We start from the raw sequence: 57,671 nt of genomic DNA on the forward strand, positions 1-57,671 counted from the left end.
GCGATGTAATAAAAATAATTCATAAAGGAGAGGAGAAATCAGCGTAAGATGGAAGAACGATTACATAAAGAACAAAAAAATCAAGACCAAATAGGTAAGGAAAAAATTTGGACGAGAGATTTCATCTTCATCCTCTTTGCTAACTTTTTTATATTCCTGGGCTTCCAGATGACATTGCCGACGATTCCTCTTTTTGTTGAAAAGCTGGGCGGCAATGACCAATTGATTGGTTTCGTTGTGGGAATCTTTACTTTTTCTGCATTATTGCTCAGACCTTTTGCAGGGCATGCCCTTGAATCAAGAGGAAGGGGCTTTGTTTATATATTTGGACTTACTATCTTTGTTTTGTCGGTTGGGTCGTATGCATTTGCTATGAGTATCCTGTTCCTTTTTGTAATGCGTGTAGTCCAAGGTGTAGGCTGGGGTTATTCTACCACTGCATCTGGAACGATTGCCACCGACTTAATTCCTCCAAAAAGACGAGGAGAGGGTATGGGCTTTTTTGGTTTATCGGGAAATATTGCAATGGCATTCGGACCTGCGCTTGGTCTTATTTTAACATCCAAACTTTCTTTTCCTGTCTTTTTCTTCATTTGTGCAGGATGCGGGTTAGTTTCATTAATCCTGGCATCGCAAATTAAATATAAAAAGGCAGAAAAGAAACCAAGCAAATCGGAACATAGAAGGTTTGATTTTTACGAAAAAACGGCGTTACAGCCGTCGTTCCTTTTATTTTTTATTACCACCACCTTTGGAGGAATCGCCTCCTTCCTTCCTTTATATACAGCAGAGAAGCATATTGCAGGAATTCAATGGTACTTTTTACTGTATGCTATAGGTGTATTAATAACCAGAATGTTTGCTGGTAAAATCTATGACAAAAGAGGGCATCAGGCTGTTGTCATTCCAGGGGAAATCATGATTTTAGCTGCAATGATTCTCTTGGCTTGGCTGCCAAATTCCACTATTCTATTCCTAGCGGCAATTCTCTACGGCTTAGGCTTCGGAAGTGTACAGCCAGCATTGCAGGCATGGGCCGTTGATCAAGCTCCAATGAATCGAAAAGGAATGGCAAACGCAACATTTTTCTCCTTTTTTGACCTGGGGATTGGAGTTGGAGCAATGGTATTTGGGCAAATTGCTCAACTGCTTGGATACCGATTTATCTATATCATTGCAAGTCTGTCTGTACTTGTTTCAATGATTCTTTATTTTTTCTTGCTTTTTAAAAATCGCACGGTAAGGTCCCAAGGATTAAATTAATCGTATATAAAGAGGGGAAACTTATGAAAATAGGTTATGGCCAATATCAATCACCAATTGGTACCATTCGTGTTATCGCAGATGAATCGGGCATCAAAAGAATTGAAATCTTCGATGACCAATGGGAGGAGTATCTCAAAAATAATCCCGAGATTGTGGAGAACCAGGAACTTTGTGGTGAGGCGATTCGTCAATTAGATGAATACTTCAATGGAAAACGAAAACAATTTGATTTACCTCTTTCAATTGAAGGAACTGATTTTCGAAAAAAAGTCTGGAAGGCATTGCTGACAATTCCATACGGAGAAGTGAGAAGCTATGCTGAAGTGGCTGAACTGATTGGTAATCCGAAGGCTGTCAGAGCGGTTGGACAAGCAAACAAAGCGAATCAGATCCCAATCATTATTCCATGCCATCGGGTTATTGGAAAAAGCGGGGATTTAGTTGGATACGCAGGAAATCGGACATCTTTTAAAGAAAAGCTGCTAGAAGCAGAAGGATTTCTACAAAACTGATGATAAGCTGTTTGGAGATCTGCCAAAGATCGGTCCAAACAGCTTTTTCTTTTGGAGAATGTCGTAAAATGGTCATTCTTGTCGAAATAAAAACAACATGTCCTTAAGTTAGTTGTGATAAAATCAAGCGGGATTTAATTATAAATGTGGCGGGTGAACGTTATGCTCTCTGCGATTAAACGTTTTTTAATAGGTCGTCCATTAAAGTCGACAGAGCTTGGTCATCAAAAGTTGAATATACTTAAAGCTTTGGCTGTTTTATCCTCGGATGCACTGTCGTCAGTAGCATATGGAACAGAGCAGATCCTAATCGTACTGGCAACAGTAGGGGCCATTGCCTATTGGTACTCTGTTCCAATTGCAGTCGGGGTTCTGTTTCTATTAGCAGCCTTAATTTTGTCTTATCGACAAATAATCTTCTCTTATCCTCATGGTGGAGGGGCATATGTCGTTTCTAAGGAAAACCTCGGCGTAAATGCTGGTTTGATTGCCGGAGGATCTTTGCTTGTTGATTATATTTTAACCGTTGCGGTTAGTGTATCAGCTGGTACAGATGCGATCACTTCGGCATTTCCAAGCCTCCATCCTCATACGGTTTTAATTGCATGTATATTAGTTGTATGTATTACACTGTTAAACCTTCGTGGTATTACCGAGTCTGCAACCATTTTAGCTTATCCTGTTTATTTGTTTGTCTTTGCTCTTTTTGTCTTAAGTGGGGCAGGAATCTATAAAATCTTGACCGGTAGTGTCCCTGCTGTGATGCATACAAACATTGGAACCCCGGTGGCAGGTATTTCATTATTTCTATTATTAAGAGCTTTTGCATCTGGGTGTTCTGCTTTAACCGGTGTTGAAGCCATTTCTAATGCCATTCCGAACTTTAAAGAACCGGCACCGCAAAATGCTGCCAAAACATTAATTTTGATGGGCTCATTATTAGCACTTTTATTTTCGGGTATTACCTTTCTAGCCTATTATTATGGGATATCACCTAAACCAGAAGAAACGGTTGTTTCACAAATCGCTAAAACAACGTTTGGTCGTAACTTTCTGTATTTCTTTGTCCAATGTACAACTGCTCTTATTTTAGTGCTGGCAGCCAATACGGGCTTTTCGGCCTTTCCTTTATTAGCCTTTAACCTTGCCAGCGATAAATATATGCCGAGAATGTTTACGATTAGAGGGGACCGTCTGGGGTATTCAAATGGAATTGTTTCGCTTGGCGTTGCCTCCATTCTGTTAATTATTACTTTCCATGGCCGAACAGAGCATTTAATTCCACTCTACGCAGTTGGGGTATTTATTCCTTTCACCTTATCGCAAACAGGGATGATTTTAAAATGGGTAAGGGAAAGATCACCTGGATGGATTGGGAAATTAACAGCCAATCTAATTGGGGCTTTAATCACTTTAACGGTGTTAATCATATTCTTTGTAACAAAATTTTCCCAGGTGTGGTTTGTTTTTATCTTTTTGCCAGTAATGGTTTATATTTTTCATAGGGTTAATCAACACTATGAAGCAGTTGGTGAGCAGTTAAGGATACAAGTGGACTCACCTGCACTTCCGATTGCAGGAAATGTCATTATTGTTCCTGTAGCAGGGATTACCAAAGTTGTTGAGAACTCAATTAATTATGCAAAGTCGTTAACAGATCAAATTTTTGCTGTTTATATTTCTTTTGATCGTGAGGATGAAAAGCGTTTTGTGGAGAAATGGGAAAAGTGGCAGCCAGACGTTCGCCTGGTTACCTTACATTCTCGTTATCGGAGTATTCTTCATCCGCTCTCAAAGTTTATTGATACTGTTGAACATAGAGCGAGTGAAAATAATTATCGAGTTACTGTGTTAATCCCGCAATTTATTACGAAAAAGAGCTGGCATAATATCTTGCACAATCAATCTAGCCTTTTGATACGAACCTATCTCATTTTTAAAAAGAATGTAATTATATCCACGCTTCCATACCATTTTAAAAAATAAAACCGCCAATCGGCGGTTTTATTTTTTGCGTTTAATTAAATAATAGATGACTCCGATTATGACAGCGGCAATGATGAATGGCAGCACATATGGCTCGGCATATGTTTTAATGTTGGCCCAGTTTTTCCCGAGGACTTCTCCTAAGTAAAGGAACAAAATGGTCCATGGTAAAATGGCTGCTACTGTATAGAGAACGAATTTGCTTATCGGCATCTTGGCGATTCCAGCTGGGATCGAAATAGCATGTCTTACCACTGGAATGAAACGTGCTGAAAAAATAACACCGGCGCCGAATTTTTCAAACCATTGTTCAGCAACATCGATGTGTTTCTTTTTGATTAATACATATTTTCCGTATCTCTCTAAAAACGGACGGCCCCCATAGTATCCAGCCCAGTATAAAAATAATTGAGCAATTGTTCCGCCAATGACGCCAGAAATAACAGCCAAGGGATAATTTAAGGCTCCTTTAGAAATAAGGTAGCCGCCATAGCCTAATACAATTTCACTTGGAATAATTTCAATCATGAGCCCTAAGGCAATTCCAAAATAGCCTAAGGACGATAATGCCATTAAAACCGAATAGATAAAATTTGACATACTTCACCTTCGCTTAATTAAAAATTCTTCTTAAGTTTATAACAAATTTAACCATAATGAAATAAAACAATAAATATTTTATCGCAATTGGGAGCGGCTAAAGTGGTTAAAATAACAAAGGTACAAAAAGATTTTTGGACTAACAGTATTATTTCAAATAATATGAAATATAGTTTCGAATTATATTTAATTTGTAAAATAAATGAAATAAGCTATTTGGCCTATTCTTTGATAAAATTAGGTACATAATTGTAGAACCACTTAAAGTTATCAGATATCAAGGGTTATTCTTGATAACGTCAGCTTCAACATATAGCAGCTATTGGCTTTTTGTGCCTTCTTTAATGATCGGAGGAGTTTCGCTTTGAAAAAACATCATCAAGACGTACGGGATCTCATCTATGTCCATCTCAACCAAGCTGATCAGTATGTTCTTTCGTATGGTATTGAATTTGAGGAGTTTGCCTACACTTTTTCAGATTCACTCAATAACTTGCTCTTATTAAAGCATCGTTTTGATGATACTGATTTTAACATGCACGCATTACTCGAATATTGTCCTGAGGATCGGGTTTCCAAATTAGCAGAAGAAGATGTTTACCGATTCGGGGACTTTTGTTGGATTGATTTTTTTGAAGAGGAAGGCTTAAATGAACTTACTGGCCAAGAAATAGCTGAAATACTATATCTGGGACATCTAAAGCATCATTTGAAATTGCCATTTTACAGCAAGTTAAATAATCGGTTTGTCTACCTCGCACATGATGATGGCTGGTTTAACAAAACCTATTACCGCAGTTTTAAAGATTTCTTTCAATTATTAAGCATTAGCATTGCGAGTAAGTTAGGCAAGCTTAAACAAGAAAAAAATTTATTAGGTATTCGCAAAAAAAGGATGTATCCTAACGTCAATAAAGAAATTCTCCTATCATTAACACCATTCATTAAAGAGGGAATCGTTATTTCCATCAAGGATGCTGATAACCAGCGCGGTCGGATTGAAATACCGATTTGGGTGATTGGTGACTTTGCTAATATGGATGACATGTACGAAGAATACGAAACAATCTCAAACGAAGAGTGCCACGCTAAAATCATTTTTGATAAAAAAACAAAAGAGTGGAAGCTGTATATCGTATAGGTTTCATGAAAAATCTCTCTGGCCATGCGGAGAGGTTTTTCACTTTTTTCTTTAAACGGGGTACATAAAAAACTAGTTTTTAATCAAGCTGTTCAAGACATAAAATAATAAGAAAATATGTAAAAAACTAGGAATGAGATTTTCTTTCTTTATTTATAGATAGTGATAAAATAAAAGGCGAATGAAAAATTGGAGGGTATACAATGAAAACAAAACTCGGTTTATTATACGGGGGAAAATCCGCAGAGCATAAGGTATCATTACAAACTGCCTTCGCTGTTATAAAAGCATTAAATCTGGAAAAATTTGAAGTTTATCCTATTTACATAAACACTCAGGGACAATGGATTAAAGGGCCGCAATTAGTGGAGCCGGCAAAAGATGTGAAAGAGCTTGAGTTTTCAAATGGAAATGAGTTATCACCGATGGCGCTCGCATCAACTCTTTTTCAATCTGAAAAAAATGATGCTCAGCTTGATGTTATTTTCCCGCTATTGCATGGGCCAAACGGAGAAGATGGAACGGTTCAGGGTTTACTAGAATTACTTAACCTTCCATATGTAGGAAATGGAGTGCTTGCTTCTGCTGCTGGAATGGATAAAGTTGTAATGAAAAATATTTTTGCCCAAGCAGGCTTGGCGCAAGTAAATTATGTTGCTTTTATTCGCAGCGAATGGGAAAAAGCAAAAACAGACGCTTATCAAACTGTTGAAAATGAACTTGGTTATCCTTGCTTTGTGAAACCCGCAAACCTTGGTTCAAGTGTCGGCATTAGTAAATGTACGAACCGTGCAGAGTTAGAAGCGGCATTTGCTGAAGCATTCCAGTTTGACCGTAAAGTGATTATTGAAGAGGGTGTTATTGCCCGTGAGGTCGAAGTGGCTGTCCTTGGCAATGACGAACCGCAATGTTCGGTTGCAGGAGAAATTGTTCCTAAAAAGGATTTTTATGACTATAAAGCGAAATATGAAGATGAAAGTACGGTTTTAATTATTCCAGCTGATATCAAAAAAGAAGAGTATGCTCAGATTCAAGAGACGGCCATTAAAGCATTTAAAGCATTAGACTGCTCCGGACTCGTTCGTGCCGACTTCTTCCTGACGAAGGATGGAAAGGCGTTGATTAACGAAGTAAATACAATGCCTGGCTTTACACCTGTCAGCATGTTCCCTCTTTTGTGGAAAGAAACCGGTCTTGATTATCCAAGTTTAATTGAACGTCTTGTTTCTCTTGCCATTGAACGGCATGCAGAAAAACAACGGATTAAGTATACGGTTTAAACAACTTAGGACACGGCTTAAAGCCGTGTCACTTTATTCATTCCATACTTTGGAGGAGAAAACATGATAAAGCGAACGATAAAACAGATAGTGGAAATGATCCCTGTGCAAAACAACCTTACTTCATTTTTTGACGTAAACATTACAGGAGTATCCATTGATTCGCGCAAGATTGAAAAAGGAAATCTGTTTGTTCCTTTTAAAGGAGAGCATGCAGATGGACACAAGTATGTTGCGGAATCGATTCAAAAAGGTGCAGCTGCTGCTCTTTGGCAAAAGGACGTTCCAAATCCTCCGCTTGATCTGCCTGTTTTGATCGTGGACGATTGCTTAACGGCATTACAGGAACTTGCAAGAAAGTACAGAGAACAATTGGCTGTAAAAGTGGTGGGTATTACCGGCAGTAATGGAAAAACGACAACAAAAGATATGACAACGAATCTTTTGTCCCTCCAATATAAAGTCCAAAAAACAGAAGGGAATTTAAACAATCATTTGGGTCTTCCTTTAACTGTATTAGGTTTGAAGGAAGAGACAGAAATTGCTGTGTTGGAAATGGGAATGAGCGGCAGAGGGGAAATTGAATTTTTAACAAAGCTTGCACGTCCCGATGCAGTTGTCATTACTAATATTGGTGAATCACATCTACTTGATCTTGGCTCAAGGGAAGGGATTGCAGAGGCCAAGCTGGAAATTATGCAAGGACTTAAGCCGGGAGGGTTGGCTGTCTTACATGGGGATGAACCATTGCTAATGGAGAGAATTCACCAATTCAAACCGAATGTCCAATTACAAACATTTGGACGTAGTGACACGAATACCATCTTTCCGACTGAAATGACCCAAACAAATGAAGGCAGTGTATTCAATATAAATCTGTCAAAACAAAGCTTTGATTTGCCTGTTTTAGGAACCCATAACATTATGAATGCACTGGCTGCCATGTTAATTGCCCATTATTTTTCAATACCATTTGAAAAAATGGCGGAAGGTTTAAAAAAGGTAAAGTTGACCAATATGAGGATGGAAATTGTTGAAGGCAAACATGGGGAAAAAGTAATCAATGATGCCTATAATGCCAGCCCTACTTCAATGATGGCAGCAATTGAATTAGTATCAAACCTCCAAGGATATGAGAAAAAAATCCTTGTTCTTGGAGATATGCTTGAATTGGGACCGCAGGAAAAGCAATATCATCGTCAAATTGGTGAAGGGCTAAATCCTGAAAAAATCGATGTGCTGTTTACGTATGGGCAATTAGGGATTGAGATTGCAAATGGAGCACGTAACCGATTAGGCGATGGTAAGGTGTTTGTTTTTACAGATAAGCAGGAACTGGTTAAGGAATTAGTACGACATGTTGACCAAAATACGTTAGTTCTTGTAAAAGCATCTCGTGGGATGAAGCTTGAGGAAATTGTTGCTTCTTTACAAAAATAATGTTGATCTTCGCAACATATGTATGAATTAAACATTATTAAAGAAAAATAATAGAAACAACCTCATATCTGTTTTTTCGGAGAAAGTAGCCCTTTTTCCTAAAGCTTAGAATCCTAATGCTTTATGGTTTATTGCTTTTTAGAAGGTATAATGCTAAGATTGTATTCAGCATGTCTAAAGTGTGGGAAATTTAGGGCATACTCCTATGGAGGAATGTCTTTTTTTTGCTAAAATAGTGATGAGTACTTAAAAGTAGTAATTTTATGGAACAGAATTTTCTACACGAAGTAAAATATATTTGTATATAGATGAAGGAGAATGAAAAAATTGACAAAGTTTCAAGAGTTAGGTATTAGTTCAGCGACGTTAAAGGCCGTCCTTCGAATGGGCTTTGAGGAAGCAACTCCGATTCAGGCAGAAACAATTCCGTTAAGCCTGCAAAACAAAGATTTAATTGGGCAAGCTCAAACTGGTACAGGTAAAACTGCAGCGTTTGGTATTCCATTAGTTGAAAAAGTTGATTTGAACGTGGATGCTATTCAAGGAATTATTATCGCCCCGACTCGTGAACTTGCGATCCAAGTTTCAGAGGAGCTCTATAAAATTGGAGCGGGTAAAAAAGTGCGTGTTCTTCCGATCTACGGTGGTCAGGACATTCAGCGGCAAATTCGGTCATTAAAAAAACATCCACATATTATTGTGGGAACACCAGGACGTGTTCTTGATCATATTAATCGAAGAACAATCCGTTTTGACCATGTTCATACTGCGATCCTAGATGAAGCAGATGAAATGTTGAATATGGGCTTTATTGAAGATATTGAAGCCATCCTTGCTCAAATTCCAACTGACCGGCAAACATTACTTTTCTCTGCGACGATGCCTGCGCCGATCCAGAGAATGGCAGAAAGATTTATGAAGGACCCTCAAATTGTCCGTGTGAAAACAAAGGAAATGACAGTTCCTCTCATCGATCAGTACTATTTGGAAGTTCAGGAAAAGAATAAGTTTGATGTTTTGACAAGACTACTTGATATACAAGCGCCAGAATTGGCTATTATTTTTGGACGGACAAAACGTCGTGTTGATGAGCTGGCTGAAGCGTTAAACCTTAGGGGTTATACTGCAGAAGGTATTCATGGTGATTTAAGCCAAGCAAAACGTTTATCTGTTCTTCGTAAGTTTAAAGAAGGCTCGATAGATGTGCTTGTAGCTACCGATGTTGCGGCAAGGGGCTTGGATATTTCCGGTGTTACCCATGTTTATAATTTTGACATTCCACAGGATCCTGAAAGTTATGTTCACCGTATTGGCCGTACAGGACGTGCAGGTAATGCTGGGGTAGCCTTAACCTTTATTACTCCACGTGAAAAGTCCTATCTTGCGGTTGTAGAAAAAACAACGAAAGCCAAAATGGAGCGAATGACGCCGCCAACCTTGGCAGAAGCATTGGAAGGTCAGCAAAAAGCAGTTGTGGATAAGATTGTCCAAACAATTGAAGAGAATAATTTGGAGTATTACAAGGCAGCAGCTGAGGAACTTCTCGAAAATTACGATTCATCCGTTATCGCTGCAGCAGTTTTGAAAATGCTAACCAAAGAACCAGATACAACACCTGTAAAGCTAACTGAAGAGCAGCCTCTTCCATCGAGAAGAGATCGTAAACCACAGGATCGCAGCAGAAGAAGCAATGACTCGAGAAACCACGATTCAAGACGGAACAAGGGTCAAATGAAGCCACGCTCAGGTGAAAAACGCGGAGCAGGCAAGCAAAAACCAAGAACCTATAATCATTAATAAGCAGAGCATGGAGATGAATCCATGCTCTTTTTTGTTATCGGACTGCTTGTTTGTTGGTTTTCACCCTTATAGCAAGTGCATAACGCCGATGGGAGTTTGACTCCATGTACGCTTGCGAGAAACTATATGTGAGAACCCACGTGGGCTTGCCCCGTGGAGTAAGTCAGCGGGGTATCTTTTTCTTCAGAGGGAACATTAAACATAAGTAACCTTGAGGAGGAATTTGCGATGACGATTGTGCGGCTGGGCTATGTGGCCATGAGTGTTGAGCTGCAAAACTGTTCCCCATCTAAAACAATGACATTTACCCAATTTGAACAGTTGAAGGATCGGGAAGCGGCAATAAGGAAGCTTGAACGAATTGCAACCACAAATTTAGAAAACTGCTTGCGGCTTTTAAAGCATAACACGGCAAACGAAATTCATTTTTTTCGGCTGAGCTCAAGGCTTATTCCGCTTGCCAATCATGAGGAACTGTCTGATTGGGATTACTTTACACCGTTAAAAAAGCCATTAAATAAGTTGGCGGACTATATCCATGCCCATCCTTCACGTATTGATTTTCACCCCGACCATTTCGTTGTGCTTAATACTCACCAAAAGGATACATTGAAGAATTCTATCCAAACATTGTCCATGCATAAAGGACTTCTGAAGGGAATGGACATTGATCCTGAGCATCGTTGTGTGATCCATGTTGGCGGTGGGTATGAGGATAAAGAAAAGGCATTAGAATCCTTTATTTACAATTGGGCCTACATTCCCCAAAGTATTCAGCAAATGATCATGCTGGAAAATGATGATACCACCTTTACCATGAATGAAACATTATATCTTTGTGAAAAATTAGGAATTCCAATGGTGTTCGATTACCACCATCATTTAGCAAATCATGAAGAAGAAGACTGGGAAAAGCATTGGGAGCGGGTCATCTCCACCTGGAGTCAATCCAAGCTTCCCATTAAGATGCATATCTCAAGTCCGCGCTCAGAGAAGGAATTTAGAGCACATGCTAATTATGTTGACCCTGATTTGTTTCTTGGTTTTCTTGACAGGATAAAAGGGTCAATACCTGAAATTTATTGCATGATCGAGGCAAAACAAAAAGATGCGGCCCTTTTTCAGCTGATGGATGATATGCAAGGGAGAGAAGGGGTAACCATAATTGATAAATCTAGTTTTGAAATCAGATAATTTTTTATTCAGGATGATTCGCTAAGTCTGAATCATCCTCTTATCGTTGTGCCCAAAATCCTATAAGGAAAAACAAGATAATCACACCCCAAATAATAATCCTTAAAGGGGACTCGGTAGAAAACCTCCTGGTATTCCTTCCTGTCCAGATTCGGACATCCCGCATCGAGTCATTCCAATCTCTTTTATTAAAATAGGGAATGCAGCCTAATAAAAAACCTCCAATCAGGCCGAATAGATGGGCTGTTATATTTATATTAGGCTGTATAAACGTCATAATAAGACTGACAGCACATAGTGTTAAGATAATTTGGGAAGATTCTTTTGTCATCCACCTTTTTCGAAAAATAAGGATGGAAATATAATAACCGAATAGACCAAAAATGGCGCCGCTTGAGCCAACATGGATAAACGTCAACGGCTCGAGGAGTAAAGTTGCGATATTTGCAATTAATCCAGAAACCAAGTAAACGAACAAGAACCTGCCTTTCCCAAGCATCCGTTCAAGTGGAGGGCCAAATAAGACGAGAGAAAAACTATTAAAAAGCATATGTGAAAAGCCGCTATGCATAAAAGTAGGTGTGATCAGTCGCCATATCTGACCTTCCATAATATATAAATTAACTCCCGAAAATGTTTCATAAAACCATTGATTCGGGAAAAAGGGTAATATGGACAAGAGATATAATATAATATGGATGGTAATAATGAAACTAACGATAGGATATAAGCGAAGAAACTCTCGAAAGCTTTCTGTCCTTGTAAACATAAGGTCCTCCTTACTTTTAGGGGCTGTGTTAAGATGATTGTTGATTTCAGCTCCAGGCACTTGCTTTCCGCGGGCGTTGCGGGGAGCCTCCTCGGCGCTTTAGGCGCCTGTGGGGTCTCCCCTGCCCCGTACTCCCGCAGGAGTCAAGTGCCCTTCGCTCCAATCAACAGTTAAAAAATCAATAACTTACTTATTACACAGCCTTTTTAAATCAGCTTTACCGAATGGTTGTCTTATACACTATTATGCAAATGGGAATATAAATAGAAGGATGTAATCTGATGATAAAAGGAATTGGAATTGATATTATTGAACTTTCACGGGTTGAAGAAATAATCCAGCGGCAGCCGAAGTTTATTGAACGGGTTTTATGCCCGAGTGAAGCTAAGGTGTTTGAAACTTTAACTGCCGCCAGAAAAACGGAATTTTTGGCTGGAAGGTTTGCTGCCAAGGAAGCATTCTCTAAAGCAAATGGAACGGGAATTGGGAAAGAATTATCGTTCCAGGATATTGAAATTAGTACCGATAGCATGGGAAAGCCTTTCATTATTAAACCCGAAGGTCAGACGTATCTGTCGATCTCCCACAGCAGAGAATATGCCGTTGCTCAAGTAATCATTGAGGAAAACTAAAGCTTGCCAACCTCATGTCATATTCCAAAAACTTGTCTCATATATTCATAGGGAACTAGGAGAGACAAGGTCAGCTATGAACTCATGGAAAATAAACCTTTTACATTTCTAATCACAGCAAATAATCTGACTTCATCAAAGCCTGAACCCTGCCTTTGCTCTTCTCAAAATTAACCGAAATGAGACAAGAAGGGGTTGAAATGATTGAGGAAAAAAGTAATGCTGATCTTTACCGAACTGATGGTCATTTTTGTTTTAACTGCATGTGGAACGAAATCACAGGATGATGTGGTGAAAGAGTTAAATAATAGGCTCGATAATCTCTCGGGTTATAAAGTGAACGCAAAAATGACGTTGAAAATGGGTCAGGATTCGCAGGTGTATAACGTTGAAATCTGGCATAAAGACCCTACCTATTATCGCGTTAATTTGAAAAATGCAGCAAAAGACCAAAGTCAAATGATCCTGAGGAATGATGAAGGGGTATTTGTATTAACCCCAGCCCTTAACAAGAGCTTCCGCTTCCAGAGCGATTGGCCGCAAAATAGCAGTCAGGCTTATTTATACGAATCATTAATAAAGGATATACTAGAAGATAAAGGCGCAAAGTTTTCCTCAACGAAAAGTTATTATGTCTTTGAAACCAAAACACGCTATCAAAATAATAAAATGCTTCCATTCCAAGAAATTAAGCTGAATAAAAACGACTTATCACCTGCAGAAGTAAAGGTGATGGACCCTGATCGAAATGCTCTTGTAACGGTTGAATTTTCAAAAACAAAATTTAATGCAAGCTTTGACAAGAATGATTTTGACATGAATAAAAATATGACTCGCGCCCAGCTTAATCTTCCAGCTATGGCAAAGGTGAAAGATAATTCCTTTACAGTTAAATATCCAACTGCTGCAATTCCTGGTGACAAATTAAAAGAAGAAAAGAATGTGAAAATCGAAGACGGAAAGCGAGTAGTCCTTACCTATGATGGCAAAAAACCGTTTACACTCGTTCAAGAAAAATTATCGGTCAAGCAAGCCTCAGCAACACCTACTACTTCTACCCCTGTAGAAGGACAGCCGATTGATCTAGGCTTCACAATTGGTGCACTTACGGACCACTCCATTAGCTGGTCCCAAGATGGGGTTGATTATATGCTTGCTTCGAAAAAATTAACGAAAGAAGAATTGATCGAAGTGGCCGGTTCTGTTCAAGGTGATATGGGGAAATAAAGAAGTAAAAGCGGGTTCCAAAAAATGGGCCCGCTTTTTTTAGTGAATCATTTGACTTTCTTTTAAGTGAGTTTAATAATCGAATAGGATAAATTAAATACAATCTTTTCGATTGAATGTAGGAAGTGTAAAAATGGAGTATTTCTATCGGGATTCATGGGCAGAAGTGGATTTGGATTGTATATCGGAAAATATAACTTCAATAAAGTCCCTGCTGCCAGAAGAAGTTGAGATCATTGCTGTGGTAAAAGCAAATGCTTATGGGCATGGTGACATTAAAGTCTCGGAAGCGGCGCTTAAAGCAGGTGCTACCCATTTAGCCGTTGCCTTTCTCGATGAAGCAATTGCGTTAAGAAATAAAGGAATAAAAGCCCCGATTCTAGTGTTAGGGGCAACTCGTGCTAAAGATGTTCCAATTGCTGCTGAAAGACAAATTACGTTAACCGTTTTTCAAATGGAATGGCTTCAGGAAGCAAAAAGTTATTTGAGTGAGAATGAAAGCTTAACTGTTCACGTAAAGTTAGATACAGGGATGGGACGGATTGGAATCCGTAGTAAGGAAGAGTTAAGGGAAATCGAACAATTTTTTCAAAATGAAGAGCGTTTTAATTTTGAAGGTATTTTCACTCACTTTTCAACTGCAGATGAATTGGATGAATTATATTTTCAAAAACAATTTGATATATTTCAGGATATGTTGAGCATTCTAAGCAAGAAGCCTAAATACGTTCACTGCAGCAATAGTGCTGCAACATTACGCTTTCCACGTACCTACTTTAATGCAGTCCGCTTAGGTATTGCCATGTATGGTTTAACACCTTCACCGGAAATGGAGCCGGAAATCCCTGTTCCGTTAAAGGAAGCATTTACACTTCGCTCACGCCTGATTCATGTGAAAAAGCTGCCAAAAGGGCAAAAGGTAAGCTATGGTGCAACCTATGAAACAAGTGATGAAGAATGGATTGGGACAATTCCAATCGGTTATGCTGATGGCTGGATTCGAAGACTTCAAGGACAAGAAGTATTAGTTGACGGAAAACGTGCCCCTATTGTCGGAAGAATTTGTATGGACCAATGTATGGTGCGGCTTCCTTCTAATATCCCAATTGGTACTACAGTTACCTTGATAGGAAGAGACGGGGAACAGTTCATCTCAATTAATGAAATTGCTAAAAAACTTGAAACAATTAATTACGAAATCCCATGTATCATTGCTAGTAGGGTACCGCGTCTTTACAAAAAAGCAGGCCAAATTGTTGATTCGAAAAACTATCTTCTTTAAGGTTTTTAAGTTGACTAGATAAAAAAGTCAAATATAAATTTAATATTGTCTGTATTGTATGCATAAAAGCCTATTTTTTTGGCTTATAATACAGAAGAATTGCTATTTGGTCTATTCATTGGGCATTATTAGTGTTATTATTAAAAATGGTAAAGATAAAATGGTGTGTAGTGATGGTGGAGGTGTATGTTTGTGTCTGAATCCGGCGCAACTACAGAAATCAAAGTTGAATTACCGCAACATCTTTTAACCGAATTAGATGGCTATATTAAGCAAGACAATGTGAATCGCAGCGAATTTATTTATCAAGCGACAAAAATGTATTTGCGCGAACGAAAAAAGAGACAGATTCGCGAAGGCATGAGACGCGGTTACATGGAAATGGCTAAAATAAATTTAACCATTGCATCTGAAAGCTTTCAGGCAGAATATGAGGCAGAACATACAGTAGAACGTCTAGTAAGCGGAGGGTAATCCTTTGATTGTTAAACGTGGTGACGTTTATTTCGCGGACCTATCCCCAGTTGTTGGTTCTGAACAAGGCGGCGTCCGTCCTGTACTTGTCATCCAAAACGACATCGGGAATCGGTTTAGTCCCACAGTCATTATTGCAGCGATTACAGCTCAAATTCAAAAAGCAAAGCTGCCAACACATGTAGAAATTGATGCGAAACGTTATGGCTTTGAACGAGATTCAGTAATTCTCTTAGAGCAAATTCGAACAATTGATAAACAGCGCCTAACCGATAAAATAACCCATCTCGATGACGAAATGATGGAAAAAGTGGATGATGCCTTGCAAATAAGCCTAGGTCTCATCGAATTCTAACATAAAAGCACGCTCTTTCTTTAGGGCGTTTTTTTTACATAATCCTGACTACCTCATAAGGATCTGCTCTCAAGCAAGCTGAAAACGCTTGCTTTTTTTGTGCTTGTTCGAGCCGAATTTGGAGTATATGGAAATCTTTTGGGAGAGTGACTGGTTGGTTGGAAGCTAATCGTTTCACTTCTTGTTGGGAAATCAATAGAAGTGGAATAAATAAAGGTTAATCGTTCCACTTCATGGAGAACAATTAGGAAAAGTGGAAGGAATAGAGGTTAATTGTTCCTCTTCTTGCAGGAAAGTCGGAAGAAGTGAAATGAATAGTTGCGTATTAACATGGCAGTAGCCGACATAATAAATCCAGCAAAGTGAAACGTAAGAGTAGATTTGGTACAATACGTTATAAGTGAGACTAAAGATTTGGAGGAATTGATTCGTGATTGAAACAATCGAAAAGAAAGAACAGCTATTAGGTAAAATTGTCTCTGAGCAATCTTTATCCTTAAAACAAGTAAAGAGTGTAATCGCCTTAACGGAGGATGGAAATACCGTTCCATTTATTGCTCGTTACCGAAAAGAAATGACAGGGGCGCTCGATGAAGTTCAAATCCGAGATGTTTTAGAGCGTTGGCAATATCTCCAAAACCTTGAGCAAAGAAAAGAAGAAGTCATTCGGATCATTGATGAACAAGGGAAACTAACAGATGAATTAAGCAAGCAAATTCAGCACGCTGAAAAACTCCAGGAAGTTGAAGATTTGTATAGACCGTATAAGCAAAAAAGGCGTACGAAAGCAACTGTTGCTAAAGAAAAGGGATTAGAACCATTTGCCCAATGGCTTATGACCTTCCCGAAAGAAAGTGTTGAAAAGAAAGCTGCCGAATTTTTATCAGAGGAAAAACAAGTTTTATCAGTAGAAGATGCAATAACAGGAGCGAAAGATATAATCGCCGAAATGGTTTCAGATGATGCAGAAAGCAGAAAATGGATTCGCAAAGAAATGACAAGGACTGGTACAGTTGTTTCGGCAGCAAAAGACCAAGAAAAAGACGAGAAGAAAGTCTATGAAATGTATTACGAATACGAAGAGCCTGTAAGTAAGATTGTACCGCACAGGACATTGGCATTGAACCGTGGTGAAAAAGAAGAAATTTTAAGAGTTTCAATAAAATCAAACACAGATGCAATGATTAGCTACCTTTCGAAAAAGTGGCTCCGTAATCAAAGCGCACCAGCTGCTTCCGTTGCCCTGGAAGCAGTTGAGGATGCCTATAAAAGATTGATCCAACCATCAATAGAACGGGAAATTCGTAACGAGCTAACCGAAAAGGGTGAGGAACAAGCCATACATATTTTTTCTGAAAATCTTCGCAACTTACTCTTGCAGCCGCCATTAAAAGGAAAAATGGTACTTGGCGTGGATCCGGCGTATAGAACAGGTTGCAAACTTGCGGTTGTGGACGAGACGGGAAAAGTTTTAAAAATAGATGTGATTTATCCTCATCCGCCTGTTGCTAAAAAAGAGGAAGCAAAGAAAAAGTTTATTTCGATATTACGTGAATTTACTGTGGAAATGGTGGCGATTGGCAACGGCACTGCTTCAAGGGAGTCAGAGCAGTTTGTAGCGGACATCTTAAAGGAAATGGACAGAGAAATTTTTTATCTAATTGTAAATGAAGCCGGAGCGAGTGTTTACTCAGCATCTGACATCGCTAGAGAAGAGTTTCCTGATTTTCATGTAGAAGAAAGAAGTGCAGTTTCGATCGCACGCCGCCTTCAAGACCCACTTGCAGAATTGGTGAAAATTGACCCTAAATCTGTTGGCGTTGGTCAATACCAGCACGATGTTTCCCAAAAGAAGCTTTCGGAATCACTTCATTTTGTTGTAGAGACAGCTGTTAACCAAGTAGGGGTTAACGTTAATACTGCCTCACCATCATTGCTACAATATGTTGCTGGTTTAACAAAAACAGCCGCGAACAATATCGTTAAGAAGCGCGACGAAGAAGGCAAATTTACGGACAGGGCACAATTAAAGAAGGTACCGCGCCTTGGAACGAAAACATATGAGCAAGCAATAGGCTTTTTGCGTGTATTAGATGGAAGCAACCCACTGGACCGTACAGGCATCCATCCTGAAAATTATCAAGAAGTTAAGAAGTTATTAGCATCTGTCGGATATTCAACAGATGATTTAGGGACAGACCAACTCATAGATGCGTTACAAGGATTGGACCTTAAGGCAGTTTCTGAACAGCTATCGATCGGGGAATTAACATTAAAAGATATTATTGATGCCCTCGTAAGGCCGGAGCGAGACCCTCGGGATGATCTTCCTACTCCGCTGCTAAAAAAGGATGTACTTAAATTGGAAGATTTAAAACCAGGAATGGAACTGCAAGGCACGGTTCGAAATGTTGTGGATTTTGGCGCATTTGTTGATATCGGAGTAAAACAAGATGGGCTTGTGCATATCTCAAAGCTGCGCAAACAATTTGTTAAACATCCAATGGACGTGGTATCAGTTGGCGATGTGGTAACAGTATGGGTCGATTCGGTAGATACCAATAAGGGACGGGTTGCGCTGACAATGATTTCACCTGCAGAATAACATGGTAAACAGAACGCTTGGATAGTTTCCAAGCGTCCTTTTTATAGGAAAAAGTGAATCCAGACTGATTATGAATTTATTTTATAAGGCTACCGCCACTCTAAGAACAATGTTTTTTTCTATAAAAAAACCAACATTGGTTTAATAGTTTGATTTGATGGCGGTTTTTTTCGTAAAAAGCTCTTTTCATTTGGTTTTGGAACCAGATTGGCATAGCAAAAAACCTCCCGAAAAGTACTTAAAAGTGTATATTTAATATATGCTATAATAGGTTGTCATGTTCGCATAAGAATTGAGGGGAAGAATGAAAGATCATGAACTTCAAGATTTAGTAAAAAAGATCTCAGCGTCCTTATTCGGGAAACCATTTCGCCATCAAGCCTATTTCAATCCAAAACTACGTTCTACTGGAGGCAGATACCTTTTAGGTACCCACAATATTGAAATAAATAAAAAATATTTAGAGCAGCTAGGCGAGGTCGAGCTTATAGGGATTATTAAGCATGAACTATGCCATTATCACCTTCATTTAGAAGGGAAAGGATACCAGCATCGGGACAACGATTTTAAGCTTCTGCTAATAAAGGTTGGTGCACCAAGACATTGTAGTCGGCTTCCGGAAGCCCCCAAAAAAAGGACATTTAAAAAGGTACTTATATATGAGTGCACACAATGTCATCTACAATACAATCGAAAACGCAGTATTAATACAAGTAAGTATGTATGCGGAAAGTGCCGTGGTAAGCTGGTTAAAACAAAAGAAATGATTTTAGAATAGATTCTCATGAAATTAAAAAAGAAAATGGCTTGACTTTGTATTGTGTCGTCATTATAATGGTAAGAGTCGATAAGGTAAACGCCTATTAAGACAAGCTTAATTTTATTTTTTTATTCCGCAGTAGCTCAGTGGTAGAGCTATCGGCTGTTAACCGATCGGTCGTAGGTTCGAGTCCTACCTGCGGAGCCATTTAGAGAAGTACCCAAGTGGCTCAAGGGGCGCCCCTGCTAAGGGTGTAGATCGAGTAATCGGTGCGAGGGTTCGAATCCCTTCTTCTCTGTTATAAATTTCGGCCCCTTGGTCAAGCGGTTAAGACACCTCCCTTTCACGGAGGTAACACGAGTTCGAATCTCGTAGGGGTCATCAGGGATGGGGAATGATCAGAGAATCATTTCCCGTTTCTTAACTATAATTGGTCCGGTAGTTCAGCTGGTTAGAATGCCTGCCTGTCACGCAGGAGGTCGCGGGTTCGAGTCCCGTCCGGACCGCCATTTTTATATTATTGGATTATTGGGCTATAGCCAAGCGGTAAGGCAACGGACTTTGACTCCGTCATGCGTTGGTTCAAATCCAGCTAGCCCAGCCATTTTTCATTCCTATGTTCATAATGTTATTTTAAGTATGAGCCATTAGCTCAGTTGGTAGAGCATCTGACTTTTAATCAGAGGGTCGAAGGTTCGAGTCCTTCATGGCTCACCATTTTTATTTAGTGCGCGGGTGTGGCGGAATTGGCAGACGCACCAGACTTAGGATCTGGCGCCGCAAGGCGTGGGGGTTCGACTCCCTTCACCCGCACCATTTTTTACCACTTGCATCACCTTGGTTATTGTGATATGATTACTTCTGTCGCAATTTACATTGCGGTCGTGGCGGAATGGCAGACGCGCTAGGTTGAGGGCCTAGTGGGGGCAACCCCGTGGAGGTTCAAGTCCTCTCGGCCGCACCAAAAAAAGATTGACAAAGCGATTTGCTTCTGATATACTTATAAAGTTGCTTTTAAACAATGCGCCAGTAGCTCAATTGGATAGAGCGTCTGACTACGGATCAGAAGGTTATGGGTTCGACTCCTTTCTGGCGCGCCATAATTTTCCGGGAAGTAGCTCAGCTTGGTAGAGCACTTGGTTTGGGACCAAGGGGTCGCAGGTTCGAATCCTGTCTTCCCGACCAGACGATATTTAACTTAATATGCGGGTGTAGTTTACTGGTAAAACCTCAGCCTTCCAAGCTGATGTAGTGGGTTCGATTCCCATCACCCGCTCCAAAAATTGTTCTTTGAAAACTAAACAAACAAAAACGTCAACAATAAAAATATAGTGAATCTAGTATTCACTAGCCAACGTAACATTTATGAGCTAACTCATACTCTTTAATGGAGAGTTTGATCCTGGCTCAGGACGAACGCTGGCGGCGTGCCTAATACATGCAAGTCGAGCGAATCTTGAGGGGCTTGCCCCTCAAGATTAGCGGCGGACGGGTGAGTAACACGTGGGCAACCTGCCTGTAAGACTGGGATAACACCGGAAGTCGGTGCTAATACCGGATAATTCTTCACCTCTCATGAGGCGAAGCTGAAAGTCGGTTTCGGCTGACACTTACAGATGGGCCCGCGGCGCATTAGCTAGTTGGTGAGGTAACGGCTCACCAAGGCGACGATGCGTAGCCGACCTGAGAGGGTGATCGGCCACACTGGGACTGAGACACGGCCCAGACTCCTACGGGAGGCAGCAGTAGGGAATCTTCCGCAATGGACGAAAGTCTGACGGAGCAACGCCGCGTGAGTGATGAAGGCCTTCGGGTCGTAAAACTCTGTTGTTAGGGAAGAACAAGTATCGGAGTAACTGCCGGTACCTTGACGGTACCTAACCAGAAAGCCACGGCTAACTACGTGCCAGCAGCCGCGGTAATACGTAGGTGGCAAGCGTTGTCCGGAATTATTGGGCGTAAAGCGCGCGCAGGCGGTCCTTTAAGTCTGATGTGAAAGCCCACGGCTCAACCGTGGAGGGTCATTGGAAACTGGGGGACTTGAGTGCAGAAGAGGAAAGCGGAATTCCACGTGTAGCGGTGAAATGCGTAGAGATGTGGAGGAACACCAGTGGCGAAGGCGGCTTTCTGGTCTGTAACTGACGCTGAGGCGCGAAAGCGTGGGGAGCAAACAGGATTAGATACCCTGGTAGTCCACGCCGTAAACGATGAGTGCTAAGTGTTAGAGGGTTTCCACCCTTTAGTGCTGCAGCTAACGCATTAAGCACTCCGCCTGGGGAGTACGGCCGCAAGGCTGAAACTCAAAGGAATTGACGGGGGCCCGCACAAGCGGTGGAGCATGTGGTTTAATTCGAAGCAACGCGAAGAACCTTACCAGGTCTTGACATCCTCTGACACTCCTAGAGATAGGACGTTCCCCTTCGGGGGACAGAGTGACAGGTGGTGCATGGTTGTCGTCAGCTCGTGTCGTGAGATGTTGGGTTAAGTCCCGCAACGAGCGCAACCCTTGATCTTAGTTGCCAGCATTTAGTTGGGCACTCTAAGGTGACTGCCGGTGACAAACCGGAGGAAGGTGGGGATGACGTCAAATCATCATGCCCCTTATGACCTGGGCTACACACGTGCTACAATGGATGGTACAAAGGGCAGCGAAGCCGCGAGGTGGAGCCAATCCCATAAAACTATTCTCAGTTCGGATTGTAGGCTGCAACTCGCCTACATGAAGCCGGAATCGCTAGTAATCGCGGATCAGCATGCCGCGGTGAATACGTTCCCGGGCCTTGTACACACCGCCCGTCACACCACGAGAGTTTGTAACACCCGAAGTCGGTGGGGTAACCGTAAGGAGCCAGCCGCCTAAGGTGGGACAGATGATTGGGGTGAAGTCGTAACAAGGTAGCCGTATCGGAAGGTGCGGCTGGATCACCTCCTTTCTAAGGAAAATGTCCTAACGGACATCACAGATTGTTCGACGGATTTTGTTTGTTTAGTTTTGAGGGAATAATTCTCTCAAAGTTTATTTTTGTTCCTTGAAAACTAGATAATCGTATAAGAAGAAGTCAAGAAAGAACCGAGTAATCGCCATTTTAGTTTTCTCTCTTATTTAGTTAAGAAGAAAAAACCTTTTAGGTTAAGTTAGAAAGGGCGCACGGTGAATGCCTTGGCACTAGGAGCCGATGAAGGACGGTACTAACACCGATATGCTTCGGGGAGCTGTAAGTAAGCTTTGATCCGGAGATTTCCGAATGGGGGAACCCACTGCTCGTAATGGAGCAGTATCTTTATCTGAATACATAGGATAATGAAGGCAGACCCGGGGAACTGAAACATCTAAGTACCCGGAGGAAGAGAAAGCAATTGCGATTCCCTAAGTAGCGGCGAGCGAAATGGGAACAGCCCAAACCGAAAGGCTTGCCTTTCGGGGTTGTAGGACACTCTACATGGAGTTACAAAGGAACGGGGTAAATGAAGCGATCTGGAAAGGTCCGTCATAGAAGGTAAAAACCCTGTAGTTGAAACTTCGTTCCCTCCTGAGTGGATCCTGAGTACGGCCGGACACGTGAAATCCGGTCGGAAGCTGGGAGGACCATCTCCCAAGGCTAAATACTCCCTAGTGACCGATAGTGAACCAGTACCGTGAGGGAAAGGTGAAAAGCACCCGGAAGGGGAGTGAAACAGTTCCTGAAACCGTGTGCCTACAAGTAGTCAAAGCCCTTTTATGGGTAATGGCGTGCCTTTTGTAGAATGAACCGGCGAGTTACGATCCCATGCAAGGTTAAGTTGATGAAACGGAGCCGCAGCGAAAGCGAGTCTGAATAGGGCGATTTTAGTATGTGGTCGTAGACCCGAAACCAGGTGATCTACCCATGTCCAGGGTGAAGGTAGGGTAACACCTACTGGAGGCCCGAACCGACGCACGTTGAAAAGTGCGCGGATGAGGTGTGGGTAGCGGAGAAATTCCAATCGAACTTGGAGATAGCTGGTTCTCTCCGAAATAGCTTTAGGGCTAGCCTCACGTTGTAAGAGTCTTGGAGGTAGAGCACTGTTTGGACTAGGGGCCCTCATCGGGTTACCGAATTCAGACAAACTCCGAATGCCAAAGACTTATCCGTGGGAGTCAGACTGCGAGTGATAAGATCCGTAGTCAAAAGGGAAACAGCCCAGACCACCAGCTAAGGTCCCAAAGTATACGTTAAGTGGAAAAGGATGTGGAGTTGCTTAGACAACCAGGATGTTGGCTCAGAAGCAGCCACCATTTAAAGAGTGCGTAATAGCTCACTGGTCGAGTGACTCTGCGCCGAAAATGTACCGGGGCTAAACGTATCACCGAAGCTGTGGGTGGACACCATTAGGTGTCCGCGGTAGGAGAGCGTTCTAAGGGCGTTGAAGCTAGACCGTAAGGACTGGTGGAGCGCTTAGAAGTGAGAATGCCGGTATGAGTAGCGAAAGATGAGTGAGAATCTCATCCACCGAATGCCTAAGGTTTCCTGAGGAAGGCTCGTCCGCTCAGGGTTAGTCGGGACCTAAGCCGAGGCCGAAAGGCGTAGGCGATGGATAACAGGTTGATATTCCTGTACCACCTCTTTATCGTTTGAGCAACGGGGGGACGCAGGAGGATAGGGTAAGCGCACTGCTGGATATGTGCGTGTAAGCAGTTAGGCTGGTGAATAGGAAAATCCGTTCACCGCAAAGGCTGAGCTGTGATGCCGAGGGAAATATAGTACCGAAGTTCCTGATTCCACACTGCCAAGAAAAGCCTCTAGCGAGATAAAAGGTGCCCGTACCGCAAACCGACACAGGTAGGCGAGGAGAGAATCCTAAGGTGAGCGAGAGAACTCTCGTTAAGGAACTCGGCAAAATGACCCCGTAACTTCGGGAGAAGGGGTGCTCTTTGGGGTTAATCGCCCTGAAGAGCCGCAGTGAATAGGTCCAGGCGACTGTTTAGCAAAAACACAGGTCTCTGCAAAGCCGCAAGGCGAAGTATAGGGGCTGACGCCTGCCCGGTGCTGGAAGGTTAAGAGGAGGGGTTAGCGCAAGCGAAGCTCTGAATCGAAGCCCCAGTAAACGGCGGCCGTAACTATAACGGTCCTAAGGTAGCGAAATTCCTTGTCGGGTAAGTTCCGACCCGCACGAAAGGCGTAACGATCTGGACACTGTCTCAACGAGAGACTCGGTGAAATTATAGTACCTGTGAAGATGCAGGTTACCCGCGACAGGACGGAAAGACCCCATGGAGCTTTACTGTAGCCTGATATTGAATTTTGGTACAGCTTGTACAGGATAGGTAGGAGCCTTTGAAGCCGGAGCGCCAGCTTCGGTGGAGGCATTGGTGGGATACTACCCTGGCTGTATTGAAATTCTAACCCGCACCCCTTATCGGGGTGGGAGACAGTGTCAGGTGGGCAGTTTGACTGGGGCGGTCGCCTCCTAAAGAGTAACGGAGGCGCCCAAAGGTTCCCTCAGAATGGTTGGAAATCATTCGCAGAGTGTAAAGGCACAAGGGAGCTTGACTGCGAGACCTACAAGTCGAGCAGGGACGAAAGTCGGGCTTAGTGATCCGGTGGTTCCGCATGGAAGGGCCATCGCTCAACGGATAAAAGCTACCCTGGGGATAACAGGCTTATCTCCCCCAAGAGTCCACATCGACGGGGAGGTTTGGCACCTCGATGTCGGCTCATCGCATCCTGGGGCTGTAGTCGGTCCCAAGGGTTGGGCTGTTCGCCCATTAAAGCGGTACGCGAGCTGGGTTCAGAACGTCGTGAGACAGTTCGGTCCCTATCCGTCGTGGGCGCAGGAAATTTGAGAGGAGCTGTCCTTAGTACGAGAGGACCGGGATGGACGCACCGCTGGTGTACCAGTTGTCTTGCCAAAGGCATCGCTGGGTAGCTATGTGCGGACGGGATAAGTGCTGAAAGCATCTAAGCATGAAGCCCCCCTCGAGATGAGATTTCCCATAGCGTCAAGCTAGTAAGATCCCTGAAAGATGATCAGGTTGATAGGTCAGAGGTGGAAGCACGGTGACGTGTGGAGCTGACTGATACTAATCGAATCGAGGACTTAACCAATAGTAATGATTATTCGTTCTTTACACTTCTTCTGATTATCTAGTTTTGAGGGAATGAACCTCAATTCAATAAGTCTGGTAATAATGGCGAGAAGGTCACACCCGTTCCCATACCGAACACGGAAGTTAAGCTTCTCAGCGCCGATGGTAGTTGGGACGAAAGTCCCTGTGAGAGTAGGACGTTGCCAGGCTTTACTATTAGTATTAAATACTACATAGTTTTCTATTGTCGCGGGGTGGAGCAGTCCGGTAGCTCGTCGGGCTCATAACCCGAAGGTCGCAGGTTCAAATCCTGCCCCCGCAATAATCCATCATGTAATAAAAGAAAACCACGGTATAATTGCTGTGGTTTTTTTTTATTCTAGTTTTTACAGGCGTAATGGGTCAAAAAAGAAATTTATAGCTAAAATTGAAATAAATTTTTTCCGAAAAAATAATAATAGGTGAAAATTATTTACAATAAATTTTAAATATGCTATATTTCGCTTGAAACCGTAAACAGCTTTATTTCAGTTTCATCTAAAAATCTTGTTAAAGGGGAATAAGCAAACAATGATAATAGATAAAATCAGTAATTACGAATTGTATGAAGGAATAAACAAAAGGCTTGATCAAGCAATTGAGTATATTAGGAATACAGACTTTGAAAAGTTAAGAATAAACACATATAAAGTGGATGGAGACGAACTTTATTTTAATCTAATGGAATATGAAACAAAAAAAGCTGAAGAGCGGTTTTGGGAATCACACAACAGATATATTGACCTCCACTATATTCTCGAAGGAACGGAATTTATCGGATATGAACAGTTTGAAAGATTGAGCGTTAAGGAAAACTACAATGAAGCTGACGATTATTGGATCATGGATGGTAGCTTACATTCAAAGGTCTGTCTACAAAAAGGGGATTTTATGATCTGTTTTCCAAATGATGTTCATATGACTGCTATTAAGGTGAACGAACCGAAAAAAATACGAAAAATCGTATTTAAAGTCAAAATATGAAAGGGATATTATGAAGATTTCAGAAAGAGTATCTGCAGATGTCTTAATTGTGGGCAGTGGAATAGCTGGTTTGAAGACAAGCCTTGAACTTTCCAAAGATGGACATAAAGTTCTAATGGTTACGAAAACCCAGCTTTGCTCAGGGTCAAGCTTTTACCCGTTAAAAGCCTCTTTGGGGACACAGGTTACAAAGGATCATGATGATGAAAGTGTTTTTCTACAAGATATCGAAGATGTAAGCCATGGCATGCATGATAAGGAAATGGCCAAGATTTATGCAAAGGAAATTACGGAGCAAATCAATAAGTTTGAAGAAATTGGGATTAAACCAACAAAGCTTTCCGATAATCGAAAGGCATGCTTTGCCAATCATGGCCGAAAGATTTATATGCTAAAAGACTGGAATCAGATTAGAGAAAATGTAAAACAAATTCTGGAAGACAAGCAGAATCTCACAATAATGGAAAAATCAGAAGTGATTTCACTAATTAAGGAAAACGAAAAAATTGTTGGAGCATTTCTATTAGATAAAAATGATAACCTGATTTTGGTGCAATGTAAGGCTGTTATCTTGGCAACAGGAGGATTTGGGAATATTTATAAGCATAATTTAAACCCCAATGATGTGGATGGGGCAGGGCATATATTGGCACTTGAAGCGGGGGCCAGCCTTGTTAACATGGAGTTCATTCAGTTTATTCCCGGCTTTACATCTCCAAAATACAAGACGTTGTTTGGAGAACACACGTTAACATATTGCAAGGATTTTGTTGATGACCATGGAAATAGTATTTTAGAGAAATACCTTCCAAAAGGGGTTTCGAAACAAGAATGTTTGGATGTTAGAAGTACACATGGGCCTTTTACAAATTCCCTAATTTCTAAATACTTTGACATTGCAATGATGAAGGAAATTTTCAAAACGAAAAGTGAAGCAGGGTTTGAGCTTATTTACGATGAAAGGATATATGAGGATAAAAGGGATTTTTATTCCATCTATTTAAATTGGTTAAGCGAACGTGGAATTAATCTCTTAAAAGATCATGTGAAAATTGCTCCATTTGCCCACGCAAGCAACGGCGGTGTAAAAATAGACAGCTTTGGGAGGACTAGGGTAGAAGGGCTTTATGCAGTAGGGGAACTGGCAGGAGGTATTGAAGGAGCAAATCGGTTGGGAGGAAATTCTACCGGCGCCTGTATGGTTTTTGGACAAAGAGCTGCAAAAGCTTGTTCTGACTATCTAAAAAGCTGTCATTTTTCAGAGGTTAAGGAAGAATGGGCCCTTTTACAATTAAACGAATCGATCCAACGTTTTTCCGCAGAAAACAAAAAAATGTTAGCCCCTAGTGAAATTATTGAAGCAATTAGGGAAATTATGTGGTACTACGGTAATGTTATAAGGGATGAAAAAAATCTTTTATGCGCAATCAATAAGATAGATGATTTACAATCATCCTATAACATGGGCTGTTACTTCAAACGAGATTCAGAACCAAAAAAGGCTTTTAAGGCAAGAAATTTTCTTAATCTCTCCAAACTTTTACTGATGGCGATGCTGGAAAGAAGAGAAAGCAGAGGCGCTCATTATCGTGAAGATTACCCTGCAGAAAATGAAAATTATAATAAAAGATTGTTTATCTCAATGGAAGGAAATGTTCCAACATTATCTTTTCACTAGTTTAAGACGCCTCATTACGTTCAGTAATGAGGTGTTTTTTGTCTTACTTTCATATTCAGGCATATATCGGGAAATCTAAGCCAATAAAAGGTTTCAAGAATAATGAATTGATAGTGGATATTTTTTTCAAAAATATGAGATCTGGAGAAAATTATTTACAATATTTTTTTTATGTGGTATATTCTATTTGTAAACGGTAACAAAAATTATTATTGGGTGGGAAGAAAAAATGGAATTAGAAAAGTTTAAAGGTATTATTCCTGCTTTTTATGCTTGCTATGATGACCAGGGGGAAGTATCAGAAGAACGGACCGCTAATCTTTGTCACTACTTATATAACAAAGGAGTAAAAGGTCTTTATGTCGGTGGAAGTTCAGGAGAGTGCATTTATCAAAACATTGATGAGAGAAAGGCAACGTTAAAATATGTTGCGGAGGCAGTTCGCGGCAAACTGACGCTGATTGCTCATGTTGGTGCACCCTCGACAAGAGATAGTGTTATTTTAGCTAAGTATGCTGAAGAATTAGGATATGACGCTTTATCTGCTATCCCGCCGATTTATTTTAAGCTTCCAGAAAGCTCAATCTATAAATACTGGACCGATATCATGGATTCAACAGACTTGCCATTTATTATTTACAATATTCCACAAACAACTGGCTACAGTCTTTCTTTGAATTTGTTTAAGAAACTAATTGAAAATAAAAAAGTCATTGGTGTAAAAAATTCATCCATGCCTGTAATGGATATTGAGAGATTTAAGGCAGCTGGGGGAGACGAGTTTCTTGTATTTAATGGACCTGATGAGCAGTATGTTTCAGGAAGATTAATTGGAGCAGACAGTGGAATTGGCGGAACTTATGCAACCATGCCAGAATTGCTTTTAAAAGCAAATGAATTTGTATCTACAGGCAATTTTGCTGATGCAAGAAAAGTACAAAGAGATATTAATGACATCATTATTGCTCTTTGCTCTCTGAATGGAAACATGTACTCCGTTGCAAAAGAAATACTTAAATTAAACGGCGTAAATGTCGGAGGCGTTAGAGGACCATTGGAACCTGTAACCGGAGAGGATTTAAATAAGGTTAAGGATATAAAAGCAATAATTGATAACGCCATCCTTAAATATGTTAGGTAAAGAAAAATGAAAAGAAGAATTGTTTGCTTTGGCGATTCGAATACATGGGGATATAACGCTGAGACGCTTGAAAGATTCCCTGAGGGAGCAAGATGGACCAGCCTTCTAGCCGACATGTTAGGAACAGACTTTCAAGTTGTTGAAGAAGGACTTTCTGGTCGCACAGCCGTAGTCGATGATCCTTTATTTGAAGGATTAAGCGGTTTTCAATATATCCATCCGTGTTTAATGAGTCATGCACCACTCGAGCTGGTTATCATCATGCTTGGCACAAACGACACTAAGCAAAGATTTAATCTAACTGCTTATAATATTGCTCAAGGAATTGTAAGACTTTCCTTAAAAGCAAAGAATACTCCCGCTGGTCTAAAAGGTGCTTCTCCCAAAGTGCTAGTTATTAGTCCACCACCAATAGGCAAAGAGTACTATCAAACCGGAGTGGGAACATCCATGGGGAAAGGGTGTGATGCGAAATCCGAGGAACTGTCATTATATTTGGTCGGGCTACTTAGTACGCAAGATATTGAGTTCCTTGATACAAAGGGATTAATTACAATGAATCATACTGATTTTATGCATCTCGATGAAGAAGGACATAGGATATTTTCAAAAATTATTTTCAATAAAATAAAAGAGATTCTATAAAGGGGGAAAGCTGAATGTTCAAAAAACGTTTCATAACAACAGCTGTGTCCGGTTTGTTGGTAATGTCGGCCCTTGCAGGGTGTGCCCAGTCCAAAGATACAGGAACTGCTAGTAAAGACAAAGTGAAGAAAGATGTAACATTAACGGTGATGCTAACGCCGCAATGGAAGGGTGTCCAAGGACCGACCGAACCTGGTGCAGACTATGACAGTTTCTTTAAATATGCAGCGAAAGAGTTCTCCAAAAAGGAAAAAGATTATAATGTGAAAATTAATGTCCAAGTAATAGCCAGCGATCAACGGGACGAACTATTAAATGTTAAGCTAAATGGAGGTACCCCACCAGATATCTTCTTTGAAAATACATTTGCGATGGGGGATTATGCACACCGCGGTGCATTAGTTCCTTTAAATGACATTGTTGATGCTAAAGCTAAGAAGGATATTGATGCTAACTACTGGAAGAGCGTTACTTTTGGGAAGGATATTTATTTTTATCCATTCTCCCATATGCCGGGTACTTTAACATATAACGCAGATATGTTTAAGGCTGCCGGACTTGATCAGTACATTGGCGGAAAAGATGAAATTAAAACATGGAGTATGTCTGATTACGAAAAAATTCTGAATGCGCTTAAGACAAACTTGCCAAAAGATAAGTATCCAAATGCATATCCGATGGGATTATTTGCTGTAAATAATCAGGCTGATACTTGGAATCTTGCTTATTTAAGAATGTTTGGAAATCAATTCTTTGATAAAAAAGGAAATATTGCATTAGATGATACCAAAGGTGTGAAGGCGTTAAGCTGGTTAAAGAAAATACATGATGATGGCTTAACAAACCCGGGTGCGGAGTCAGTTTCTTCAAATGATGTTCTTTCGATGTTTAAGAACCAGAAGCTTGCAATTTCGTTCACTAACCCCGTTTTATATAACAATACACTAGCAGATATGGATGCAGGTAAAGCTCCAAAATTTGACGTAAGGCTTGCCAATATACCATCTGTAAGTGGAAAACCATTATCATTCACATATGTTTCCGGTGCTGCTGTGTTTAATACAAAAGACGAAACGAGAATCAAGGTAAGTAAGGACTTTGTTAAATTCTTCTCAACAGATTCAGAATTGGTTAAGGCTTCAAAAAATGGCGTACCTGTAAGATCTTCAGTTGCTAAGGAACTGAAAGATACGAATCCGTTATTTGCCGCTTATGATAAAAATGCACAATATATGTTTAACTTTACCGGTGGCGTACCAGGCTATAGCCAGCTAAGACAAGTACTTTTCCCAGAACTTCAAGCTGTATATACCGGTCAAAAAACACCTGCACAAGCTGCAAAAGATTATCAAACGCAGGGTAATAAAATTATTTCCGATGCAAAAGCAAGTTCGGTAATTAAATAATCATTTGCTGCTAAGAATGACAAAAAAACTTAAGCCCCCAAAGGGGCTTAAGTTTTTAGAAAGGTAATGGGTCCCTATGAAAAATAATTCTTTAAAAGAGAATATGACTGGATACTTGTTTATCGCACCACAGCTTATACTCTTTCTCGTATTTCTCGTCTATCCAATCATAGAGGGTATAAGGTTAAGCTTATTCCGAATTAATTATTTAGATCAGGTTTTTGTTGGATTGGATAACTACCGTACCTTATTTTCAGATCCTGTTTTTGTTAAATCCACAGTGAATACCATCGTTTTCGTTATCTTTATAGTTGCCCTGACTGTTGCCTTTGCCTTATTTGTATCTGCAGCCGTTTTTGATAAAAATGCAAAATACGTTTCTTTTATCAGAGGTAGCTATTATATTCCAGTAATGGTTTCAATGGTTGTTATGAGTATGGTGTGGAGCTTCCTATTAAATCCCGCCAATGGACTAATTTCATATGTCGTTCAACAAGTGTCCCATACAAATGTTAACTTTTTAGGTAATCCTAAAACTGTATTGCCTGTCATTATTTTTGTTACATTTGCAACAAATGTGGGGCAGGCGATCATTCTTTATATTGCTTCAATGATCGGTGTACCGAAGGATCTTTTTGAAGCTGCCGAAGTGGATGGCGCAAGTAGATTAACAATTATCTTTAAAATCCTGATTCCACTGGTTAAACCAACGACCGTTTATATTACGATCATGAACATTATTGCTGTTTTAAAAATCTTCGTTGTCATCCAGTTATTAACCGGTGGAGGACCAAATAATGCATCTACAACTCTAATGTATTTCTTATATAATAATGCCTTTAAGTATAATCAGCTAGGCATTGCATCCGCTGTAGGTGTAATTATGTTTTTAATTACATTGGTTTTATCAATTCCACAATTAAGATCTATGTTTAAGAAGGATTAGAGGTGGCAGACCATGCAGAAAAATAAACCTAAAAAAAAGAGAGAAACAATTGATGTTGTCGCTAATGTAATCATTATCTTTTTTGCAATATTAAACTTATTTCCTCTTTATTGGCTTTTGACAAGTTCACTTAAGAATAGCTCTGATGTGTTAAAAATGCCTCCTGATTGGTTTCCAAAAACGATATCGCTTAGTAATTATGTGGATGTCTTTCAAAATCAGCCGGCAATAAGATGGGCATTTAATAGTATTGTTGTATCTCTAGTAACGACAATTGCTGTTATTATTGTAAGCTCTCTTGCAGCATATGCATTTTCAAAGCTTAATTTCAAAGGGAAAAACATCATTTATATCATTTTTATTTCGAGTTTGATGATCCCAAAAGAGGTTATGATTGTACCTTTATTTAGAATTATTCAAAACTTCCACATGGTAAACACGCTTCAAGGCATGATATGGCCAAACGTTGCCACAGCATTTGGGGTATTTTTACTTAAAGGATTTTTTGACTCAATCCCGGATTCGCTAAGAGAAGCAGCAAAGATCGACGGAGCGGGAGAATTTTATATTTTTTATAAAATCATCATGCCAATTGTAAAACCAGGTATTGGAGCATTATTTATTCTTAACTTTGTTCAGGTTTGGAATGATTATCTCTGGCAGCTGATTGTCGGTCAGGATGCATCCTCCAAAACGTTGATGGTGGGGATCGCCTCATTAATGCAGGACTTAAATCCTAACTTTGCCTATAAGATGGCAGGAGCCACAGTTGCTGCAGTTCCGATGTTGTTAATCTTCCTTTTCTTCCAGAAATACTTTACAAAGGGATTGGCAATCGGTGCAGAAAAAGGATAAATAATAACTGGAGATGTTACAGATGAGGAATAAAGAAATGTTTAATAAAATAAAAGGAAAGCTGATCGTTTCTTGCCAGGCCCTACCTGAGGAGCCGCTGCATAGTTCCTTTATTATGAGCAGGATGGCTTATGCAGCAATGCAGGGCGGTGCGAGTGGAATTCGGGCTAATACTGTTGAAGATATAAAGGAAATAAAAAAGGCCGTAGACTTACCGATTATTGGAATTATTAAAAGTGTAAGTGAAGGTTCAGAGGTATTTATCACGCCTACAATGAAAGAAATTGACCTTCTGTACAATGAGGGCGTTGATATAATCGCCCTTGATGCAACAAATCGGATCAGACCCGATGGAACAACGATCAGTACTCTATTCCCAATGATTCGAGAAAAATACGAAGATCAAATCTTTATGGCTGATTGCTCCACCTACGAAGAAGCAAGAGAGGCTTATCGGTTAGGATTTGATTGCTTAGGGACTACTTTATCCGGCTATACCCCCTATACAAAAGGTAAAAAATTACCTGATCTTGAATTAATTGAAAGATTGGTCAAAGATTTTCCTGTCCCAATTATTGCCGAAGGTGGAATTTCAACTCCGGAGGAATTAAGAAGTGTCTTTGATTTAGGAGTTCATGCTGCAGTTGTTGGCTCCGCCATTACGAGGCCTTTTGAGATTACAAAGAGATTCATGCAGGCAATTAAGCAATAAATTTTCATTGGGAGATTCATGAAACTGGCTTTTTAAGGTATACTTTTGGGTGGGGTGAAGAAAGTGAAAATTTTAGCAGCCGATATTGGTGGAACATCAATTAAGGTTTGCGTTTCGGATCTTGAAGGAAATATTGAAAACTTCAAAGAATATGATACAGAAAGTAAAAAAGGCGGAAAGTATTTAGTTGAAAAACTAATTCAGATAATTACCAGTTATGGAAGCTTCGATGCTATTGGAATAAGTACTGCCGGTCAGGTAGACTGTAGTACGGGGACCATTATTTATGCGAATGAGAATATTCCTGGCTACACAGGTACAAGACTTAAGGAGATTTTGGAAGATAGATTTAAGGTTCCTGTGAAGGTTGAAAATGACGTGAATGCGGCGGCTTTAGGTGAGAAGTATTTTGGAGCCGGAAAAAGGTTCGATGACTTTCTTTGTTTAACCTATGGGACCGGGGTTGGTGGGGCTATTATGATCGCTTCAACCATATATAAAGGGTCTAATGGCATTGCAGCGGAATTTGGACACATCATTACTCATCCTTTTGGTCGTCCATGTAATTGTGGAAACTTTGGCTGCTATGAAACATATGCCTCTACAACCGCATTGGTGAAAAATGCACTGGAAATTGATCAACAATGCCTAAATGGCAGGGAAATTTTTAAGAGAGTGCAGCAGGGCGACCAGCGTTTCGAAAGCTTAATTAAAGATTGGATCACCGAAATCTCATTAGGTTTAGTGTCACTCATTCATGTATTCAATCCGCCGGCAATGATAATCGGTGGTGGTATAATGGAGCAGGAGGGCCTCGTTGAAATGGTTTCACACCAAGTTAAAACATTAACGATGAAAAGCTTTTCTAATGTAGAAATACTTAAAGCTTCATTAGGAAATAAAGCTGGGATTCTCGGCGCTGTATCCCTTTATTTAACCAAGGATTAAAAGAAGCAGGTGCAAAATGGCGAAGGTAGATATTTTATCACTCATCCGTGCAAGCTATAATTCGTTTACAAATACAGAAAAAAAAATTGCGGATTACATTCTAGAAAATATAGTAGGTGTGATCTATATGTCGATTACTGACTTGGCTGATGCTTGTAATGTTGGCGAGTCAAGCGTGTTCCGATTTTGTAAAACCATGGACCTAAAGGGTTACCAGGAATTTAAAATTGCTTTGGCTCATAGCCAGTCACTTGATGAAGATGCTCCAGTCCTTTCAAGTGAGATCACCAAACAAGATACGATTGGTGATTTATCGTCGAAGATCCTAACAACAAACGTAAATGCACTCACAGAAACGTTTAACTTAATTAATGAAAATGAAATCTCAAAAGCAATTGATGTAATGGTCAAAGCGAAAAGAATTCACTTTTTTGGTGTTGGTGCGTCGCTTATGACGGCAATGGAAGCGAAGAATAAGTTTATGCGGATCACCAATAAAACAGAGTGTTCCTTTGATTCTCACCTTCAGATTATGACAGCAGCTTTATTGACGGAAGAAGATGTTGCGATTCTTATTTCTTATTCAGGATCAACGAAAGATACCATTGATGTGGCAAAGTTGGCAAAAGAAAATGGAGCAAAGCTTATTTGTATTACAAGGTTTGCAAAATCCCCACTCACAAGTTATTCCGATATTACTTTATTGTGCGGTTCAAACGAAGGTCCGCTTCAGGGGGGTAGCCTTTCTGCAAAGATATCCCAACTGTACCTGCTGGATATTCTTTATGCCGAGTACTTTAGAAGAACACAAAAAGAATCTACCCTCAATAAAGAAAGTACTGCCAAGTCAGTAATTGAGAAAATGTTATAAAGTTTGATCTTTGGAAATATCCAGCTTAAGGTGAACATACCTGCGGGATTGCGTTGAAAAAATGCAATCTTGCAGAATATTTGTACACTTCCGAAATAGTTTTTTCTTTCCAATTTCCCTCCGAAAAGTAAGTCGGCAATTGTTTGAAAAAATCTCCCCCTAATTTCTTCTGAAAATATATAGACTCCTAAACCAATTGAACAATAAAGAATGGATGATAAGAAATGTTGAATCAGAAAGGGTGATAGCAGTGATCCAAAAAGTAAATAATCTATTGTTAAAGAATGTTCAAGTATTTTCTGAGAGTAATAGGATCGAAAACGGTTATATAAAAATTAAAAACCAAAAAATAATAGAACATGGATCTTTAAACGAACTCGTTAATGAAGATGATTTTGCCATCGTAGAACTTTCACCGAAATGTAAGGCGGTTCCCGGCTTCATTGATGTTCATATTCATGGTGTTAGTGGCGCAGATACGATGGATGCTACAAAAGAAGCACTCGAGACAATGGTAACGGCTCTTCCAAAAGAAGGAACAACTAGCTTTTTAGCAACGACCATGACCCAAGAGATAACGCAAATTGAAAAAGCATTAAGGAATGTAGGGGATTATATTCAAATAGAACAATCTCCGGGCAAAACAGAAATACTGGGGATTCATCTTGAAGGCCCATTTGTAAATGCAAAAAGAGCTGGAGCTCAACCTGGTCAATATATTATTGATCCGAATCTTGACCTTCTGAAAAGATGGGAGGATCTCTCAAAAAATACTATTAGGTTAATCACGCTTGCACCTGAACGGCCCTGTGGACTAGAAATGATCAGCTATTTAAAAGAGCGTGGAATTATTGCATCCATTGGTCATACTGATGCCACATTTGAAGAGGTAAACGAAGCAATCGAAGTCGGTGCAAGCCATGTAACCCATCTGTATAATCAGATGAGAGGGCTGCATCATCGTGAGCCGGGAGCAGCAGGGGCAGCATTGTTGCGCAGTGAGCTGATGGCAGAAATGATTGTTGATGGCATCCATGTAAGACCGGAAATGGTTGAGCTTGCATATAAACTAAAACAAAGAGACGGATTAATTTTAATAACGGACTCTATGCGGGCAAAATGTTTAAAAAATGGTCATTATGATTTGGGAAATCAGGATGTAACTGTTGAAGATGGAAAAGCGTTTCTTAGTGACGGAACCCTTGCTGGAAGCATTTTGAAATTGGGACAGGCAGTAAAAAATATTGTAACCTTTACAGGCTGTTCTTTGGAAGATGCTATTCAAATGGCCTCTGTGAACCCAGCCAAACAGCTGAATATCTATGATCGTAAAGGCAGCATCTCAAATGGAAAAGATGCTGATATCGTAATTCTTGATGAGAATTTGGAAGTTTTTATGACATTCTGCCGAGGACAAGTTGCCTTTCAAAAGGAGGAAAACTAATGGAAATTATTGAGGTGATAGATTACCAGCATCGGTGTTAAAATGCCATCCTCATGTTACTATCATTGCAGATGAGGCCGCTGTTGCAAATTCAAAGATTAGTGTTGAGGGGAAGTGATTCCTCTCCTTAAGGTATTATTGAAGAAACTTTATAATTGAAAATTGATCACGGCACTTCATTAAAGTCCACGACCAAAAATAATGCGTTTTGTGCAAAGTGTTTTTGCTCATAAGCCAAAAATCATGTAAACTACAGTTATGAACAGAATCCTTAGGTATTTGACCAAGGGTTTTTTTGTACGTTTAAAAAAACCTCAATTTTGAAATAAATGCGGATAGGTTATAATTAAAAGGTGATCAAATGAATCAATATACAATCCAAACAAATAATGCCGAGCAGACAGCGCAATTTGCTGAAAGATTAGCGTCCCAACTTAGCCCGGGAGATGTCATTGCCCTTGAAGGGGATCTCGGTGCTGGTAAAACGACCTTTACAAAAGGGCTTGCAAAGGGGCTTGAAATTAAAAGAACGGTTAACAGCCCAACATTTACAATTATAAAAGAATACCATGGCAGACTCCCGCTGTATCATATGGATGTTTACCGGGTTGAAAATGCCTTCGAGGATTTGGGGTTTGATGAATACTTTGAAGGTGACGGCGTAACGGTAGTGGAATGGGCTCATTTAATTGAAGACCAGCTGCCTAAAGAGCGATTAACGATCTATCTTTACCATGAGGACAATGATAATCGAAAAATTGTATTAAAGCCTCTCGGAAAAAGATATGAGCAATTATGTAAGGAGATTATCTCATGACTGTTTTAGCGATCGACACATCTAATCAAGCATTAGGGGTGGCGCTTTATGATGAAGATAAAGTCATTGGCGAGTATATAACGAATTTGAAAAAAAACCATTCGGTTCGAATTATGCCTGCGATTCAACTGTTAATGAAGGACTGTGAACGGAGCCCTAGAGATTTAACCAAAATCGTTGTTGCACAAGGGCCTGGCTCTTATACAGGTGTACGCATTGGGGTCACGATTGCCAAAACGTTGGCTTGGTCGTTACATCTGCCGCTAGTCGGTATTTCTAGTCTTGAAATTCTTGCTGCAGGAGCAGGCCGTTATTTTAATGGAGCCGTTGCACCAATATTTGATGCACGTAGAGGACAAGTTTATTCTGGCCTATATCGGTTTCAAAATAATGAACTTGTAACTGTTCAAAACGATGCATTGGTCATGATGGCAGAATGGGCAGAAAAACTAAAGCCTACGGAAAAGCAGATTCTTTTTATAGGAAATGATTTAAACATTCATCGCCCGACGATTGAAGAAATTCTTGGGGACCAAGCGATTTTTGCGGAAGTAACAGAAAATAATCCACGGCCTTCTGAGCTTGCATTATTGGGAAAAGATAAACCTGCTGAGGACATTCACTCGTTTGTTCCCAATTATATTAGGTTGGCAGAAGCGGAAGCAAAGTGGTTAGAGGCCAGGGGTCAAAAATAAATAGGGATAGGAATAGAGAGAATGGATGAATCAATCGTTTTTCGGTTTATGAGGGAAGAGGATATTGATCAGGTTTTAGAAATTGAGCATGCGTCCTTTGCAACGCCATGGAGCCGAGAGGCCTTCTATAATGAGCTTAACATGAATAAATTTGCGGTTTATATCGTACTTGAAGTAGATCAAAAGGTCGTAGGATATTGTGGCGTGTGGGTGGTTATTGATGAGGCACATGTAACCAATATTGCAATCCTTCCAGAATATAGAGGAAGAAAATTTGGTGAAGCATTAATGCAAAACCTATTTGATGTAGCTAAAACGATGGGGGCAAAAAGCATGACGCTTGAAGTTCGGGTTACAAATTATGTTGCCCAAGCCTTGTATCGCAAGTTTGGTTTTCAAAAGGGCGGCTTACGTAAAAATTATTATACTGATAATCAGGAAGATGCACTAGTAATGTGGGTGAAATTATGAAAAAAGACCAATGGGTGATGGGAGTCGAGTCCAGCTGTGATGAGACTGCCGTAGCGATTATAAAAAACGGAAGAGAGATAGCAGCTAATGTTGTGGCTTCTCAGATTGAGAGCCATAAACGCTTTGGTGGAGTTGTACCTGAAATCGCCTCCCGTCACCATGTCGAGCAAATTACAATTGTATTAGAGGAAGCGATGAATCAAGCGGGTCTTGACTTTTCTGATCTTGATGCGATAGCTGTAACAGAAGGACCTGGGCTGGTGGGGGCTTTGTTAATCGGAGTGAATGCGGCAAAAGCACTAGCTTTTGCTCATGGTCTTCCCCTTGTTCCTGTTCATCATATTGCCGGGCATATTTATGCCAATCGTTTAGTAGCGGAAATGAAGTTTCCACTTATTGCCCTTGTCGTTTCAGGCGGACATACTGAACTGGTTTATATGAAGGAGCATGGGCACTTTGAAGTAATTGGGGAAACAAGAGACGACGCTGCCGGTGAGGCCTATGATAAAGTGGCCAGGACCTTGAATTTAACCTATCCTGGCGGCCCGCAAATTGATCGGTTGGCACAAGAAGGAAAAGCAACGATTGACCTTCCGCGTGCGTGGCTTGAGGAAGATTCCTATGACTTTAGCTTTAGTGGTTTAAAATCAGCCGTGATTAATACGGTTCATAACGCCGAACAACGCGGCGAAACGATAATACCTGAAGATTTAGCAGCGAGCTTTCAAGCAAGTGTGGTCGAGGTGCTTGTGAAAAAAGCAGAAAGAGCTGTGGCTGAATATGGGGTAAAGCAAATATTGTTAGCTGGCGGCGTTGCTGCAAATAAAGGACTGCGAGCAGCATTAAGCGAGGCTTTTGCTAATAAAGAGGATATTGAATTGGTTATTCCGCCGTTATCTTTCTGTACAGACAATGCTGCTATGATTGCTGCTGCCGGAAGTGTCATGTTTGAAAAAGGAAAACGTGCTGAATTAACCTTAAATGCGAATCCAGGGCTTGAAATTGAAAAATATAACGACTAATGACATCTGAAGAACCATTCCAATTCGATACTATATATGGCATGGAAAAATTGACCTTATGCTTTATATAGTAACCGAAAGTGGAGTTGGTTCTTTTTTGTGGATAACTTTTTAAAAAATTCACTGAAAGAATTAAAAATTGTTAATAACTTGGAGTTATTCAGTGGATGATGTGGATAAGTGGGATAACTTCTGTGGATATTGTGGAAAACCTTTTGGAAGGTTTAAATGTTAGCCTTTTAATTGTGAATAAGTTTGTGGAAAAATGGGTGGGAAAAATTCCCACCCCTTTATAGTCATTCTGCCAATGCAGCCCATTCATCCATTAGCTGCTCGAGATCCGACTTGGCCTTGTCATTTTTTTGCGTAATTTCTAGTACTTTTTCGTGATTCTGAAAAATATCAGGATCACAGAGCTGCTGTTCATAGCTGCCAATCAATTCTTCAAGTTCTTCAATCTTTAATTCAAGCTCTTCTAACTTCCGCTTTTTCTGTCTTTCTTGTTTTTTGACTTCTTTGTCTTGTTGATAACTGGTTTTATCTTGCGATTCCTGAGGGACGACTGTTTTGGATGTTAATTTTTCAAGCTGCTCCAGCTCTTCCATTTCCGTTTTCTTTTCAACGTAATAATCATAGTCGCCAAGATACTCTGTACTGCCCTCACTGCTTAATTCTAAGATCTTAGTAGCGATTCGATTGATAAAATAGCGATCATGTGAAACAAACAAAATAGTTCCAGGATAGTCGATTAAGGCATTTTCAAGAACTTCCTTGCTGTCGAGATCAAGGTGGTTGGTCGGCTCATCCAGAATTAACAAATTAGCCTTTTCTAACATTAATTTTGCTAGTGCCAGCCGTGCTTTCTCGCCGCCGCTTAAGGTAGAAACAATTTTGAGGACATCATCACCGGAAAATAAAAAGTTCCCAAGAGTAGTTCGGATTTCTTTTTCTGGTTTAAGTGGATAGTCATCCCAAAGCTCGTTTAATACCCGTTTGTTAGAAGTTAATTCAGCCTGTTCCTGGTCATAGTATCCAATTGAAAGGTTTGACCCGTATGAAAAAGTGCCGCGAAGTGCTGGCTGCTTTTTAATGATTGTTTTAAGCAGCGTGGATTTACCAATACCATTTGGCCCCACAAGTGCAATGCTATCTCCTCGGGAAATACGAAACGAAATCCCCTCAGAAACTTTTTTATCGTTATACCCAACAGAAAGAGAATCTACCTTCAGTACATCATTTCCACTTTGTTTTTCAATTTCAAAAGAGAAGTAGGCAGACTTCTCATCGCCAAGAGGTCTATCCATACGATCAATTTTTTCAAGCTGTTTTCGGCGGCTCTGTGCTCTTTTGGTTGTAGAGGCCCGAGCTAAATTTCGTTGGATAAAATCTTGCAGGTCAGAGATTTCCTGCTGCTGTTTTTCATAAAGCTTCATTTCACGTTCATAATTTACTGCTTTTTGATCCAAATAAGAACTGTAATTGCCAGTGTATTTCCTAATCTGATGGCGGGATACCTCAGAAACTTGAGTTACCACCTTATCGAGAAAGTAGCGGTCATGTGAGACAATTAAAATGGCACCGTCATAACCTTGAAGGTATTGCTCAAGCCAAGAAAGGGTGTCAATGTCTAAATGGTTGGTAGGCTCGTCTAAGATTAAGATATCAGGCTTTGTCAGTAATAGCTTTCCAAGGGCAAGGCGTGTTTTTTGCCCTCCGCTCATGCTGGCAATCAGGGAAGATTGATCATGAAAGTTTAAACCGTGCAAGACCGAACGAATATCGGCTTCATATTGATAGCCGCCTTGTTCTTTAAACTTTATCTGCAATTGATCGTATTCTTTAAGAATACTTTCATATTTGCTTTGATTGTTATAAACAGCAGGATCCGCCATTTCCGTTTCTAATTTCCTCAAGGACTTTTCCATATTCTGAACATGCTCAAATACAGTCAGCATTTCATCCCAAATTGATAAGCTGGATTCTAAACCGGTGTTTTGGGCCAAGTAGCCAATGTTTACTTCTTTTGGTTTGATAATTTCACCATCATCGAACGAGAGGTGACCGGCAATAATCTTCAGCAAGGTCGATTTCCCAGCACCATTCCGTCCAACAAGGGCAACACGATCACGGGATTGTAATTCAAGCTTTATATTCGATAAAATAAGATCAGCACCATAATACTTTGAGAGTTGATTCACTTGTAATAAAATCATATTTTTTCACCTCAATACTAGAAATAGTTTACCGTATTCCTGATAAGTCGGCAATAAACCCGATATATATAGATGTAAATAAGGCTCCGGAACTATTTTTATAGATAATCGTTCAAAGTTTCACAGACATAAATGATAAAATAGTGTATTATTTACAGGGAGGACTATATTTATGGCGGATTTTACACATTTCAATGATGAAGGCAGAGCAAAGATGGTGGATGTAAGTGAGAAATTAGAAACCATAAGGACTGCCCTTGCTCATTCAAGTATAACTGTTAACAAAGAAATATTCGAAAAGATAACAAATAACGAAATAAAAAAGGGTGATGTATTAGCTGTTGCCCAAGTTGCAGCGGTTATGGCAGCAAAGAAGACGTGGGATATTATTCCAATGTGTCACCCCATTCCACTACAAGGGATCAATGTTTCATTTACTTGGGAAAAAACTGATAAAGAACAATACACCTTATTGATTGCTACATCGGTTAAAACAAAAGGGAGTACGGGAGTGGAAATGGAAGCGCTAACAGCTGCCTCCGTTTGTGCATTGACCGTATATGATATGTGTAAAGCCGTTGACAAAGGGATGGTAATTGGACCAACATACTTGATAGAAAAAACAGGCGGAAAAAGTGGGGACTTCAAGAGAACCCAACAAGTTTAATGAGTTCAAGTGAGGTGAGGAAGACGTATGAGTAATGATACTGTAAAAATACCACAGGCAACAGCAAAACGGCTGCCCTTATATTATCGTTTTTTAAATGCCCTGCATTCTTCTGGCAAGCAGAGGGTTTCGTCAGCAGAATTGAGTGAAGCAGTAAAAGTGGATTCTGCAACAATCCGCAGAGACTTTTCTTATTTTGGAGCTTTAGGAAAGAAAGGTTACGGCTACAATGTAAACTACTTGTTATCCTTTTTTAGAAAAACACTGGACCAGGATGAATTAACAAGAGTCGCCCTCATTGGGGTCGGTAACTTAGGTACAGCATTCCTTAATTATAATTTTATGAAAAATAATAATACCAAAATTGACTGTGCGTTTGATGTAGCTCCTGAAAAGGTTGGAACCAAAATAGGGGATGTTACCGTTTTCCATATGGATGACATCGAGAAACGCTTACTAGAGGAGAATATTTCGGTTGCGATTTTAACAGTGCCTGCCCCTGTAGCACAACCAATTACTGACAGTTTGGTAAGGGCAAATGTTAAAGGTATTTTAAACTTTACGCCAGCAAGATTAAATGTCCCTTCATCAATAAGGGTACATCACATTGATTTGGCTGTGGAGCTTCAGTCACTTGTATATTTCTTAAAGCATTATTCCAATGACACTGTAGTGGAAGATGAAGCCGAAAAAGAAGTTGAACTGGAAGAAGAAATCTAAATAGTAAATGAAGAGACCTGTTTACATTCGTAAATGGGTCTTTTTTAATAAATTCGGATTCAATGTACCCGTACAGGAGAAGAAACAGGGTGCAAAGTAACATAGAGAGCTTCTATGTGCCCTTACAGATACAAAATCAAAGAAAAGGTAATATAGAGCCAATGTTCATTCTGTGAACAAAACAAACCAAGTTTACAACGTAACAGTGTTATGTTACATTAATAACAGAAGGGGGTTTTCTAAAATGAGTGAAGAGTTAATTTCCAAAAAAGATTTGTTAGAGTTGACCGGAATCTCCTATGGACAGTTGTATCGGTGGAAACGGAAAGATTTAATTCCAGAAGAATGGTTTGTTAGGAAATCGACCTTTACCGAACAGGAAACATTTTTTCCAAAAGAAAAGATTCTAGACAGAATTAGCAAAATTCAAGAGATGAAAGAAAATCTGTCCTTAGATGAACTAGCGGAGATGTTTTCTCCAAACATATCTGATTTAAATTTAAATATAGATGAATTAATAAAACGTAACATTGTTTCGGAAACTGTACTTCAGTTTTACCTGGAGAATGATCTGCGTGGCAGCCAATTTGATTTATCACGAGTCGTAGAGGTGTATATTCTCGAAAAATTACTGCAATCCGGTGATATCAATCTTGAAGAAGGTAAAATGATCTTTCATGTCTTAAAAGATAATGAAGAAGTCATTAAACAAAAAAGTTGTGAAATAGTCATGACTCGTAAGCTGGGAGTTTCTAGTTGTCTATTACTCATTAACGCAGAAGACTTTCACGTTGAAAAAGGCACGAAGGTGATTGCGCGAGTTCCATTGCTCCAGCTTCTGGAGGAAATAAAAACGAAACTAGGGTAGAGGTGAAAAGAATGGAAACGAAAAATAGGGGCGATTTAACGATAAATGGTTTTGGGGCATCAAATGGCGGAGAGTTCAATCGGGTCGTTTTGAATGGAAAGGGGACAGTTAACACTGATGTTGCCTGTGTCGATTTTGAATGCCATGGAAATGGGTTAGTTAATGGAAATCTAAACGCTAGATCGGCAAGAATAAGTGGAAATGGAAAAGTTGCCGGGAATATTGAGGGCGAAATTTTAAGTATTGAAGGCAGAGGGAAAATTGAAAAAAACGCGGTTGTCAAAAAGGTGAAAATTTCTGGGAGTGCCACCGTTGGCGGTTCTTTAAAAAGCGAAGAAATAAAAGTAAGGGGTAGGCTGACTGTTGGCGAAGATTGTGAAGCAGAAATTTTCAAAGCGGAATGTCATTTTTCTATTGGCGGTTTATTGAATGCTGATGAGGTAGATGTACGAATATATGGGGAATGTAAGGCAGAAGAGATTGGCGGGCAAACGATCATGATTAAACAGAAAACATCGTTAATGGGTAATTTATTTAAGTCTTTTTTTCAAAACTCGTTGGATGTTCGTTTAATCGAAGGAGACCATATTGAAATTGAAAATACCAATGCAAAAATTGTTCGCGGCAACCATATTACCATTGGCCCTAATTGCAATATTGGCTTGGTTGAATATACTGGCAGTTTAACTAAACATAAAAAAGCGGTTGTCAATGAGGCTGTAAAGGGTGGGGATTATTGATGGCGAATACACAAAATCTGGTTATTAATGGATCAGGAAGTTATTCTGGAGGCCGTTACGATAAAATCGTCATTCGAGGAGAGGGGACGATTGTAAATGATATCGAGGGTTCCGTTTTTAAAACATATGGAACAAGCGAGATGGCTGCAAATGTAAAGGCTGATTCGATGCGAGTCTTCGGTGAAGCAGAAATTCAAGGAAGTTTGTCTTCAAGGAAATGCCTTGTCATGGGAACGATGTCGATTAAAGGGAAGTCCAAAATAAATGACTTAAAAATCCGTGGAATGATGGATGCAGGCACATGCCTAAATGGGAAAAAAGCGGATATTAAGGGTAGTCTATCGGCAGATGGCGATGTCGAGTTTGATTCATTTAGCTCGGTTGGCAGCTTTGAAATCAAAGGATTGCTAAGTGCCGATACCATTCATGTCAGGCTGAGACACAGTCATAGTACAGCTGAAGAAATTGGCGGCGGAAAAATTATCGTAAAAAGAAAATCGTTATTGATTCCGTTTATCAAAGATGAAGGGCATCTCGCAGCTAAGGTGATTGAAGGCGATCATATTTATCTTGAAAACACAGAAGCTCAAATTGTTAGAGGGAATAAGGTAGAGATAGGTCCCGGCTGCACGATTGGACAGGTAGAGTACACTGACAGCTTTAACCAGGATAAAGACTCCACAGTAAAAATAAAGACTAAATTACAATAAAAAATGAAAAGGCTGTTTCACGAGATAGTGAAACGGCCTTTATTCAACCTTTTTTCTTAAAAAATACCGATGAAAGAATCATCTTTAAGCCTGAACCGCAATCAAACGTTGCAAGGACAACAAGTAAGATAGTGAAAATCCCCCAGCCGCTTTCTTGTACATTTTGGATCGCAAAGTAAATAAATAACAGCCCGAGAAATAGATAGATGATGCCGGAAAACAAAGGTGACGTTCTCATAAGAATCCTCCGATAAAGTTTTGAATCCCATGTACAGTTTTGCTAAGTTTATCGATATCCCCTTTATAAACGAACTGGATTAATACGACAAAGGTATTCATTGCTATGTGAGCAAACATCGGTACAATAATATGCTTTGTTTTCACGTACAAAAAGGCAAAGGTAAATCCCATGGACGAATACAAAAGGATATGCTGCGGCTCTTGATGGGCCAAAGCAAAAATGACTGAACTGATAAGAGCGGAAATAAAGAAGTTAAAACGTCCGTAAAGTCCCCCGAAAATAATTTTTCGAAAAACAATCTCTTCTAAAATTGGTCCAATGATTGAACTTACTAGAACCGCTAATGGGAATGTTTGAATAATTTTTAGTATTTCCTTTGTGTTATTTGACCCAAGAGGGACTCCAAAAATTTGTTCAATATTGGCTGCTACAGATTGTGCAAACAGGGCGATAAATACTCCGGATATAGCCCATGCCAAGGATCCGCCAATAGAACTTCCCTTTCGTTCAAAGTTAGATGTTTGGAATTCTTTTCTAAGAATAAACAGGATGATAATAAGGGTGATAGAAAAGCTAAAAATCAGCCAGTATGGAATGGCAAGAGCGGGGTCCTTTCCCATCTTATGAAGTAAACCCATTATGAGGGGAACTCCGATAAAGCTGGATAGCTGCATAGCAATATAGATAATTAGGATCAACCAATACTCCCGTTTCAAGTTGTAATCTCCTTTAAATTTTTCAAGATACTAATATCCATTTTACTCCTAATGTTGAGTTTGTATCAAATGAGAACATTTATTATGTATGATTTAGAATTTGATGTTACATACTTTTAAGGTTGCAAATAGGGATTATCAATTTCTTGTAAATTTTTCTGCTTCCCGCTTGCAAAAAATAATTAGATTATTTATTATAATAATTGTGTTAGCACTCAAGACAAGGGAGTGCTAATAATGACAGAAAATATCATAAATATTTGAGGAGGTTGTTTAATTTGTTAAGACCATTAGGTGATCGCATTGTCATTGAGCTTGTTGCTTCAGAAGAAAAAACTTCAAGCGGTATTGTATTGCCAGACACTGCAAAGGAAAAGCCTCAGGAAGGAAAAGTTGTTGCCGTTGGCACAGGACGTGTTCTTGATAGTGGTGAGCGTGTAGCACTTGAAGTTTCTGTAGGTGACCGCATTATCTTCTCAAAATACTCTGGTACTGAAGTAAAATATGAAGGTACTGAATACTTAATCGTCCGTGAAAACGATATTCTTGCTGTAATTGGAGAGTAATTGACGGAACAAACATAATTAAAAAATTCGAGGAGGTTTCTATATAATGGCTAAAGATATTAAATTTAGTGAAGACGCTCGTCGTGCAATGTTACGCGGGGTAGATGCGTTAGCAAATGCTGTTAAAGTAACTCTTGGACCAAAAGGACGTAACGTGGTACTTGAGAAAAAGTTTGGTTCACCGCTTATTACAAATGACGGTGTAACAATTGCAAAAGAAATTGAATTAGAAGATGCATTCGAAAACATGGGTGCTAAGCTTGTCGCTGAAGTAGCCAGCAAAACAAATGATGTTGCCGGTGACGGTACAACAACAGCAACTGTTCTTGCTCAAGCAATCATTCGTGAAGGCTTAAAGAACGTTACAGCGGGCGCTAACCCAATGGGTATCCGTAAAGGTATTGAAAAGGCTGTTGGAACAGCAATTGAGGAATTAAAAGCTATTTCTAAACCAATTGAAAACAAAGCATCTATCGCTCAAGTAGCTGCTATATCTTCTGGTGATGAAGAAGTAGGGCAATTGATTGCTGAAGCTATGGAGCGCGTTGGTAACGATGGTGTTATCACCATTGAAGAATCTAAAGGCTTCACAACTGAATTGGATGTAGTTGAAGGTATGCAATTTGACCGTGGCTATGCTTCTCCATACATGGTTACCAATACTGATAAAATGGAAGCTGTTTTAGATAATCCATATATCTTAATTACTGACAAGAAAATTGCCAGCATTCAAGAAATCCTACCTGTTCTTGAGCAAGTCGTACAACAAGGCAAACCATTATTAATGATTGCTGAAGATGTTGAAGGTGAAGCACTTGCTACTTTAGTAGTAAACAAACTTCGCGGAACATTCAATGCTGTAGCTGTTAAAGCTCCTGGATTTGGTGATCGTCGTAAAGCAATGCTTGAAGATATCGCTGCTCTAACTGGTGCAGAAGTAATCACAGAAGAACTTGGCCGTGATCTTAAATCAGCTACAATCGCTTCTTTAGGCCGCGCTGGTAAAGTTGTGGTAACGAAAGAAAACACTACAATCGTTGAGGGTGCTGGAGATACAGCTGCAATCGGAGGCCGTGTAAACCAAATCCGTGCTCAATTAGAAGAAACTACTTCTGAATTTGATCGGGAAAAATTACAAGAGCGTCTTGCTAAATTAGCAGGCGGTGTAGCCGTTATCAAAGTTGGTGCTGCTACTGAAACAGAATTAAAAGAGCGCAAGCTTCGTATTGAAGATGCCTTGAACTCAACTCGTGCTGCAGTTGAAGAAGGTATTGTATCAGGCGGTGGCGTTGCCCTTCTAAACGTATACAACAAAGTTGCAGGAATTCAAGCTGAAGGCGACGAAGCAACAGGTGTTAACATCGTTCTTCGTGCCATCGAAGAACCAGTTCGCACAATCGCTGCTAACGCTGGTCTTGAAGGCTCTGTAATCGTTGAGCGCCTAAAACGTGAAGCAATTGGAACTGGCTTCAACGCTGCTACTGGCGAGTGGGTAAACATGATCGAAGCTGGTATCGTTGACCCAACTAAAGTAACACGTTCAGCTCTTCAAAACGCTGCATCTGTTGCTGCTATGTTCTTAACAACTGAAGCAGTTGTTGCTGACAAACCAGAACCTGCTGGTGCCGGAATGCCTGATATGGGCGGAATGGGCGGCATGGGTGGAATGGGCGGCATGGGTGGAATGGGCGGCATGATGTAATAGCTGCTCAACCCCTTGATATATAAGGATTTTTAAAGGTTTTGCTAACAAAATGCTAACATTTGAAGGCTTCTCATGAGTTGACCAAACTTTTGAGAAGCCTTTTTCTTCATTTAAGTGTGTCCCAGCCTCTGAGGGGTTTGGGTTTCATTTATTCCCGCTATCGTGCCGCTTTATTGATAATCAGTTCAGGCTCACTAACTCCTATACCTATTTAGATTATTCGATGAAAGTAATGTTTATTTTGTCTTTTAAATCCTTTTTTAGCTCTCTCTGGTAGAACAAAAAAAATTCTTTTATTGGATATTGAACGATTGGATCTTTTTGATTAAAGGTAATCCCGGAATCTTTCATGTCCTTAATTAGCTTTTTCATTGAAACTGTGAGATTTTCCCCTAGCTGATGTATACTGATCCATTTTAAAATGAATTTGCGCCAATTTGCTGAGGGTCCATCTATAAAATAATCTCCTCTAATTGGACGAGAAAATAATTTATCTTTTAACTTTTCACGTACTTTTTCATCTTTGGCTTCGTTAGCAGGAACATACTGTGGGTGAATGGGCCAATTAGTCTTTTTAGAGAATGTTCTACCTGTTTTTTTATACCATTCCCATTCCTCTGGGGACATACTAATAGGTCGTTCATTGGCGACTTTTGTTCTAGCCAGCATTTCCTTTTCTATTTGTTCGTCTGATATTTGCTTACTTCTAAAATCATGATTATTGGGCGTATCTTCTTTATATTCATATGGTGTTTTTTCACTAGTTTCAAATTTTATTTCATCATTTCGCTGCAGTGATTCAAAAGCCTCTTTTTTAGCTTTTTCTTTTTCTTCTGTTTGTCTAATCTTATCCAATAGCGATAGCATAAATGCCTGGCGTAGATCTTCTTCATTTTCAGAAAACAATAAGAAATTATCCCGTTCATTATTTAATGTAAGAGCTAGTTCCAAAGTGATTGTGGGTTGCGAAAGTGTGCAGAAGGTTAGATTTCTATTATTTTTCTCTACTATTAAAAAACGGATAATTTTACAGATCCTATTTTCGGTATTTACATAGGCGATACTTCGAGTATCAATTGGGAGCTGCAGAATACTAAAGTTTGGATCTATAAAATCTAATGATATCCCGGATTCATCCTGGTTTAAAAATTGATCCCAATTTTGGTCTTCACTGCCTTTGGCCGCTACTAGCATTTCTGAGGATAGTAATGTCCCTTTATCTGTTTCTTCATTTACTGCAAGCCAAAGGTCATCGATAAAAGAAAATACTTTAAATCCTTCTGCTTTATATGTATTGATACGTAGCTAATTTAAAAAGTTAAGGACACTATATTATTATAATGTTTTAAACAAAGCGATGCCTAAAACAGCATCGCTTTACTTGTGTGCGCCCGACATGGGTGCAGTCTCTAGGGTGAAAGTCCCGAGCCATGAAGGCAGTAGTAATGGTTAGCTTAACGCAAGGGTGTCTGTGGTGACGCGGAATCTGAAGGAAGCGAGCGGCAAACCTCTGGTCTGAGGAACACGAACTTCATATAAGGCTAGGTATCATTGGATGAGTTTGCACAACAAAACAAAATCCTTACTGCCGAAGGTGGTACAGAGTAAATGAAGCAGATAGATGGAGGGAAAGACTGTACTCTTACTCGGGGAGGTCTGATTAATAAGCCAAGTACACTTGGTAACCTACCCAGCAATGGATAGCTGAATGATCAGAAGTCAGCAGAGGTCATAGTACTATTCTAACTCGAGAAAGAATGGGAAGGACCGAACTATTAAGAAAGAATGAAATCTGCACATTCGGTGATTGCATTGAACACAGACAATCCGAAAGGACTTACCTAAAAGAGGAAGCGGTGAATCCGCTGGGGACTTTAGGAGGGTGGAGCAAGAATCGGCATAAACAGAACCTTCATTCACGTGGAAAGGAATAGCATCATGTTAATGGAACGAATCTTGTCACGAGAAAATCTCTTAACTGCCCTTAAACGGGTAGAGCAGAACAAAGGAAGTCACGGCATAGATGGAATGTCCGTAAAATTCCTACGACGGCATCTCTATGAAAACTGGGATTCCCTTCAGGAAGCTTTGAGAACAGGTAACTATCAACCTTTTCCTGTTCGCCGTGTCGAAATCCCGAAACCAAGCGGAGGGATAAGGCTTTTAGGCATACCAACTGTGACAGACCGTTTCATCCAACAGGCAATTGCCCAAGTATTAACCCCAATCTTTGACCCAACCTTTTCTGAAAAGAGCTTTGGCTTCCGACCTAACAGGAGTGCCCATGATGCAGTAAGAAGAGCAAAGGGATATATCAAAGAAGGGTTCCGTTGGGTATTAAATAGCCTCTGTTTCTTTTTTTCTTTTTTAATAACTCCATAGTTTTGGCTCATTTCGTGCTAGTTATCCTAGGATAAGAGACTTTCTTTTGTCGTTATGGTCGTAAGCCCCCGAGTTCCTTACATTAGTGATAGACTTTTTTCTTATTGATAACCAGTCTGTGTTTCCTTCCGAGTACCTTGGTTAACTTGCGGCATCCGTAGTTAAAGCCGTCGCCCGCAATTTCTTCTAGCAGAAATTATTTAATCTCTTCATCTGAAACTTTTTTTCCGTCCTCTTTGAAGGAATAACCTGGTGCTGGACGTCCCTCACTCACTTTTTTTCTCTCCACCCCATATTACTGCGTAGTCCTCTTCCCAAATGATTGGGCACTTTTATTAAAAGTTTGTTCATTCTAATTAGTTTAACAAGCGGTATAAGGAATCTTTTATGTGTTTAAAAATCGCCCTTTCTGCTCGGTATATATCACGTGTTTGAATCGATTCAATTATTTCTTGGTGCTCTGATGGTGCCTCTTCTTGGTCAACTTTATTTTTTATATGATATAAACGGGCAATGTGTAAATGACAATGCATCCCTTTATATGCTTCATAAAGAAAATCATTCCCACATGCTTTCATAATGGAACTGTGAAATTGTTCATCTAAATTAGTGAAAAAAAGTGCATTTTTATTTGTTGATCCATAGTTTATAGAAATCATTTGTTCGTTAAGTCTTGACAGGTTTTCTATAATTTCTAAATCATTATTCCGAATAATAGTTTGCACCGCATAAGTTTCCATTAGAATACGTGCATCTAACATTTTTTTGATATTCCCATCGTCTAAAATATCGCTTACATGATAACCTTTGTTTGGCTCCAGGATTACCAACCTTTCAGAATTAAGTCGGGATAGAGCTTCTCTTAGTGGTATTGGGCTTATATTAAGTTCTTGTGATAAAGTTCTAATATTTATCTTTTGGCCTGGAGCTAAACTCCATTCAAAAATTCTTTCTTTTAGTAAAGAGTAGACATACTCTGTAGTTTCTCCTCTTTCTTTTTCCATCTAATGTTTCCTCATTTCTATTCTTCCAAATTTATCTAAAAACTTAACGTTTGATTTTACACAACTAATAATATCATTTATATTTTTTGATGCCTATCTACCAATAAATTAAATATTAAACAATATCGTTGTGATAAAAATAATATATTATTTAAAATTATAATATATAAAAATTTGGTTTTTAAAAACAATAATTTCATTAGGGGGACATTAAAAATAAGCGATTATATCAACGTTTAATTCATTATTTTATTTTATTGACTTTTTAGTATTTACAGAAAGATTATAAATATGATATATTATTTTTTGAAATAATATATTATTTAAAGTGTTATTTCAAAAATATAAGGGGAGAGTGAGGAAAAATATTAAGGAAATATGAAAAGAGAAGTAAGGTAGCTAAAAAAAGTAAGCGCTTTATTTACTGCTATAAAAAGAAAAAAACTGAAATGATCTAGAAAAGGGGAGGTCAGCAAATGTCATCAACACAATTTAAATATTTTATGCCTGCCAGAGTCGAATGTGGAAATGGAATATCGAACAGAACAGGAGAAATGGTTAAAGAACTTGGCGTAACTAAAATTCTTATTGTAACTGACAAAGGGGTAAGAGGAGCGAATCTTTTGGAAGGAATTGAGAGGTCCATCCATGAGGTTGACTTAGCTTATGAAATTTACGATGAGGTTGAGCCTAACCCATCGGTTGAAATTATAAATAGAGGAAGTATATATTTTTATCAAAATCATTGTGATGCTGTACTTGCTGTAGGTGGTGGAAGCAGTATCGACACTGCCAAAGGAATAGCAATATTGGCGACTAATCCTGGAAATATATTGGATTACGAAGGAGTGGGGAAAATTAAAAATCCTCCAATCCCAATTATTTCTATACCAACTACTGCTGGGACTGGAAGCGAAACTACTAATTCAACTGTTATTACAAATAAACAAACGTCTTTTAAATTAGGAGTATTAAGTTCACATTTATTTTCAACCTTAGCAATTTTGGATCCTGCTCTAACTTTGGGACTGCCACAAGGAATTACTGCATCGACAGGTATGGATGCGCTTACACATGCCATTGAATCTTATACATCAAAAGATGCTAGCCCTGTAAGCAAGGGGTTTGCAATGCAAGCTATTAAAATGATAGGTGAAAATTTAATTAAAACCTACTTTGTTGGAACTGATATTGAAAGTAGGGAGCAAATGCTGGTAGCTTCAATGATGGCTGGAGTAGCGTTCTCGCAATCCCGTTTAGGAAATGTACATGCAATTTCTCATACATTTGGCGGGGTCTTTAATATTCCACATGGATTTGCAAACGCAGCACTTTTACCGTTCGTAATGACATTTAATCTTCCTGCATGTGCAGAAAAATATAAAGAAATTGCGATTGCTTTAGGAAAAGATGTTAGCGGATTAACGAATATGGAAGCAGGAAAAAAAGCAATTGAGACTGTGATTGAAATGAATCAATCTATGAATATCCCGCTGAATATAAAGGACTTGGGAGTTTCATTGGATTTATTGCCAAAATTAGTCGAAGACTCCATGAGGAGCGGAAATGTTTTTGTTAATCCTAGACTTACAAAAGCTTCGGATATCGAAAGTATTATTAAAAGAGCGTATTATGGGGACTTGGGAATATTTTGATAAATACAAATAAAAGCGTTTACATTAAAGCATTCTTAATAAATAAAAGTATGTTAAATTTATAAGAATAATCTATTAGGTCGGTAATAGTTTTGCTAATCTTAGAGTAAAAAAAACTTTAAATACGAACAAGTATTACTTTATCTTATTATGTTCAATGAAAAAGATTTCACATTATTAAAAAATAAGAGCGTTTACATATGTGGAATCCTCAGCAAATATCAATAATGGGGTGGATATATGAAAAAATCAAAGGGTCGATGGTTAATTGTTTTACTCCTATTTGTTGCTACAACTGTGAACTACATGGATAGGGCTATTCTGGGTATTGCAGGACCATCTATGATGAAGGATCTTTCGATTTCAGTTGTAGAATTTGGTTTATTGGGGACAGCATTTTTCTGGTCATATGCACTGATGCAGATTCCAGTTGGTATGATTGTGGATAAATTAGGGGCAAGGTTAACTTATTCGATCGCTATTGTTTGGTGGTCATTAATGACTGTACTAACTGGTTTTGGCAAATCACTAGGTGCGTTAATTGGAATTCGTGTATTAATGGGAGTAGGGGAAGCTCCTGCATTCCCAACTAATACCCGTGTTATTTCAGATTGGCTGCCTTCAAAAGAACGAGGTGTGGCAAACGGACTCTTTAACTCGGGAACTGCAGTTGGAATTGGGTTAACTACACCTATAATAGCTTGGATTATTGGAAAATGGGGTTGGCATAGCGCATTTATTATTATTGGATCTCTAGGGTTTATCTGGTTGATATTCTGGCTTTTCTATTATCGAAACAAACCTAAAGACAGCTTCATTGCTAATAAAGCTGAGGTGGAATATATTGAGGCTGGGTTGGCAGAGGATGGGGAAGTTACAAAAATAAATATTTCTCCATTTAAATTCTTAAAATACAGAAATGCTTACCCATTACTGTATGGATTGTTTGCCCATAATTACCTTTCCTATTTAATGATGACTTGGCTACCAACTTATTTAGTAACACAACGGCACATGACACTGATGAAAGCTGGATTTTTCACGATGCTTCCTTGGATCATGGCATTCTTGGGTAATATACTTGGGGGTATCATCTCGGATGCTTTAATTAGACGAGGTTGGAATTCTATTAAAGCTCGGAAGACAACTTTAGCTATCGGAATGTTATTTCCATTTGCGCTTATCCCAACCATTTATGTAGAAAATTCTGTAGCGGCTATTTTATTGATTTCATTAGCCATCGGTGGTGAAGGTGTGGCTGCCGGTATTTTATGGGCAACAGTTGCAGATGTAGCACCAAAGGGTGCGGAAGGAAAACTTGCTGGGTTGCAAAATTTTGTAGGAAACCTGGCTGGTTGGCTAGCTCCTGTTTTAACAGGTGTATTAGTTGCAACGTTCCATAATTTCACCATTGCTTTGATCATCCCGGCTGTTATTTGTCTTATTGCAGCTTTTAGTTATACTTTTATTCTTAAAAACGAAAGAATATCAATTGAAAATGAGGCGATTACTGATAAGAAAGTTTCTACAGGGATATAGTTTTATACAAATTACTGGGCGTTAAAAATCCCACAAAAAAAATAGGGATTATTGAAAGGAGAATAAACATTGTTGTTAATGAGGGAGATTGTCGATTTTGATAATTTAAAGATGTATATCAATGGAGAATGGGTAACAGCACAAAGCGAAAAAACTTATTCGGTGATAAATCCATCAACGGGAAAAGTTGTAGCGAATGTTCCTAATGGGGGACGCAATGAAACAAAGCAAGCCATCGATGCCGCAGATCAAGCCTTTAAGTCTTGGTCAAAATTGACGGCAGTTGAGCGAGCCAAATATCTAATGAGATTATATGCGCTAATGCATCAATATAAAGACCAATTAGCCGAAATCATGAGTTTAGAAATGGGTAAACCGTTTACTGAAGCCAAAGGTGAAGTTGATTTTGCTGCTAGTTATTTTGAATGGTTTGCAGAAGAAGGACGTCGAATCTATGGTGAAACCATTCCTTCTAATTCTCCAAATAAAAGATTAATGGTTATTCGCCAACCAGTAGGGGTAGTTGCTGCTATCACGCCTTGGAACTTTCCGTTAGCTATGATGACCCGTAAAGTTGGAGCGGCATTGGCTGCAGGGTGTACAGCCATTGTGAAACCTGCCAGCCAATCGCCAATCAGTGCAATTGCATTTGGTAGATTAGTAGAATTAGCAGGGATTCCAAATGGTGTAATTAGTGTTATTACAGGTAGTTCTGGTCCAATTTCAGATGAAATTTTTGAAAACCCAATTGTTAAGAAAGTTACTTTTACTGGTTCAACCGAAGTTGGGAAATTATTGGTTACCAAATCAGCACATCAGTTAAAGAAACTTTCATTAGAGCTTGGTGGGCATGCACCTTTCATTGTATTTGAAGATGCCGATTTAGAGGCAGCAGCCACTGGTGCAATTGCCAGTAAATATAGAAATACCGGACAAACATGTGTCTGTGCAAACAGAATTTATGTACATCAATCAGTTATTGAGGAATTCTCAGAAATTTTAGTAAAAAAAGTCAAGGAATTAAAAGTCGGGAATAGTATAGATCCAACTGTTCAAGTTGGACCACTTGTTAACAGGGAAGGATTATTAAAGGTTGAGGAACAGGTAAAGGATGCCTTGGATAAAGGAGCACGCATTCTTTGTGGCGGTAAACGAGTAGGTGGAGAGTTGACAGAAGGATTATTCTATGAACCTACCGTTCTGGGAGATGTTACTCCAACTATGCTTATTACTTATCAGGAAACATTTGGACCTGTAGCACCAATAATTCCTTTTGAATCAGAAGAAGAAGTGATCCAACAAGCAAATGGAACAGAATATGGATTAGCGTCCTATTTTTATACACAAAATATTAGTCGTGCTGTTAGGGTCGCAGAAGCGCTGGAGTTCGGTATTATGGGAATAAATGATTCAATTCCTACTGTGGCCCAGGCTCCGTTTGGCGGTATAAAAGAGAGCGGGCAAGGAAGAGAAGGCGGTCATCAGGGCCTTGACGATTATCTGGAGTATAAGTTTATTTCTTTAGGTATTTAGGAAGGGATTATGTCAAAACTAAAAGAAATTTTCTAACCTATAATAAAACTTTGGCATTCATCTTCAATATGGTGAATGTCAAAGTTAATTATAATGTAAAAATTTCACTCGAAATTTTACCATATTACAGTAAAAGACGACTAAGGAAGTAAAAACCGATGATTAAAGATATGACACAAGGCAATATACCCAAACATTTGGTCAGTTTTACTATACCATTAATATTAGGAAATCTGCTTCAACTAACTTATAATGCAGTCGATTCTATTGTTGTGGGGTGGTTTTCAGGAAAAGAGGCTTTAGCAGCAGTTGGTACGGCTAATCCGGTAATGAATATTGTCATTTTAGGGATAACAGGTATATGTATTG

The 57,671-nt window shown here is 39.6% G+C and carries 49 protein-coding genes, 12 tRNA genes, 3 rRNA genes and 1 pseudogene (1 of these 65 cut by a window edge); 57 read left to right on the forward strand and 8 right to left on the reverse strand.

Annotation, left to right across the window (positions count from 1 at the left end; genetic code table 11):
* The first annotated feature begins 21 nt into the window (after positions 1–21).
* The 3 genes from RCG17_RS14325 (at position 22) to RCG17_RS14335 (ending at position 3,764) form a co-directional block, all read left to right on the forward strand.
* Positions 22–1,263 (forward strand): MFS transporter, encoded by a 1,242-nt coding sequence (locus RCG17_RS14325; RefSeq protein WP_308175848.1) that lies wholly within the window; start codon positions 22–24, stop codon positions 1,261–1,263.
* 23 nt (positions 1,264–1,286) lie between these two features.
* Positions 1,287–1,778, forward strand: coding sequence for a methylated-DNA--[protein]-cysteine S-methyltransferase (locus RCG17_RS14330; protein WP_308170888.1), 492 nt, complete (start codon positions 1,287–1,289; stop codon positions 1,776–1,778).
* 162 nt (positions 1,779–1,940) lie between these two features.
* Complete coding sequence (locus RCG17_RS14335) at positions 1,941–3,764, forward strand: APC family permease (RefSeq protein ID WP_308170889.1); 1,824 nt, start codon at positions 1,941–1,943, stop codon at positions 3,762–3,764.
* 18 nt (positions 3,765–3,782) lie between these two features.
* On the opposite strand, the gene RCG17_RS14340 is transcribed toward RCG17_RS14335, so the two are convergent.
* Entirely contained in the window at positions 3,783–4,364 is a 582-nt protein-coding gene (locus RCG17_RS14340; protein ID WP_308170890.1) for an undecaprenyl phosphate transporter UptA, read from the reverse strand.
* A 364-nt stretch (positions 4,365–4,728) separates the two neighbouring features.
* Here RCG17_RS14340 and RCG17_RS14345 point away from each other — a divergent pair, with 364 nt between their 5' ends.
* The 5 genes from RCG17_RS14345 to uvsE all read left to right on the forward strand — a co-directional run bounded on the left by RCG17_RS14345 (position 4,729) and on the right by uvsE (position 11,219).
* Positions 4,729–5,505, forward strand: coding sequence for a hypothetical protein (locus RCG17_RS14345; protein WP_308170891.1), 777 nt, complete (start codon positions 4,729–4,731; stop codon positions 5,503–5,505).
* Positions 5,506–5,708: 203 nt separating this feature from the next.
* Positions 5,709–6,785, forward strand: coding sequence for a D-alanine--D-alanine ligase (locus RCG17_RS14350; RefSeq protein WP_308170892.1), 1,077 nt, complete (start codon positions 5,709–5,711; stop codon positions 6,783–6,785).
* A gap of 63 nt (positions 6,786–6,848) precedes the next feature.
* Positions 6,849–8,225, forward strand: coding sequence for a UDP-N-acetylmuramoyl-tripeptide--D-alanyl-D-alanine ligase (gene murF / locus RCG17_RS14355; protein ID WP_308170893.1), 1,377 nt, complete (start codon positions 6,849–6,851; stop codon positions 8,223–8,225).
* 327 nt (positions 8,226–8,552) lie between these two features.
* Entirely contained in the window at positions 8,553–10,022 is a 1,470-nt protein-coding gene (locus RCG17_RS14360; protein WP_308170894.1) for a degradosome RNA helicase CshA, read from the forward strand.
* 231 nt (positions 10,023–10,253) lie between these two features.
* Positions 10,254–11,219, forward strand: coding sequence for a UV DNA damage repair endonuclease UvsE (gene uvsE, locus RCG17_RS14365; RefSeq protein ID WP_308170895.1), 966 nt, complete (start codon positions 10,254–10,256; stop codon positions 11,217–11,219).
* 40 nt (positions 11,220–11,259) lie between these two features.
* Here the strand turns inward: uvsE and RCG17_RS14370 are convergent, their stop codons facing one another.
* Positions 11,260–11,988, reverse strand: coding sequence for a rhomboid family intramembrane serine protease (locus tag RCG17_RS14370; RefSeq protein WP_308170896.1), 729 nt, complete (start codon positions 11,986–11,988; stop codon positions 11,260–11,262).
* Positions 11,989–12,269: 281 nt separating this feature from the next.
* Between RCG17_RS14370 and acpS the strand changes: the two genes are divergently transcribed.
* The 6 genes from acpS to RCG17_RS14400 all read left to right on the forward strand — a co-directional run bounded on the left by acpS (position 12,270) and on the right by RCG17_RS14400 (position 18,563).
* Positions 12,270–12,620: a holo-ACP synthase gene (acpS, locus tag RCG17_RS14375; RefSeq protein ID WP_308170897.1), complete on the forward strand. Its 351-nt coding sequence runs from the start codon at positions 12,270–12,272 to the stop codon at positions 12,618–12,620.
* A 204-nt stretch (positions 12,621–12,824) separates the two neighbouring features.
* Entirely contained in the window at positions 12,825–13,847 is a 1,023-nt protein-coding gene (locus RCG17_RS14380) for a LolA family protein (protein WP_308170898.1), read from the forward strand.
* Between the two features lie 133 nt (positions 13,848–13,980).
* Positions 13,981–15,129: an alanine racemase gene (gene alr, locus RCG17_RS14385; protein ID WP_308170899.1), complete on the forward strand. Its 1,149-nt coding sequence runs from the start codon at positions 13,981–13,983 to the stop codon at positions 15,127–15,129.
* A gap of 192 nt (positions 15,130–15,321) precedes the next feature.
* Positions 15,322–15,603, forward strand: a complete 282-nt coding sequence (locus RCG17_RS14390) for a CopG family ribbon-helix-helix protein (protein ID WP_308170900.1) — start codon at positions 15,322–15,324, stop codon at positions 15,601–15,603.
* 4 nt (positions 15,604–15,607) lie between these two features.
* A complete protein-coding gene (ndoA, locus tag RCG17_RS14395; protein ID WP_308170901.1) occupies positions 15,608–15,958 on the forward strand; it encodes a type II toxin-antitoxin system endoribonuclease NdoA in 351 nt (116 codons plus the stop codon).
* A 430-nt stretch (positions 15,959–16,388) separates the two neighbouring features.
* Entirely contained in the window at positions 16,389–18,563 is a 2,175-nt protein-coding gene (locus RCG17_RS14400; protein WP_308170902.1) for a Tex family protein, read from the forward strand.
* A gap of 100 nt (positions 18,564–18,663) precedes the next feature.
* Here RCG17_RS14400 and cmpA read toward each other — a convergent pair whose 3' ends face one another.
* The gene (gene cmpA / locus RCG17_RS14405) at positions 18,664–18,777 is read right to left on the reverse strand and encodes a cortex morphogenetic protein CmpA (RefSeq protein WP_308170903.1); all 114 of its coding nucleotides are present in this window, start codon (positions 18,775–18,777) and stop codon (positions 18,664–18,666) included.
* A gap of 90 nt (positions 18,778–18,867) precedes the next feature.
* Here cmpA and RCG17_RS14410 point away from each other — a divergent pair, with 90 nt between their 5' ends.
* The 31 genes from RCG17_RS14410 (at position 18,868) to tsaD (ending at position 40,043) form a co-directional block, all read left to right on the forward strand.
* A complete protein-coding gene (locus RCG17_RS14410; RefSeq protein ID WP_308170904.1) occupies positions 18,868–19,341 on the forward strand; it encodes a SprT family protein in 474 nt (157 codons plus the stop codon).
* Between the two features lie 114 nt (positions 19,342–19,455).
* Positions 19,456–19,530, forward strand: a tRNA-Asn gene (locus RCG17_RS14415).
* Between the two features lie 3 nt (positions 19,531–19,533).
* A tRNA-Ser gene (locus RCG17_RS14420) sits at positions 19,534–19,621 on the forward strand.
* A gap of 11 nt (positions 19,622–19,632) precedes the next feature.
* Positions 19,633–19,704: transfer RNA gene (locus RCG17_RS14425), tRNA-Glu, on the forward strand.
* Between the two features lie 51 nt (positions 19,705–19,755).
* Positions 19,756–19,832: transfer RNA gene (locus RCG17_RS14430), tRNA-Asp, on the forward strand.
* 20 nt (positions 19,833–19,852) lie between these two features.
* Positions 19,853–19,927 (forward strand) — tRNA-Gln (locus RCG17_RS14435).
* A 37-nt stretch (positions 19,928–19,964) separates the two neighbouring features.
* A tRNA-Lys gene (locus RCG17_RS14440) sits at positions 19,965–20,040 on the forward strand.
* A gap of 14 nt (positions 20,041–20,054) precedes the next feature.
* Positions 20,055–20,139, forward strand: a tRNA-Leu gene (locus tag RCG17_RS14445).
* Between the two features lie 62 nt (positions 20,140–20,201).
* Positions 20,202–20,287 (forward strand) — tRNA-Leu (locus RCG17_RS14450).
* 59 nt (positions 20,288–20,346) lie between these two features.
* Positions 20,347–20,423 (forward strand) — tRNA-Arg (locus RCG17_RS14455).
* A gap of 8 nt (positions 20,424–20,431) precedes the next feature.
* Positions 20,432–20,508, forward strand: a tRNA-Pro gene (locus tag RCG17_RS14460).
* Between the two features lie 20 nt (positions 20,509–20,528).
* Positions 20,529–20,602 (forward strand) — tRNA-Gly (locus RCG17_RS14465).
* A gap of 105 nt (positions 20,603–20,707) precedes the next feature.
* A 16S ribosomal RNA gene (locus RCG17_RS14470) occupies positions 20,708–22,256 on the forward strand.
* Between the two features lie 195 nt (positions 22,257–22,451).
* Positions 22,452–25,388, forward strand: a 23S ribosomal RNA gene (locus tag RCG17_RS14475).
* Positions 25,389–25,461: 73 nt separating this feature from the next.
* A 5S ribosomal RNA gene (gene rrf / locus RCG17_RS14480) occupies positions 25,462–25,578 on the forward strand.
* The 16S, 23S and 5S rRNA genes sit together here with 12 tRNA genes alongside, the layout of an rRNA operon.
* A gap of 39 nt (positions 25,579–25,617) precedes the next feature.
* Positions 25,618–25,691 (forward strand) — tRNA-Met (locus tag RCG17_RS14485).
* A gap of 248 nt (positions 25,692–25,939) precedes the next feature.
* A complete protein-coding gene (locus tag RCG17_RS14490; protein ID WP_308170905.1) occupies positions 25,940–26,392 on the forward strand; it encodes a NanQ anomerase/TabA/YiaL family protein in 453 nt (150 codons plus the stop codon).
* 10 nt (positions 26,393–26,402) lie between these two features.
* Entirely contained in the window at positions 26,403–28,070 is a 1,668-nt protein-coding gene (locus RCG17_RS14495; protein ID WP_308170906.1) for an FAD-binding protein, read from the forward strand.
* Between the two features lie 229 nt (positions 28,071–28,299).
* A complete protein-coding gene (locus RCG17_RS14500; RefSeq protein WP_308170907.1) occupies positions 28,300–29,211 on the forward strand; it encodes a dihydrodipicolinate synthase family protein in 912 nt (303 codons plus the stop codon).
* A 6-nt stretch (positions 29,212–29,217) separates the two neighbouring features.
* On the forward strand, positions 29,218–29,856 hold the full coding sequence (locus RCG17_RS14505) for an SGNH/GDSL hydrolase family protein (RefSeq protein WP_308170908.1): 639 nt from the start codon (positions 29,218–29,220) through the stop codon (positions 29,854–29,856).
* A 14-nt stretch (positions 29,857–29,870) separates the two neighbouring features.
* Complete coding sequence (locus RCG17_RS14510) at positions 29,871–31,262, forward strand: ABC transporter substrate-binding protein (protein ID WP_308170909.1); 1,392 nt, start codon at positions 29,871–29,873, stop codon at positions 31,260–31,262.
* A gap of 76 nt (positions 31,263–31,338) precedes the next feature.
* Positions 31,339–32,208: a carbohydrate ABC transporter permease gene (locus RCG17_RS14515; protein WP_308170910.1), complete on the forward strand. Its 870-nt coding sequence runs from the start codon at positions 31,339–31,341 to the stop codon at positions 32,206–32,208.
* Between the two features lie 12 nt (positions 32,209–32,220).
* On the forward strand, positions 32,221–33,063 hold the full coding sequence (locus RCG17_RS14520) for a carbohydrate ABC transporter permease (protein WP_308170911.1): 843 nt from the start codon (positions 32,221–32,223) through the stop codon (positions 33,061–33,063).
* A 22-nt stretch (positions 33,064–33,085) separates the two neighbouring features.
* A complete protein-coding gene (locus tag RCG17_RS14525) occupies positions 33,086–33,775 on the forward strand; it encodes an N-acetylmannosamine-6-phosphate 2-epimerase (RefSeq protein ID WP_308170912.1) in 690 nt (229 codons plus the stop codon).
* A gap of 63 nt (positions 33,776–33,838) precedes the next feature.
* Positions 33,839–34,723 carry an ROK family protein gene (locus RCG17_RS14530; RefSeq protein WP_308170913.1) on the forward strand — a complete coding sequence of 295 codons (885 nt, stop codon included), beginning with the start codon at positions 33,839–33,841 and terminating at the stop codon, positions 34,721–34,723.
* A gap of 16 nt (positions 34,724–34,739) precedes the next feature.
* The gene (locus RCG17_RS14535) at positions 34,740–35,594 is read left to right on the forward strand and encodes a MurR/RpiR family transcriptional regulator (RefSeq protein ID WP_308170914.1); all 855 of its coding nucleotides are present in this window, start codon (positions 34,740–34,742) and stop codon (positions 35,592–35,594) included.
* A gap of 253 nt (positions 35,595–35,847) precedes the next feature.
* Positions 35,848–37,038 (forward strand): N-acetylglucosamine-6-phosphate deacetylase, encoded by a 1,191-nt coding sequence (nagA, locus tag RCG17_RS14540; RefSeq protein ID WP_308175849.1) that lies wholly within the window; start codon positions 35,848–35,850, stop codon positions 37,036–37,038.
* A 361-nt stretch (positions 37,039–37,399) separates the two neighbouring features.
* Entirely contained in the window at positions 37,400–37,855 is a 456-nt protein-coding gene (gene tsaE, locus RCG17_RS14545; RefSeq protein WP_308170915.1) for a tRNA (adenosine(37)-N6)-threonylcarbamoyltransferase complex ATPase subunit type 1 TsaE, read from the forward strand.
* Complete coding sequence (tsaB, locus tag RCG17_RS14550) at positions 37,852–38,550, forward strand: tRNA (adenosine(37)-N6)-threonylcarbamoyltransferase complex dimerization subunit type 1 TsaB (protein ID WP_308170916.1); 699 nt, start codon at positions 37,852–37,854, stop codon at positions 38,548–38,550. Before tsaE ends, tsaB begins: the two co-directional genes overlap by 4 nt.
* A gap of 21 nt (positions 38,551–38,571) precedes the next feature.
* Entirely contained in the window at positions 38,572–39,021 is a 450-nt protein-coding gene (rimI, locus tag RCG17_RS14555; protein WP_308170917.1) for a ribosomal protein S18-alanine N-acetyltransferase, read from the forward strand.
* A complete protein-coding gene (gene tsaD, locus RCG17_RS14560) occupies positions 39,018–40,043 on the forward strand; it encodes a tRNA (adenosine(37)-N6)-threonylcarbamoyltransferase complex transferase subunit TsaD (RefSeq protein ID WP_308170918.1) in 1,026 nt (341 codons plus the stop codon). Before rimI ends, tsaD begins: the two co-directional genes overlap by 4 nt.
* Before the next feature lie 296 nt (positions 40,044–40,339).
* Here tsaD and RCG17_RS14565 read toward each other — a convergent pair whose 3' ends face one another.
* Entirely contained in the window at positions 40,340–42,256 is a 1,917-nt protein-coding gene (locus RCG17_RS14565; protein ID WP_308170919.1) for an ABC-F family ATP-binding cassette domain-containing protein, read from the reverse strand.
* A 172-nt stretch (positions 42,257–42,428) separates the two neighbouring features.
* On the opposite strand from RCG17_RS14565, the gene moaC reads away from it, so the two are divergent.
* The 5 genes from moaC to RCG17_RS14590 all read left to right on the forward strand — a co-directional run bounded on the left by moaC (position 42,429) and on the right by RCG17_RS14590 (position 45,961).
* Positions 42,429–42,923 (forward strand): cyclic pyranopterin monophosphate synthase MoaC, encoded by a 495-nt coding sequence (gene moaC, locus RCG17_RS14570; RefSeq protein WP_308170920.1) that lies wholly within the window; start codon positions 42,429–42,431, stop codon positions 42,921–42,923.
* Positions 42,924–42,950: 27 nt separating this feature from the next.
* Positions 42,951–43,643 (forward strand): redox-sensing transcriptional repressor Rex, encoded by a 693-nt coding sequence (locus RCG17_RS14575; protein WP_308170921.1) that lies wholly within the window; start codon positions 42,951–42,953, stop codon positions 43,641–43,643.
* 244 nt (positions 43,644–43,887) lie between these two features.
* Positions 43,888–44,511, forward strand: coding sequence for a YhbD family protein (locus tag RCG17_RS14580; protein WP_308170922.1), 624 nt, complete (start codon positions 43,888–43,890; stop codon positions 44,509–44,511).
* 11 nt (positions 44,512–44,522) lie between these two features.
* The gene (locus RCG17_RS14585) at positions 44,523–45,251 is read left to right on the forward strand and encodes a polymer-forming cytoskeletal protein (protein WP_308170923.1); all 729 of its coding nucleotides are present in this window, start codon (positions 44,523–44,525) and stop codon (positions 45,249–45,251) included.
* Entirely contained in the window at positions 45,251–45,961 is a 711-nt protein-coding gene (locus tag RCG17_RS14590; RefSeq protein ID WP_308170924.1) for a cytoplasmic protein, read from the forward strand. The genes RCG17_RS14585 and RCG17_RS14590 overlap by 1 nt, the downstream gene beginning before the upstream one ends.
* A 43-nt stretch (positions 45,962–46,004) precedes the next feature.
* Here RCG17_RS14590 and RCG17_RS14595 read toward each other — a convergent pair whose 3' ends face one another.
* Together RCG17_RS14595 and RCG17_RS14600 are read right to left on the reverse strand one after the other, a co-directional pair.
* A complete protein-coding gene (locus tag RCG17_RS14595; protein ID WP_308170925.1) occupies positions 46,005–46,199 on the reverse strand; it encodes a YdiK family protein in 195 nt (64 codons plus the stop codon).
* Positions 46,196–46,918, reverse strand: a complete 723-nt coding sequence (locus RCG17_RS14600) for a CPBP family intramembrane glutamic endopeptidase (protein WP_308170926.1) — start codon at positions 46,916–46,918, stop codon at positions 46,196–46,198. The genes RCG17_RS14595 and RCG17_RS14600 overlap by 4 nt, the downstream gene beginning before the upstream one ends.
* Positions 46,919–47,196: 278 nt before the next feature.
* Here RCG17_RS14600 and groES point away from each other — a divergent pair, with 278 nt between their 5' ends.
* Together groES and groL are read left to right on the forward strand one after the other, a co-directional pair.
* Complete coding sequence (gene groES / locus RCG17_RS14605) at positions 47,197–47,484, forward strand: co-chaperone GroES (RefSeq protein ID WP_308170927.1); 288 nt, start codon at positions 47,197–47,199, stop codon at positions 47,482–47,484.
* A gap of 46 nt (positions 47,485–47,530) precedes the next feature.
* Positions 47,531–49,186 carry a chaperonin GroEL gene (groL, locus tag RCG17_RS14610; RefSeq protein WP_308170928.1) on the forward strand — a complete coding sequence of 552 codons (1,656 nt, stop codon included), beginning with the start codon at positions 47,531–47,533 and terminating at the stop codon, positions 49,184–49,186.
* A 219-nt stretch (positions 49,187–49,405) separates the two neighbouring features.
* On the opposite strand, the gene RCG17_RS14615 is transcribed toward groL, so the two are convergent.
* Entirely contained in the window at positions 49,406–50,095 is a 690-nt protein-coding gene (locus tag RCG17_RS14615; protein WP_308170929.1) for a hypothetical protein, read from the reverse strand.
* 1,032 nt (positions 50,096–51,127) lie between these two features.
* On the opposite strand from RCG17_RS14615, the pseudogene RCG17_RS14620 reads away from it, so the two are divergent.
* Positions 51,128–51,532: pseudogene (locus tag RCG17_RS14620) on the forward strand (reverse transcriptase domain-containing protein); the annotation flags it as partial.
* A gap of 395 nt (positions 51,533–51,927) precedes the next feature.
* Here RCG17_RS14620 and RCG17_RS14630 read toward each other — a convergent pair.
* Positions 51,928–52,575: a GntR family transcriptional regulator gene (locus RCG17_RS14630; protein WP_308170930.1), complete on the reverse strand. Its 648-nt coding sequence runs from the start codon at positions 52,573–52,575 to the stop codon at positions 51,928–51,930.
* Between the two features lie 476 nt (positions 52,576–53,051).
* Here RCG17_RS14630 and RCG17_RS14635 point away from each other — a divergent pair, with 476 nt between their 5' ends.
* From RCG17_RS14635 to RCG17_RS14650, 4 genes are all read left to right on the forward strand, one after another.
* Complete coding sequence (locus tag RCG17_RS14635; protein WP_308170931.1) at positions 53,052–54,230, forward strand: iron-containing alcohol dehydrogenase; 1,179 nt, start codon at positions 53,052–53,054, stop codon at positions 54,228–54,230.
* A 240-nt stretch (positions 54,231–54,470) separates the two neighbouring features.
* Positions 54,471–55,769: an MFS transporter gene (locus tag RCG17_RS14640; protein ID WP_308170932.1), complete on the forward strand. Its 1,299-nt coding sequence runs from the start codon at positions 54,471–54,473 to the stop codon at positions 55,767–55,769.
* Between the two features lie 78 nt (positions 55,770–55,847).
* Positions 55,848–57,302 carry an NAD-dependent succinate-semialdehyde dehydrogenase gene (locus tag RCG17_RS14645; protein ID WP_308175850.1) on the forward strand — a complete coding sequence of 485 codons (1,455 nt, stop codon included), beginning with the start codon at positions 55,848–55,850 and terminating at the stop codon, positions 57,300–57,302.
* Between the two features lie 158 nt (positions 57,303–57,460).
* Positions 57,461–57,671, forward strand: the 5' portion of a protein-coding gene (locus tag RCG17_RS14650; protein WP_308170933.1) for an MATE family efflux transporter. The gene runs 1,157 nt beyond the window's last position; 211 of the gene's 1,368 nt are visible here — the first part of the coding sequence; its start codon is at positions 57,461–57,463; the stop codon falls past the right edge of the window.

The organism is Neobacillus sp. PS3-12 (assembly GCF_030915385.1).
In the GTDB taxonomy this organism is placed as follows: Bacteria; Bacillota; Bacilli; order Bacillales; family Cytobacillaceae; genus JAEVLT01.

Excerpts from the sequence above, each read along its gene's own strand:
- RCG17_RS14515 (WP_308170910.1), top strand. The coding sequence starts at position 31,339 with ATGAAAAATAATTCTTTAAAAGAGAATATGACTGGATACTTGTTTATC.
- RCG17_RS14595 (WP_308170925.1), bottom strand. The coding sequence starts at position 46,199 with ATGAGAACGTCACCTTTGTTTTCCGGCATCATCTATCTATTTCTCGGG.
- RCG17_RS14330 (WP_308170888.1), top strand. The coding sequence starts at position 1,287 with ATGAAAATAGGTTATGGCCAATATCAATCACCAATTGGTACCATTCGT.
- RCG17_RS14505 (WP_308170908.1), top strand. The coding sequence starts at position 29,218 with ATGAAAAGAAGAATTGTTTGCTTTGGCGATTCGAATACATGGGGATAT.
- RCG17_RS14565 (WP_308170919.1), bottom strand. The coding sequence starts at position 42,256 with ATGATTTTATTACAAGTGAATCAACTCTCAAAGTATTATGGTGCTGAT.
- alr (WP_308170899.1), top strand. The coding sequence starts at position 13,981 with ATGGAGTATTTCTATCGGGATTCATGGGCAGAAGTGGATTTGGATTGT.
- RCG17_RS14585 (WP_308170923.1), top strand. The coding sequence starts at position 44,523 with ATGGAAACGAAAAATAGGGGCGATTTAACGATAAATGGTTTTGGGGCA.
- RCG17_RS14370 (WP_308170896.1), bottom strand. The coding sequence starts at position 11,988 with ATGTTTACAAGGACAGAAAGCTTTCGAGAGTTTCTTCGCTTATATCCT.
- RCG17_RS14640 (WP_308170932.1), top strand. The coding sequence starts at position 54,471 with ATGAAAAAATCAAAGGGTCGATGGTTAATTGTTTTACTCCTATTTGTT.
- RCG17_RS14500 (WP_308170907.1), top strand. The coding sequence starts at position 28,300 with ATGGAATTAGAAAAGTTTAAAGGTATTATTCCTGCTTTTTATGCTTGC.
- cmpA (WP_308170903.1), bottom strand. The coding sequence starts at position 18,777 with ATGCCAATCTGGTTCCAAAACCAAATGAAAAGAGCTTTTTACGAAAAA.
- moaC (WP_308170920.1), top strand. The coding sequence starts at position 42,429 with ATGGCGGATTTTACACATTTCAATGATGAAGGCAGAGCAAAGATGGTG.
- uvsE (WP_308170895.1), top strand. The coding sequence starts at position 10,254 with ATGACGATTGTGCGGCTGGGCTATGTGGCCATGAGTGTTGAGCTGCAA.
- RCG17_RS14580 (WP_308170922.1), top strand. The coding sequence starts at position 43,888 with ATGAGTGAAGAGTTAATTTCCAAAAAAGATTTGTTAGAGTTGACCGGA.
- rimI (WP_308170917.1), top strand. The coding sequence starts at position 38,572 with ATGGATGAATCAATCGTTTTTCGGTTTATGAGGGAAGAGGATATTGAT.
- RCG17_RS14575 (WP_308170921.1), top strand. The coding sequence starts at position 42,951 with ATGAGTAATGATACTGTAAAAATACCACAGGCAACAGCAAAACGGCTG.
- murF (WP_308170893.1), top strand. The coding sequence starts at position 6,849 with ATGATAAAGCGAACGATAAAACAGATAGTGGAAATGATCCCTGTGCAA.
- RCG17_RS14495 (WP_308170906.1), top strand. The coding sequence starts at position 26,403 with ATGAAGATTTCAGAAAGAGTATCTGCAGATGTCTTAATTGTGGGCAGT.
- RCG17_RS14510 (WP_308170909.1), top strand. The coding sequence starts at position 29,871 with ATGTTCAAAAAACGTTTCATAACAACAGCTGTGTCCGGTTTGTTGGTA.
- tsaD (WP_308170918.1), top strand. The coding sequence starts at position 39,018 with ATGAAAAAAGACCAATGGGTGATGGGAGTCGAGTCCAGCTGTGATGAG.
- RCG17_RS14535 (WP_308170914.1), top strand. The coding sequence starts at position 34,740 with ATGGCGAAGGTAGATATTTTATCACTCATCCGTGCAAGCTATAATTCG.
- RCG17_RS14635 (WP_308170931.1), top strand. The coding sequence starts at position 53,052 with ATGTCATCAACACAATTTAAATATTTTATGCCTGCCAGAGTCGAATGT.
- RCG17_RS14645 (WP_308175850.1), top strand. The coding sequence starts at position 55,848 with ATGAGGGAGATTGTCGATTTTGATAATTTAAAGATGTATATCAATGGA.
- RCG17_RS14630 (WP_308170930.1), bottom strand. The coding sequence starts at position 52,575 with ATGGAAAAAGAAAGAGGAGAAACTACAGAGTATGTCTACTCTTTACTA.
- acpS (WP_308170897.1), top strand. The coding sequence starts at position 12,270 with ATGATAAAAGGAATTGGAATTGATATTATTGAACTTTCACGGGTTGAA.
- RCG17_RS14525 (WP_308170912.1), top strand. The coding sequence starts at position 33,086 with ATGAGGAATAAAGAAATGTTTAATAAAATAAAAGGAAAGCTGATCGTT.
- tsaB (WP_308170916.1), top strand. The coding sequence starts at position 37,852 with ATGACTGTTTTAGCGATCGACACATCTAATCAAGCATTAGGGGTGGCG.
- RCG17_RS14590 (WP_308170924.1), top strand. The coding sequence starts at position 45,251 with ATGGCGAATACACAAAATCTGGTTATTAATGGATCAGGAAGTTATTCT.
- groL (WP_308170928.1), top strand. The coding sequence starts at position 47,531 with ATGGCTAAAGATATTAAATTTAGTGAAGACGCTCGTCGTGCAATGTTA.
- RCG17_RS14350 (WP_308170892.1), top strand. The coding sequence starts at position 5,709 with ATGAAAACAAAACTCGGTTTATTATACGGGGGAAAATCCGCAGAGCAT.
- RCG17_RS14335 (WP_308170889.1), top strand. The coding sequence starts at position 1,941 with ATGCTCTCTGCGATTAAACGTTTTTTAATAGGTCGTCCATTAAAGTCG.
- RCG17_RS14520 (WP_308170911.1), top strand. The coding sequence starts at position 32,221 with ATGCAGAAAAATAAACCTAAAAAAAAGAGAGAAACAATTGATGTTGTC.
- tsaE (WP_308170915.1), top strand. The coding sequence starts at position 37,400 with ATGAATCAATATACAATCCAAACAAATAATGCCGAGCAGACAGCGCAA.
- RCG17_RS14490 (WP_308170905.1), top strand. The coding sequence starts at position 25,940 with ATGATAATAGATAAAATCAGTAATTACGAATTGTATGAAGGAATAAAC.
- RCG17_RS14340 (WP_308170890.1), bottom strand. The coding sequence starts at position 4,364 with ATGTCAAATTTTATCTATTCGGTTTTAATGGCATTATCGTCCTTAGGC.
- RCG17_RS14410 (WP_308170904.1), top strand. The coding sequence starts at position 18,868 with ATGAAAGATCATGAACTTCAAGATTTAGTAAAAAAGATCTCAGCGTCC.